Origin of the sequence: Paraburkholderia sp. RL17-347-BIC-D (assembly GCF_046027915.1) — a bacterium.
Classification (GTDB): Bacteria; Pseudomonadota; Gammaproteobacteria; order Burkholderiales; family Burkholderiaceae; genus Paraburkholderia.
Genome location: NZ_JARESS010000035.1, coordinates 1 through 57,671 on the forward strand (window position 1 = coordinate 1; position 57,671 = coordinate 57,671).

At 63.6% G+C, this 57,671-nt stretch carries 48 protein-coding genes and 2 pseudogenes (1 of these 50 running past the window's edge); 16 read left to right on the plus strand and 34 right to left on the minus strand.

Going from position 1 to position 57,671, the window contains the following annotated elements:
* Positions 1-137: 137 nt before the first annotated feature.
* The 5 genes and pseudogenes from P0D96_RS33460 to P0D96_RS33480 form a co-directional block, all read right to left on the minus strand.
* Positions 138-875 (minus strand): SDR family oxidoreductase, encoded by a 738-nt coding sequence (locus P0D96_RS33460; RefSeq protein WP_408317881.1) that lies wholly within the window; start codon positions 873-875, stop codon positions 138-140.
* Entirely contained in the window at positions 872-2,416 is a 1,545-nt protein-coding gene (locus P0D96_RS33465) for an FGGY-family carbohydrate kinase (protein WP_408182273.1), read from the minus strand. The genes P0D96_RS33460 and P0D96_RS33465 overlap by 4 nt, the downstream gene beginning before the upstream one ends.
* A gap of 46 nt (positions 2,417-2,462) precedes the next feature.
* Complete coding sequence (locus tag P0D96_RS33470) at positions 2,463-3,551, minus strand: alcohol dehydrogenase catalytic domain-containing protein (RefSeq protein ID WP_408317883.1); 1,089 nt, start codon at positions 3,549-3,551, stop codon at positions 2,463-2,465.
* Positions 3,552-3,601: 50 nt separating this feature from the next.
* Positions 3,602-4,357 (minus strand): annotated as a pseudogene (locus P0D96_RS33475) (ATP-binding cassette domain-containing protein); the annotation flags it as partial.
* A gap of 51 nt (positions 4,358-4,408) precedes the next feature.
* Positions 4,409-5,389 (minus strand): AraC family transcriptional regulator, encoded by a 981-nt coding sequence (locus tag P0D96_RS33480; RefSeq protein WP_408182276.1) that lies wholly within the window; start codon positions 5,387-5,389, stop codon positions 4,409-4,411.
* Positions 5,390-5,772: 383 nt separating this feature from the next.
* Here P0D96_RS33480 and dalD point away from each other — a divergent pair, with 383 nt between their 5' ends.
* The 3 genes from dalD to P0D96_RS33495 all read left to right on the plus strand — a co-directional run bounded on the left by dalD (position 5,773) and on the right by P0D96_RS33495 (position 9,843).
* On the plus strand, positions 5,773-7,185 hold the full coding sequence (gene dalD / locus P0D96_RS33485; protein ID WP_408317885.1) for a D-arabinitol 4-dehydrogenase: 1,413 nt from the start codon (positions 5,773-5,775) through the stop codon (positions 7,183-7,185).
* A gap of 138 nt (positions 7,186-7,323) precedes the next feature.
* The gene (xylB, locus tag P0D96_RS33490) at positions 7,324-8,805 is read left to right on the plus strand and encodes a xylulokinase (RefSeq protein ID WP_408317887.1); all 1,482 of its coding nucleotides are present in this window, start codon (positions 7,324-7,326) and stop codon (positions 8,803-8,805) included.
* Positions 8,806-8,895: 90 nt separating this feature from the next.
* On the plus strand, positions 8,896-9,843 hold the full coding sequence (locus P0D96_RS33495) for a sugar-binding transcriptional regulator (protein WP_408317889.1): 948 nt from the start codon (positions 8,896-8,898) through the stop codon (positions 9,841-9,843).
* Positions 9,844-9,861: 18 nt separating this feature from the next.
* On the opposite strand, the gene P0D96_RS33500 is transcribed toward P0D96_RS33495, so the two are convergent.
* From P0D96_RS33500 to P0D96_RS33530, 7 genes are all read right to left on the minus strand, one after another.
* Positions 9,862-10,158 (minus strand): DUF1330 domain-containing protein, encoded by a 297-nt coding sequence (locus P0D96_RS33500; RefSeq protein WP_408317891.1) that lies wholly within the window; start codon positions 10,156-10,158, stop codon positions 9,862-9,864.
* Positions 10,159-10,216: 58 nt separating this feature from the next.
* Positions 10,217-11,326 (minus strand): ABC transporter ATP-binding protein, encoded by a 1,110-nt coding sequence (locus P0D96_RS33505; RefSeq protein ID WP_132373310.1) that lies wholly within the window; start codon positions 11,324-11,326, stop codon positions 10,217-10,219.
* A 105-nt stretch (positions 11,327-11,431) separates the two neighbouring features.
* The gene (locus P0D96_RS33510) at positions 11,432-12,145 is read right to left on the minus strand and encodes an HAD family hydrolase (protein ID WP_408317893.1); all 714 of its coding nucleotides are present in this window, start codon (positions 12,143-12,145) and stop codon (positions 11,432-11,434) included.
* Entirely contained in the window at positions 12,142-12,975 is an 834-nt protein-coding gene (locus tag P0D96_RS33515) for a carbohydrate ABC transporter permease (RefSeq protein WP_085966707.1), read from the minus strand. Before P0D96_RS33515 ends, P0D96_RS33510 begins: the two co-directional genes overlap by 4 nt.
* Positions 12,976-13,013: 38 nt before the next feature.
* Positions 13,014-13,949 carry a carbohydrate ABC transporter permease gene (locus P0D96_RS33520; protein WP_408182283.1) on the minus strand — a complete coding sequence of 312 codons (936 nt, stop codon included), beginning with the start codon at positions 13,947-13,949 and terminating at the stop codon, positions 13,014-13,016.
* Between the two features lie 165 nt (positions 13,950-14,114).
* Positions 14,115-15,437 (minus strand): ABC transporter substrate-binding protein, encoded by a 1,323-nt coding sequence (locus tag P0D96_RS33525; RefSeq protein WP_132373302.1) that lies wholly within the window; start codon positions 15,435-15,437, stop codon positions 14,115-14,117.
* A 72-nt stretch (positions 15,438-15,509) separates the two neighbouring features.
* Positions 15,510-16,292, minus strand: a complete 783-nt coding sequence (locus P0D96_RS33530; protein ID WP_408287646.1) for an L-iditol 2-dehydrogenase — start codon at positions 16,290-16,292, stop codon at positions 15,510-15,512.
* A gap of 326 nt (positions 16,293-16,618) precedes the next feature.
* On the opposite strand from P0D96_RS33530, the gene P0D96_RS33535 reads away from it, so the two are divergent.
* The 4 genes from P0D96_RS33535 to P0D96_RS33550 all read left to right on the plus strand — a co-directional run bounded on the left by P0D96_RS33535 (position 16,619) and on the right by P0D96_RS33550 (position 19,853).
* Positions 16,619-17,113, plus strand: a complete 495-nt coding sequence (locus P0D96_RS33535) for a Fur family transcriptional regulator (RefSeq protein WP_132373298.1) — start codon at positions 16,619-16,621, stop codon at positions 17,111-17,113.
* A gap of 61 nt (positions 17,114-17,174) precedes the next feature.
* A complete protein-coding gene (locus tag P0D96_RS33540) occupies positions 17,175-18,140 on the plus strand; it encodes a metal ABC transporter solute-binding protein (RefSeq protein ID WP_408317896.1) in 966 nt (321 codons plus the stop codon).
* Positions 18,137-19,078 (plus strand): ABC transporter ATP-binding protein, encoded by a 942-nt coding sequence (locus P0D96_RS33545; protein ID WP_408182289.1) that lies wholly within the window; start codon positions 18,137-18,139, stop codon positions 19,076-19,078. Before P0D96_RS33540 ends, P0D96_RS33545 begins: the two co-directional genes overlap by 4 nt.
* A complete protein-coding gene (locus P0D96_RS33550) occupies positions 19,071-19,853 on the plus strand; it encodes a metal ABC transporter permease (protein WP_132373292.1) in 783 nt (260 codons plus the stop codon). The genes P0D96_RS33545 and P0D96_RS33550 overlap by 8 nt, the downstream gene beginning before the upstream one ends.
* A 59-nt stretch (positions 19,854-19,912) precedes the next feature.
* Here the strand turns inward: P0D96_RS33550 and fghA are convergent, their stop codons facing one another.
* The 3 genes from fghA to P0D96_RS33565 all read right to left on the minus strand — a co-directional run bounded on the left by fghA (position 19,913) and on the right by P0D96_RS33565 (position 23,543).
* Positions 19,913-20,764 carry an S-formylglutathione hydrolase gene (gene fghA / locus P0D96_RS33555; protein ID WP_408317898.1) on the minus strand — a complete coding sequence of 284 codons (852 nt, stop codon included), beginning with the start codon at positions 20,762-20,764 and terminating at the stop codon, positions 19,913-19,915.
* A gap of 15 nt (positions 20,765-20,779) precedes the next feature.
* The gene (locus tag P0D96_RS33560; protein ID WP_132373288.1) at positions 20,780-21,886 is read right to left on the minus strand and encodes an S-(hydroxymethyl)glutathione dehydrogenase/class III alcohol dehydrogenase; all 1,107 of its coding nucleotides are present in this window, start codon (positions 21,884-21,886) and stop codon (positions 20,780-20,782) included.
* 226 nt (positions 21,887-22,112) lie between these two features.
* Positions 22,113-23,543, minus strand: a complete 1,431-nt coding sequence (locus P0D96_RS33565) for a xylulokinase (protein WP_408317901.1) — start codon at positions 23,541-23,543, stop codon at positions 22,113-22,115.
* 426 nt (positions 23,544-23,969) lie between these two features.
* Between P0D96_RS33565 and P0D96_RS33570 the strand changes: the two genes are divergently transcribed.
* On the plus strand, positions 23,970-25,379 hold the full coding sequence (locus P0D96_RS33570) for a nucleobase:cation symporter-2 family protein (protein ID WP_408317903.1): 1,410 nt from the start codon (positions 23,970-23,972) through the stop codon (positions 25,377-25,379).
* Between the two features lie 141 nt (positions 25,380-25,520).
* Here P0D96_RS33570 and P0D96_RS33575 read toward each other — a convergent pair whose 3' ends face one another.
* Genes P0D96_RS33575 through P0D96_RS33585 form a run of 3 tightly spaced genes read right to left on the minus strand, consistent with a single transcriptional unit; the run spans position 25,521 to position 31,557 of the window.
* Entirely contained in the window at positions 25,521-27,083 is a 1,563-nt protein-coding gene (locus P0D96_RS33575; RefSeq protein ID WP_132373282.1) for an efflux transporter outer membrane subunit, read from the minus strand.
* 1 nt (position 27,084) lies between these two features.
* Positions 27,085-30,306, minus strand: coding sequence for an efflux RND transporter permease subunit (locus tag P0D96_RS33580; protein ID WP_132373280.1), 3,222 nt, complete (start codon positions 30,304-30,306; stop codon positions 27,085-27,087).
* Positions 30,307-30,324: 18 nt separating this feature from the next.
* Entirely contained in the window at positions 30,325-31,557 is a 1,233-nt protein-coding gene (locus tag P0D96_RS33585) for an efflux RND transporter periplasmic adaptor subunit (protein ID WP_132373278.1), read from the minus strand.
* 430 nt (positions 31,558-31,987) lie between these two features.
* Between P0D96_RS33585 and P0D96_RS33590 the strand changes: the two genes are divergently transcribed.
* Positions 31,988-32,647 (plus strand): TetR family transcriptional regulator, encoded by a 660-nt coding sequence (locus P0D96_RS33590; protein ID WP_132376812.1) that lies wholly within the window; start codon positions 31,988-31,990, stop codon positions 32,645-32,647.
* A gap of 137 nt (positions 32,648-32,784) precedes the next feature.
* Here P0D96_RS33590 and P0D96_RS33595 read toward each other — a convergent pair whose 3' ends face one another.
* Positions 32,785-33,417 carry a cysteine hydrolase family protein gene (locus P0D96_RS33595; protein ID WP_408182296.1) on the minus strand — a complete coding sequence of 211 codons (633 nt, stop codon included), beginning with the start codon at positions 33,415-33,417 and terminating at the stop codon, positions 32,785-32,787.
* 167 nt (positions 33,418-33,584) lie between these two features.
* On the opposite strand from P0D96_RS33595, the pseudogene P0D96_RS33600 reads away from it, so the two are divergent.
* Positions 33,585-34,587: pseudogene (locus tag P0D96_RS33600) on the plus strand (helix-turn-helix domain-containing protein).
* Between the two features lie 129 nt (positions 34,588-34,716).
* On the opposite strand, the gene P0D96_RS33605 reads toward P0D96_RS33600, so the two are convergent.
* From P0D96_RS33605 to P0D96_RS33630, 6 genes are all read right to left on the minus strand, one after another.
* Positions 34,717-35,478 carry an SRPBCC family protein gene (locus P0D96_RS33605; protein WP_132373272.1) on the minus strand — a complete coding sequence of 254 codons (762 nt, stop codon included), beginning with the start codon at positions 35,476-35,478 and terminating at the stop codon, positions 34,717-34,719.
* Between the two features lie 33 nt (positions 35,479-35,511).
* Entirely contained in the window at positions 35,512-35,904 is a 393-nt protein-coding gene (locus P0D96_RS33610) for a DUF427 domain-containing protein (protein ID WP_132373270.1), read from the minus strand.
* A 151-nt stretch (positions 35,905-36,055) separates the two neighbouring features.
* Positions 36,056-36,550 carry a peptidase associated/transthyretin-like domain-containing protein gene (locus P0D96_RS33615; RefSeq protein ID WP_408317906.1) on the minus strand — a complete coding sequence of 165 codons (495 nt, stop codon included), beginning with the start codon at positions 36,548-36,550 and terminating at the stop codon, positions 36,056-36,058.
* Between the two features lie 301 nt (positions 36,551-36,851).
* Positions 36,852-38,372 carry a DegQ family serine endoprotease gene (locus P0D96_RS33620; RefSeq protein ID WP_132373266.1) on the minus strand — a complete coding sequence of 507 codons (1,521 nt, stop codon included), beginning with the start codon at positions 38,370-38,372 and terminating at the stop codon, positions 36,852-36,854.
* 156 nt (positions 38,373-38,528) lie between these two features.
* A complete protein-coding gene (locus P0D96_RS33625; RefSeq protein ID WP_408182301.1) occupies positions 38,529-39,830 on the minus strand; it encodes an ATP-binding protein in 1,302 nt (433 codons plus the stop codon).
* A gap of 4 nt (positions 39,831-39,834) precedes the next feature.
* Entirely contained in the window at positions 39,835-40,497 is a 663-nt protein-coding gene (locus P0D96_RS33630) for a response regulator (protein WP_132373262.1), read from the minus strand.
* Between the two features lie 221 nt (positions 40,498-40,718).
* Between P0D96_RS33630 and dacB the strand changes: the two genes are divergently transcribed.
* The 3 genes from dacB (at position 40,719) to P0D96_RS33645 (ending at position 44,950) form a co-directional block, all read left to right on the plus strand.
* Positions 40,719-42,458, plus strand: a complete 1,740-nt coding sequence (gene dacB, locus P0D96_RS33635) for a D-alanyl-D-alanine carboxypeptidase/D-alanyl-D-alanine endopeptidase (protein ID WP_408317908.1) — start codon at positions 40,719-40,721, stop codon at positions 42,456-42,458.
* Between the two features lie 187 nt (positions 42,459-42,645).
* Positions 42,646-43,608, plus strand: a complete 963-nt coding sequence (locus tag P0D96_RS33640) for a sterol desaturase family protein (protein ID WP_408182305.1) — start codon at positions 42,646-42,648, stop codon at positions 43,606-43,608.
* Positions 43,609-43,702: 94 nt separating this feature from the next.
* The gene (locus P0D96_RS33645; protein ID WP_408317911.1) at positions 43,703-44,950 is read left to right on the plus strand and encodes an SGNH/GDSL hydrolase family protein; all 1,248 of its coding nucleotides are present in this window, start codon (positions 43,703-43,705) and stop codon (positions 44,948-44,950) included.
* Between the two features lie 779 nt (positions 44,951-45,729).
* On the opposite strand, the gene P0D96_RS33650 is transcribed toward P0D96_RS33645, so the two are convergent.
* The 9 genes from P0D96_RS33650 to P0D96_RS33690 all read right to left on the minus strand — a co-directional run bounded on the left by P0D96_RS33650 (position 45,730) and on the right by P0D96_RS33690 (position 55,602).
* Entirely contained in the window at positions 45,730-46,770 is a 1,041-nt protein-coding gene (locus P0D96_RS33650) for an L-threonylcarbamoyladenylate synthase (protein ID WP_408181861.1), read from the minus strand.
* Between the two features lie 10 nt (positions 46,771-46,780).
* Entirely contained in the window at positions 46,781-47,977 is a 1,197-nt protein-coding gene (locus P0D96_RS33655) for a 5-(carboxyamino)imidazole ribonucleotide synthase (RefSeq protein WP_408181859.1), read from the minus strand.
* Between the two features lie 113 nt (positions 47,978-48,090).
* Positions 48,091-48,609 carry a 5-(carboxyamino)imidazole ribonucleotide mutase gene (gene purE / locus P0D96_RS33660; protein ID WP_132373250.1) on the minus strand — a complete coding sequence of 173 codons (519 nt, stop codon included), beginning with the start codon at positions 48,607-48,609 and terminating at the stop codon, positions 48,091-48,093.
* 156 nt (positions 48,610-48,765) lie between these two features.
* On the minus strand, positions 48,766-49,656 hold the full coding sequence (locus P0D96_RS33665) for a phosphoribosylaminoimidazolesuccinocarboxamide synthase (protein WP_408287686.1): 891 nt from the start codon (positions 49,654-49,656) through the stop codon (positions 48,766-48,768).
* A gap of 132 nt (positions 49,657-49,788) precedes the next feature.
* Positions 49,789-50,853, minus strand: a complete 1,065-nt coding sequence (gene fba / locus P0D96_RS33670; RefSeq protein ID WP_132373248.1) for a class II fructose-bisphosphate aldolase — start codon at positions 50,851-50,853, stop codon at positions 49,789-49,791.
* Between the two features lie 326 nt (positions 50,854-51,179).
* Positions 51,180-52,616, minus strand: coding sequence for a pyruvate kinase (pyk, locus tag P0D96_RS33675; RefSeq protein ID WP_408181853.1), 1,437 nt, complete (start codon positions 52,614-52,616; stop codon positions 51,180-51,182).
* Positions 52,617-53,070: 454 nt separating this feature from the next.
* Positions 53,071-54,264: a phosphoglycerate kinase gene (locus tag P0D96_RS33680; protein WP_408317913.1), complete on the minus strand. Its 1,194-nt coding sequence runs from the start codon at positions 54,262-54,264 to the stop codon at positions 53,071-53,073.
* A 271-nt stretch (positions 54,265-54,535) separates the two neighbouring features.
* Complete coding sequence (locus P0D96_RS33685; protein WP_132373242.1) at positions 54,536-54,859, minus strand: AzlD domain-containing protein; 324 nt, start codon at positions 54,857-54,859, stop codon at positions 54,536-54,538.
* The gene (locus tag P0D96_RS33690; RefSeq protein WP_132373240.1) at positions 54,856-55,602 is read right to left on the minus strand and encodes an AzlC family ABC transporter permease; all 747 of its coding nucleotides are present in this window, start codon (positions 55,600-55,602) and stop codon (positions 54,856-54,858) included. Before P0D96_RS33690 ends, P0D96_RS33685 begins: the two co-directional genes overlap by 4 nt.
* A gap of 307 nt (positions 55,603-55,909) precedes the next feature.
* On the opposite strand from P0D96_RS33690, the gene P0D96_RS33695 reads away from it, so the two are divergent.
* The 3 genes from P0D96_RS33695 to waaF all read left to right on the plus strand — a co-directional run.
* Entirely contained in the window at positions 55,910-56,833 is a 924-nt protein-coding gene (locus P0D96_RS33695; RefSeq protein WP_132373238.1) for a branched-chain amino acid transaminase, read from the plus strand.
* Between the two features lie 62 nt (positions 56,834-56,895).
* Positions 56,896-57,090, plus strand: coding sequence for a zinc-finger domain-containing protein (locus P0D96_RS33700; protein WP_042321180.1), 195 nt, complete (start codon positions 56,896-56,898; stop codon positions 57,088-57,090).
* Positions 57,091-57,435: 345 nt separating this feature from the next.
* Positions 57,436-57,671, plus strand: the beginning of a protein-coding gene (gene waaF, locus P0D96_RS33705) for a lipopolysaccharide heptosyltransferase II (RefSeq protein ID WP_012434242.1). Its footprint extends 790 nt past the window's final position; the window shows 236 of its 1,026 coding nt (coding positions 1-236); the start codon lies at positions 57,436-57,438; the stop codon falls past the right edge of the window.

Here is a 57,671-nt window from a genome sequence, read left to right on the forward strand (position 1 = left end):
CACCTACTTTCTTTGCGGCGGCAAAGAAAGTAGGCGCCGCCCCGCACAGGGGCAACGCTAATAGACCACAAAGAAATCAAGGAAAGGCCAACACCTTAGGATCACAGAAAAATCAGCCGCCGCAAAGGCAAAAAACCTTACCTAGCCGTATACCCCCCATCAATAGCCAAACAAACCCCACTAATCATAGAAGCCGCATCACTCAACAAGAACAAGATCGGTGCAGCAACTTCAGCAGACTCCGCAAACCGCTGTAAAGGAATAGCCTTAAGCGCCGGCTCCCGCTTAACCGGATCACTCCAGGCCATCAGCGCCATCGGCGTCAACGTAACCGTAGGATTAACACTATTAACCCGAATCCCAAACGGCCCCAACTCGACGCAGAGAGCCCGCGTGACAGCATCAAGCGCAGCCTTGGAAGCCGAATAACTCAAATGATCATCCAACGCAACGAGCGCAGCCTGACTGGAAACATTCACGATACTGCCAGCCCGTTGAGCATCGATCATCCCACGCGCCACATGCTTGGCAACCAACACCGCGCCACGCGCATTCACAGCCATCACACGATCAAAACTCGCACCAGTCGTATCCACCGCCCGCTCAAGCAACGCAATCCCCGCGCAATTCACGAGCCCATCGAACACATCGAGCGACCCCAACGCCTCATCGATAGCAGCCTCATCGCTAACATCAAGTACCAACGGCTCACAGCCCGTCTCCTCAGCCAACCGCGCAAGCTCATTCACATTCCGCGCCGCAGCAACCACATTCGCACCAGACGCACACAACGCTTCAACCGTGGCGCGCCCAATTCCACTCGAAGCCCCCGTCACGAGAATCGAGCGGCCAGAAAAATCAAAAGTAGCATTCATGATGTCTGCAACCGATGCATGACCGGCTTCAACGCCGGATACAAATCCGTATAAACGCCGAACCGTTGCTCATACAACGCCATCCGTTGCGCGTTCGGCTCCGCACGTTCAACCAGCGTAACCCATCCGCTCCTCGCCTCTTCACGCGATACCAGGCCGACACCGACGCCCGCCAGCAACGCCGCCCCCATTGCCGCCTCCACGTCCTGCTCGATGGTATAGACCGGATAGCCGGTAATGTCCGCGATGATCTGCATCCACAAATCCGAATGCGCGGCGCCGCCCACCACGATCAACTTGTCATCCAGCGACTGCGCGCCTTTGCGTCCCGCTTCGATGTTGTGCTTCAGCGCGAACGACACGCCCTCCAACACCGCGCGGTACAAATGTGCGCGCGTATGAAACAGGCTCAACCCGACGAACGCCCCGCTCGCTTTCGCGTCCCACACCGGACTACGTTCGCCCATCAGATACGGAAGGAACATCACACCGTCAGAACCAGCCGGAATCCGAGAAGCGCTCTCTTCCAGCAAGCGATGCGGATCGCCATGCGGTGTCGCGCGCGCGGCCTCGATTTCCGCCTGACAGAACTGCTCGCGATACCACGTCACCGACGCGCCCGCCGTAATCGCGCCGCCGAACACATAGATATCGTGCTGCCCGTTGAACACATGCGGCATGCTGATCAACCCGTGCCGTGCGTCGACGGACTGGTTGATATAGCCCCAGCACATACTCGTGCCGATCATCGCGACATGCTGGCCAGCACGCGTGACACCGGCCGCGAACGTCGCCACCGCTGCGTCAACGCCACCCGCGACGATCGCCGTACCCGCATCTAGGCCAAGCTGCTCGACCCACTGCGACAGCAAGCCGCCCACCACTTCCGATGATTCGACCAACCGCTCGGGCATCATCGTCGCGGGAATGCCGAGCATGTCGAGCGCTTCATCGGACCAATCACGTTTGGCAATGTCGTAGATGCCGCCGATATTGCCCGCCGAACTATGATCCACCGCCACCTCGCCGGTCAGCATGTAGATCACGTAAGCATTCGGCGGCAGAAAGTAGCGCGTATGCGACCACACATCCGGCTCGTGATCGCGCAGCCACAGCATCTTCGTGTAGCCGTAATAGCTATCCACGCCGTTGCCGGTGATCGTATAAAGCCGTTCGAGATCGACGTTGTTGCGCACCCATTCGACCTGTTCGGTGGCGCGCCGATCCATCCAGATCAAACACGGATAAAGCGGACGCATGTCGCTATCCACCGGAATACCGGAGCCGCCGTACAGGCTGCTTACGCACACGGCTTTGATCGAATTCGACGCGACGCCCGCCTCCTTCGCTTTAGCGACGCATGCGGCGATGCACTCCACCACCGCCTTCAACCAGACCGCGGGCCATTGTTCGGCCCACAGCGGCTTGGGCGTATCCGGCTGATAACTCGACGCATGCTGCGCGACGATCGCGCCGTGCTGATCGACCAGCAGCGCTTTGGTGCTCTGCGTGCCGATATCGACGCCGATGACGTAATCCATACTGTCTCCGTTTGTATGCCGCTCATTCTCCGCCCACGTTCGACGCTCAGGCGCGCGGCTTCAGCAACACCTTGATCGAATCAAGCGAGTTGGCGATCTTGATCGCCTCGTCCCATTCTTCCAGCGAAAAGCCGTGCGTGACAATGCCTTTCGACGTCACCAACCCGCGCACCAGCAGATCGATCGCGATCGGGTAACAGTACGGTCCAAGATGCGCGCCGCGTACGTCGAGTTCCTTGCGGTCGCCGATCACGGACCAATCCAGCGTCGTATCCGCGCCGAACACCGAAAACTCGACAAACCGCCCGAGCTTGCGAATCAGGTCCATGCCCTGATTCACGCCGATCGGCGCGCCGGTGGTTTCAATATACACATCGCAGCCGTAAGCGTCCGTGAGCGAGTGAATGATCGCAAGCGCGTCGTCCTGTTTTGGGTTGATCGTCACGTCGGCGCCGTATTCGCGGGCGAGTGCGAGCCGCTCTTCGACCAGATCGATCACCACCAGCTTCTTGGGCGTTTTCAGGTGCGCGACTTGCGCCATCATCAGACCGAGCGGACCGGCGCCCGCGATCACCACTACGTCGTCGAGCTGCACGTCGCCACGGTTGACCGTATGGATCGCGCAGGCAAGCGGCTCGATGATCGCGGCATCTTCCAGCGAAATGCCGTCGGGAATCTTGTGAACAATCGCCGTCGGCGGAATGCGCATGTATTCGGCCATGCCGCCATCGGCGACTTCGCGCTGGAAGCCGAAGATGTTGTGCACTTCGCACATCCAGTACTGACCGGATTTGCAATAGCGGCATTTGCCGCACGGCACGATCTGTTCGGCGATCACGCGGTCGCCCATCTTCACGCCGAAGTGATCAGCCGCGCCTTCGCCGATTTCCTCGACGAAACCGAAGAACTCGTGGCCGGGAATCACCGGCGCTTTCACCCAAGGGCTCGGGCCGCCCCAAAACATCTTCGCGCCCGAATGACATTTGCAGTCGCTCGCGCAAATGCCGCACGCGGCAATGCGGATCACCAGTTCGTGGGCGCCCGCGCGAGGCTTCGACACCTGTTCGACGCGATAGTCTTTCGGTGCATGACAGACGATAGCTGTCATGTTCTGCTTGTCGGATTGAGTCGTCATTGCATGGTCCTGCTAAAAAAAGGAAGTCAGTGGAGAGTTACTTTCTGCGGTCGCCGGAACACGGCGACGCGGTCGCACATGCAGACGATCTCCGGCAGTTCGGACGAGATCAGATTGCCGCCGGAAAGCGTCGCGACTTCGGTGTGCATGGTCGGCGCTTTGACGCCCACGCGCTTCATGATGTCGGCGGTCGCACGCGCTTCGCTGCGCTGGTCGATGAAAAAACTCCACGAGCGATATTTGCCGAGGTTGTTGATCGAGATGTTCTGCTTGATCGAGAAGTCGGTGATCAGGCCTTCGGTCTTGCGGCTCTCCGGCAGAATGCCGACACCGGCGCGCAACGCATCGGCGGGATCGGACAGCTTGGCCGCCGCGCCGTTGATGCGAATCTCCTTGACGTGCGCCGGATCCGCGCCGATCACGGCAAGCGCGGTTTCCGTGCGCCCCGAGCCGACCAGTCCCGCGAAGCCGAGAATCTCGCCTTCACGCAGCCTGAAGCTCAACATCGGACTGTCCTTGAGCAACTGTAGCTTGTCGACTTCGAGCACGATCTTCGCATCCGCGCGCAGCGGTGGCTTCGGCGGAAGGCTGTTTTCGATGCGGCGTCCCACTATCATCTCCACGAGATGCCCTACGTCGGATTGCGATACCTCGGTCATGCCGACGTACTGACCATCACGCAGCAGGGTAATGCGGTCGCACACTTCGGAAATCTCTTCGAGGTGGTGCGAGATGAAAATCATCGCGACGAACTGCTGCAGTGCCACCGAGAGTTCGCGAATCGGCACCGACAGATCGATCTTCACGTGTTGAAACGCGGGTGAAATAAAACGCTTCGGCTGGAAGCGTGGCTGGGACTACGTCGGTGGATAAGCGGCGGCGGCGCTGCGCGGCAGACCCGGCGCGAGCACGATGGCGGGCGCGTCGTCGATACCCACGCCGCGCGCCGCGGCTTCTTCGGAGGCGTCGCGGCTTGCGTCGTTCAGTTGCTGATAGTGGCGGAATTTCGAAGGCGCCATGCCCTTCACCGCGAGGAACTGCCGGTTGAAATTCGACAGGTTGTTGAAGCCCGCCTTGAAACAGATATCGGTGACGCTCAGATCGTCGTCGGTGAGCAGTTGGCAGGCGAGGTTGATACGCATGCGGTTCACGTACTGCACGAACGGCAGCCCCGTGTGGCGGCGGAAATACCGCGAGAACGCGCTGACGCTCTGGCCCGCGAGCTGCGCCAGGTCCGATTCGCGCAACTCGTTCGCGAGGTTTTTGCCGATATACGACAGCACGTGATTGATGCGCGTCGACGCGAAGCTGGTCGGGTCGGCCTGATAAGCGGGACTCGCGAGCGTTTCGCGATCCTCCGCGTTCATCAGGATTTCGAGCATCGACATGAACAGCACCAGCCGGCGCAGTCCGCGCGCCGCCAGCAATTCGAGGAACAGCGGCTGGATCGCCGCGCTCGTTTGCGCGCCGAACGAGATGCCTCGACGCGAATCGGCGAGCAGCGCTTCGACCTGACGCCACTCAGGAAAACTGTCGATGCAGCTCGATACGAACTCCTGTCCAAACTGCACGACCAGATTGCGCTGCGCAATCGTCTCGCCTTCCGGCACGTCGCTCACCCAGTTGTGCGGCAGGTTCGGCCCCATCAACACGAGGTTGCCAGGCGTGTAGCTGCTGATGTGATCGCCGACGAACATCTTGCCGGTCGTCGCCACGATCAGGTGAATTTCGTATTCCGGATGAAAGTGCCAGCGCACCGTGCGGTACGGATAGCCGTGCGACCATACTTTGAACGATTCGTCACGGCGTACGGCCACGAGTTCGAGATCGGGTTGCACTGTCTGCCTCCATGAAGCGGCCGTTTGGAGCGCCGCTGGTCTTCGTCTTGTATAGCGAAAAGTAGCCTTCCGGCGCGCTATTCACCACTAAAAATGAAACCGCGGACCGATACTTTTTTGCATTCGGGTTAGTCCTGGCGCGCTCAATGTCAAATTTGATGCAATGCAATACGCTTGGCAACGCGCCTCCATCACGCTAAGGCGCACCGTGAGCCACGCCGAAAAGCCCCGCCACGCCGCGCTGCGCCACGAAAACCGTTCGCAGTCGCCTTGACTTTCGTTTCGCCGGGTACGATCATTCGCTCACATACAGAGCAAATGCTCCAACTCTAGAAGAAACGCACGCTACCAGCCGTGCGAGCAAGGACATTCAGGAGACGCACATGAACAGCGGGCAAGACAGCGGCGCGGCCGCACACGTGATCCTGCACATCGGCGCGGGATCGTTTCATCGCGCCCATCAGGCGTGGTATCTCCACCGATTGAACGAGGCCAAGGTGCCGGGCGAGCCGCATTGGTCGCTAACGGTCGGCAATATCCGCAGCGACATGAATGCGGTGCTCGAAGCGCTCGCCGCGCAAAACGGCGTCTATACGCTCGAGACCGTCACGCCTCAAGGTGAGCGCGCCTACGAGACGATTCGTTCGATCGAGCGCGTCGTACCGTGGACCGAGAGCCTCGACGCTCTGATCGCAGCCGGCGCCGATCCGGCCTGCAAGATCATCGCGTTCACCGTCACCGAAGGCGGTTATTACCTCGACGAGCAGGACGAACTCGACGCCGCCAACCCCGATCTCGCGGCCGACCTCGAAGGCGGCCACACCACCATTTATGGCGCGCTGGCTGCGATTCTCGACGCGCGCATGAAAGGCGACGCGGGCCCGGTCACGCTGCAGACCTGCGACAACCTGCGCCGCAACGGTGAACGCTTCCATGCGGGCATGAGCGAGTTTCTCGAACGGCGCGGCGCTGCGGACCTCGCGCAATGGTTCGACGACAACACCGCCTGTCCGAGTTCGATGGTCGACCGCATCACGCCGCGTCCCACGCCGGACGTGCGTGAGCGCGTCAAGGCCGCCACCGGCGTCGACGACGCCGCTCCGGTGATGGGCGAAGCGTTCATCCAATGGGTGATCGAAGACCGCTTCATTGCGGGACGCCCGGCATGGGAAAACGTCGGCGCGGAACTGGTCGACTCGGTGATGCCGTATGAAGAAGCGAAGATCCGCATCCTCAACGCGACGCATAGCTGCATCGCGTGGGCGGGTACGCTGGTCGGGCTGAACTACATTCACGAAGGCACGCTCGACGCCGACATCAACAAATTCGCCTACGAATACGTGACCGAAGACGTGATTCCGTGTCTCACGCCGAGTCCGCTCGACCTCGAACGCTATCGCGACGTGGTGCTCGAGCGCTTCAGCAATCCGTATATCCAGGACACGAACCAGCGCGTCGCGGCGGACGGCTTTTCGAAGCTGCCCGGCTTTATCGCGCCGACGATGTCGGAGTGTTTCGAGCGCGGCGTCACGCCCGCGGCGACGGCGATGCTGCCTGCCCTCTTCTTCCGCTTTCTCGAGCGCTGGAACACCGGCGAACTGCCCTACGCGTATCAGGACGGTGTGATGGATGAGCGCGCCGCGCGCGCTTTCTTCGAGGCGCCCGATCCGTTGAAAGCGTTCGCCGCCGACCGGCTGCTGTGGGGCAGCATGGCCCAAACGCCGGAACTCGAATCGGCGCTGGAAGGCGCACTGGCGCGCGTCGATGTATGGCTCGCCAAACGCGGCGCGGTTTGAGCGCCGCAGACTTCACGATTAAGAAGGGCCGCGCACCGCGCGGCATCGAAGCGCGTCGGTGCCAGGCTTAATGCGCATGGCACCGCGCGCCATGTGCGGCTAAAGTAGCGCATCTCCAACGACGAAGGTTCCGCGCCCATGTATCTCGGCATCGACCTCGGCACGTCCGAAGTAAAAGTTCTGCTGCTCGCGTCCGACGGACGCGTGATCGGCACCGCAGGCTCACCGTTTACCGTTTCGCGCGCGCATCAGCGCTGGGCCGAGCAGAATCCCGAAGATTGGTGGGCCGGCACGCGCACCGCGCTCGCCGCATTGCGCGCCAAACATCCCGACGAGTTCGCGCAGATTCGCGGCATCGGCCTGTCGGGTCAGATGCACGGCGCCGTGCTGCTGGATGCGCAGGACCGCGTGCTGCGTCCGGCGATTTTGTGGAACGACATGCGCAGCGACAAGGAATGCGCGGAACTGACCGAGCGCGCGCCGGAGCTGCACAGCGTCGCCGGCAATCTCGCCATGCCCGGCTTCACCGCGCCGAAGCTGCTGTGGGTCGCGCGCCACGAACCCGAGATTTTTGCGCAAACCGCTTGCGTATTGCTGCCGAAAGATTACTTGCGCCTGCAACTGACCGGCGGCAAGGTGTCCGATCCATCGGATGCGGCCGGCACGCTGTGGCTCGATGTCGCCAAGCGCGACTGGTCGGACTCGCTGCTCGCGGCCTGCAATATGTCGCGCGCGCAGATGCCGAGCCTGTGCGAAGGCAGCGAGCCGTCTGGCACGCTGCTGCCCGAAGTCGCGCGCGAGTTCGGTTTGAGCGACGGTGTGATCGTCGCGGCCGGTGGCGGTGACAACGCCACCAGCGCAATCGGCATCGGCGCGACGCAACCCGGCGACGGCTTCGTCTCGCTCGGCACGTCGGGCGTGCTGTGCGTGGTCGGCGACAGCTTCCGGCCGAATCCGGCTTCGGCCGTGCACGCGTTCTGTCACGCGATTCCGGATCGCTGGCACCAGATGAGCGTGGTGCTCTCGGCTGCAAGCTGTCTGCGCTGGGTCTGCAAGCTCACCTCCACCGACGAGCCGACCCTGCTCGCCGAAATCGAGGCGCTGCCCGCGGACGCGTTGAACACCGCGCCGCTCTTCCTGCCCTATCTGTCCGGCGAACGTACGCCGCACAACGACCCGTACGCGCAAGGCGTGTTCTTCGGCATGACTCACGCAACCGATCGCGCGCTGCTCGGCTACGCGGTGCTCGAAGGCGTCACGCTCGCGCTAACCGACGGCCTCGATGCGCTGCGCGCGGCCGGCACCGAAGCGAAGGCGCTGTCCCTGCTCGGGGGCGGCGCCCGCAGCGACTACTGGGCCCAGTTGCTCGCCGACGCACTCGACACCGCCACCCGCAAGCACGGCGGCGGCGAGACCGGCGCGGCGCTCGGCGCGGCACGCCTCGGCTGGCTGGCCGCGGGCGGCGATCCGGCCACGGTGCTGACCAAGCCGCCCATCGCCAAGGAGTTCACGCCGAACCCACGCCGCCATGCCGAACTGCGCGCGCGGCTCGAAGCGTATCGCGCGCTCTACCGCCACGTGCGGCCGTTGTTCGACCCCGCGCGGCAGCCGCTTGCCTGACCGGCAATCCGCAGCCTGTTTCAGCGCCGGGTTGAGTTAAGGCGCCGGGACCGGCTGCTATCATCGGCGCACTTCAAGCGAACCGTCACCGTGCCCAAGTCCACAGAAAAATTAGATCTTGCTACCCGCGCCGCGTGGCTTTACTACGTCGCCGGCAACACCCAGAACGAGATCGCTGAGAAGCTCCAGGTGTCGCGCCCGGTCGCGCAACGGCTGGTCGCCTTCGCGGTGGAAAAGAATCTGATTCGCGTGCGCGTCGATCACAAACTGGCGGACTGCCTCGCGCTCGCCGATCAACTGTCGAAGCGCTATGGCCTCAGCATGTGCGAAGTGGTGCCGATCGACAGCGATACGTCCGAAGAAGTCGACCGTAAGCTGGCGGTGGCCGGTGCGCAGGTGATGGAGCGCTATCTCAGCGAGGAAAAACCCATGGTGGTCGCGGTGAGCAGCGGCCGGACGCTGAAGGCCGCAGTCGATCAGATCGCGCAACTGGACCGTCCGCAGCACCGGCTGGTATCGATGGTCGGAGCGATCGCCCAGGACGGCTCCTCGAACCGCTATGACGTCGCGCTGCACATTTCGGAGAAGACGGGTGGCAAGCATTTTCTGCTGCCCGCGCCGCTGCTCGCCGATAGCGAAGCGGAACGCGCGCAGTGGTGCAATCACCGGCTTTACCGGATCGTCGAATCGCTGTCGGCGCAGGCCGACGTGGCGTTCGTCGGCATCGGTAATATCGGGCCGAAATGCCCGCTGCACGAAGACGGCTTCATTACGTCGGCGGAAGTGAAAGAGTTGATGCAGAACGGCGCCGTGGCTGAAATGCTCGGCCTGCCGATCGATTCAGCCGGCGCGCACGTCGAATCGCCGACCGGCCGGCGCGTGACGAGCATCGCGCTCGACTCGCCGCCGCGGCGCCCGACCATCGGTTTCGCCGGCGGCCAACGCAAGCATGAGGCGCTGATCGCGGTGCTCAAAGGCGGCTGGCTGTCGGGACTCGTGACTGACGAATCGTGCGCAAGGGCCGCGCTCGAGGCGTGAGCCGGCGGCCTTGCCGCGCTACATCGCCGTCAGCCCCTCGGTGATGATGATCCGATATTCCCCGCCCTGCAGACGCGTCTCGCTGACGGCCTGATACTCCGGACTGCGATACCAGGTGAGCGCTTCGTCGTAACTGGCGAATTCGAGGATCAGGATTTCGTCGATCGGCGGACCCTCCACCACTTCCTTGCGCCCGTGGCTCGCCAGCATCATGACCGGATGCCGCTCGAAGGTTGCAGGCGCAACCTGTTTGTATTCGTCCAGCTTCGCGGGGTCGAGCGTTTTCTCGCGCGTAATGACGACGTAGGCAACCATGAGCGTTTCCGGAGCGTGATTGAAAGGAAAGCGGCGCGCCCGCCGCTTTCCCAAATCATCACGCGGCCAGCACTTCGACGATCTTACGCTGGAATGCTTTCCCTGCGCTGTCGAACAAATGGCAATGCTCCGGCGTGGCGCCGAGTTTTTGCGTCTCGCCTTTGGTATGACGTTCGAGCGGCGGAATCCGCGCGATCAGTCCGTCCGGCGCGACGCTCGATTCCGCATACAGATACGCCGCGTCGCCGAGCGATTCGACCGCCATCGTGCGGGCCGTTATGCCGTCGTCGGCCATGCCGACATGCAGATGCTCGGGGCGAATGCCGACCGTCACCTTGTCGCCCTGCTTCACCGCGGCCGGTTCCACCGCGACGCGCTGCGTCTCGCCGGTTTCATAACGCACCGTGACGCCGTCGTGCGTGACCGACTGCACCACGCCCTCCATGAAGTTCATCTTCGGCGAACCGATGAATCCTGCGACGAAACGGTTGGCCGGCGCGTGATACAGCATGGTCGGGCTGCCGACCTGTTCCAGATTGCCCGCCGACAGCACTACGATCTTGTCCGCCAGCGTCATCGCCTCGACCTGATCGTGCGTCACGTAGATCATCGTGGTCTTCAGTTCGTCATGCAGGCGCGCGAATTCGAGGCGCATTTTCACCCGCAAGGCGGCGTCGAGATTCGACAGCGGTTCGTCGAACAGGAACACCTTCGGCTTGCGCGTAATCGCGCGGCCGATCGCCACGCGCTGACGCTGGCCGCCGGACAACTGCTTCGGCTTGCGATCGAGCAGATGGTCGATATGCAGGATTTTCGCCGCGTTGCGCACGGCCGAATCGATTTCCGGCTTCTTGGTGCCGGCGAGTTTCAGGCCGAACGCCATGTTGTCGTACAGGGTCATGTGCGGATACAGCGCGTACGACTGGAACACCATCGCGATGCCGCGCTTGGCGGGTGCAACGTCGTTCACACGCATGCCGTCGATGGTCAGATCGCCGCCGCTGATATCTTCGAGGCCGGCGATCATCCGCATCAGCGTCGATTTACCGCAACCGCTCGGGCCCACGAACACGACGAACTCGCCGTCCGCGATATCGAGGTTGATGTCGCGCATCACTTCGTTTTCGTCGTACGCCTTCCTGATGTTGCGCAGAGTTACGCTTGCCATGATGTGTCTCCGTGTAATGCTATGTGTTGCTTGTCCGATGTTTCGGTTGCCTGAACTGTTTGGCACGCCCAGGCTGCTACGTTGATTTGCTTTTCGCTGCCGTGCCTACGGTGCCGCTGCCGTCGCGCTCAGCGTCCATTGCGCGACCAGTTCCGGCAACTGCTGCATGTCGTCGAATACGTGACGCGCGCCGGCTGCATGCAGCCTGTCGATCTGCGCATCGCTCGCATGACCGCCGCCGATGAAGCCGAGCACCGTCATGCCCGCCGCGCTCGCCGCCGTCACGCCGGTGACGCTGTCCTCCACCACGAGGCACGCCGAGGGTGCGAGTCCGAGGCCCTTGGCCGCCGCCAGATAGACGTCGGGCGCGGGCTTCGGATTCGGCACCGCATCGGCGCAGAACAGGCGGTCGCCGAAAAACCTCACGAGGCCCGTGCGCGTCAGCACCGTTTCCACATACGGGCGATAGCTGTTGCTCGCGCAGCCCTTGGCGATCGGCACCTGAGCCAGCGCGGCTTCGATGCCTTCGACCGTCGGCGCCTGCATCGCCGCTGCTTCCACCGCGCTGCGGATCGCATCGATATCGTCGACGCTGAGACTTTTGCCGAGTTGCGCCGCGGTGCCCTGCAGCACTTTCTCGATGCGTAGTCCAAGCAGCGGCAGCACGACCGGTTCGACGTCGGTGTCGGGCCAGCGCGCTTCGAGTTCGTGCACCAGCATGCGCGCCGCCACGGCTTCGCTGTCGATCAGCACGCCGTCGCAATCGCAGATCAGTGCGAAATTGCCGGCGAGCGTGCTTCCACTCGTGCCTGCCGTCATTTGACCGCCCCGAAGGTAAGGCCGCGCACCAGTTGCTTCTGCGACAGCCAGCCGACGATCAGAATCGGCGCGACCGCCAGCAGCGAAGCGGCCGACAGCTTGGCCCAGAACAGACCTTCAGGACTCGAATACGAGGCGATGAACACAGTCAGCGGCGCGGCGTTCGAACTCGACAGGTTGATGCTCCAGAACGCTTCGTTCCACGACAGGATCACGAGCAGCAGCGCCGTCGATGCGAGCCCGGGCAGCGACATCGGCATCAGCAGATAGACGATTTCCTGCCACGTCGCGGCACCGTCGATCCGCCCGGCCTCGAGAATGTCGCGTGGTATTTCGGCGAAGTACGTGAACGACATCCACACCGCGATCGGCAGATTGATCAGCGTATAGACGATCACGAGGCCCGACACCGAATCCAGCAGCCCGCTGTTTTTCCACAACAGATAGATCGGCACCAGCACACCGACCGACGGCATCATCTTGGTCGACAGCATCCACAGCAGCACTTTTTGCGTGCGACGGGTCGGGAAGAACGCCATCGCATATGCAGCCGGCACCGCGAGAATCAGGCACAGAATCGTCACGCCCGCGGAGATCAGTATCGAATTCCACGCGAACGAAAAGTAATTGCTGCGCGCGAACACCTCGCGGAAGCTATCGAGCGTCGGGATGAAAAACAGCGACGACGCATAGGCTTGCTGCTCCGTCTTGAATGCGGTGATTGTCATCCAGAAGATCGGAAAGAACAGCAGCAAGGCGACGAGCCAGGCGATCACGCCGGGAATGCCGCGGCGAATCGCGGCGAACGGCGACTTCGCCGGCACGGTCATGGCAGTCGAGTTCGACACCGGGGTAGAGGCAACTTGGCTCATTTTTCGTACTCCCCTTTCAGGTTCTTCGCGAGCATCCGCACGAGGAAGAACGACACGATATTGGCCAGCACGACAGCGAGAATGCCGCCCGCCGACGCGAGACCGACGTCGAACTGTTGCAGGCCCAGCGAATAGATCAGGTACGACAGGTTGGTGGTCGCAGTGCCCGGACCGCCGCCCGTGGTCGTATAGATTTCGGCGAAGATCGACAGCAGGAAAATCGTCTCCATCATCACCACCACCGCGATCGCCCGTTTCAGGTGAGGCAGCGTGATGTAGAAGAACATCGAGAACGGACCCGCGCCGTCGATGCGCGCCGCCTCCTTCTGCTCCTGATCGAGTGACTGGATCGCCGTGAACAGAATCAGGAAAGCGAACGGCAGCCACTGCCACGCGACGATCATGATCACGGCTGTCAGCGGATATTCCGCGAACCAGTCGATCGGCGTCATGCCCATGGCGCGCATGCCCTGCGCGATCAGGCCATACACCGGATGCAGAATCATGTTCTTCCAGATCAGCGCGCTCACGGTCGGCATCACGAAGAACGGCGCGATGGCGAGCAGCCGCGCGATACCCTGGCCGTAGAACTTGCGGTCGAACAGGATCGCCATCAGCACGCCACCGACCACCGTGATCACGAGGACCGAGATGATCAGTTCGAGCGTGTGACCGATCGAAGGGCCGAACGACGGATCGCTGGCCAGGTATTTATAGTTGTCGAAACCCGCGAAGCCTTTCAGATCCGGATTCAACAGGTTGTAGCGCGAGAACGAAAACCAGATCGTCATCGCGAGCGGAATCGCCATCCACAGCACCAGGACCGCGACCGACGGCGAGACTAGCCAGCGGGCGGAATTGGCCTTGCGGATTTCACGTTCTTTTTCTGTCTGGGGATGGGCATGCATGATAGGTAGGCGCAGAGGACGCATGATTGACCACCTGTTCGGTAATGCGCGGACCGCCGCCCGAAACCGCATGAACGCCGCGGCGACACTTTGCGATGTCGCGGCGCATGCGCGGCGGGGGACGGCCCGCTGTGCTGCGTGGGCCGGCTGACGGGCGTCAGCCGGCGCGTGCCACATGACTACCGTGGCTTACTTCTGGTAACCGGCCTGCTTCACCGCGCGATCCGCAGTGGCGTTGCCGGCTGCCAGCGCCTGATCGATCGTCATCTGACCGGCAATCGCGCCGGAGATGCTCTGACCGACCACGGTACCGAACGACTGGAACTCAGGAATCCCGACGAACTGCACACCGGTGTATGGCACCGGCTTGAGCGTCGGATGCTCCGGATCCGCCGTTTCGATCGCCTTCAGCACGAAGTCGCCGAACGGAGCTGCCTGCTTGTACTCCGGTCGCGCGTACGTGGACCTGCGCGTTCCCGGCGGCACCGAGGCCCAGCCTTCGTCCTTCGCGACCAGTTCGATGTATTGCTTCGACGTGGCCCACGTGATGAACTTCTTCGCCGCGTCAGGCTGCTTCGACGACTTCGGAATCGCCAGCGCCCAGGCCCACAGCCAATGCGAACCCTTCGGCGTGACCGCGATCGGCGCCGCGGCAAAACCGACCTTGTCCGCGATCTGCGATTGCTGCTTGTTGTAGAGCATGCCAGCGGCAACCGTGGCGTCGATCCACATGCCGCACTTGCCGGAGGACATCAGCGTGAGGTTCTCGTTGAAGCCGTTCGAACTCGCTCCCGGAGGGCCGTCCTTCTTCAGCAGATCAACGTAGAAAGTCATCGCCTTCTTCCATTCCGGCGAGGTGAGCTGCGCGTTCCACTTCTCGTCGAACCAGCGGCCGCCGAAGGTGTTCACCACCGTCGTGCCGTAGGCCATGTTCTCGCCCCAGCCCGCCTTGCCGCGCAGACAGATGCCGTAAATGCCGTTGGCCTTGTCGGTGAGCTTGTCGGCGAATTGCGCGATCTGTTCGTAGGTCGGCTGATCGGGCATCTTCAGACCCTTGGCCGCGAACAAATCCTTGCGGTAATACGTCATCGAGCTTTCTACATAGAACGGCAGCGCGTACAACTGGCCGCCGCTCGAGAGGCCGTCGCGGGCCGTCTTCACGACGTCGTTCAGATCGTAGTCGGCGGGCAGATTGGTGAGCGGCGTGAGCCAGCCGCGCTTGCCCCATTGCGGCGTTTCGTACGCGCCGATCGTCATCACGTCGAACTGGCCGCTGCCGGTCGTGATGTCGGTGGTGGCGCGCTGACGCAGCACGTTTTCTTCGAGAATCACCCAGTTCAGCTTGATGTCCGGATTCGCCTTTTCGAATTCGGGCGAGAGCTTCTTCAGCTCGATCATGTCTGGATTGTTCAGCGTGGCGATCGTCACCGTGGCCGCCGACGCGTTCAATGCAAAGCATGCGACAGCGCCGGCACTGACCGCCTTTAGCGTGGATTTGAGAGCTGGCTTCATGTGTTGTCTCCTTTCTCGTACGTTATGTAGTGCAGCGTTTGTTCTACGAAAATGACGATGAACGGCGCGGACTCAGCTCATCCAGTTGCCGCCGTCGACGTTCAGGGTTTGCGCGGTGATGTAGTCGGCGTCGGCCGACGCGAGAAACAGGGCGGCGCCGGTCAGATCGTCCGGCACGCCCATGCGGCCGAGCGGCACCGCTTCACCAACGAGGCGTTTCTTCTCGCCGAGCGGCCGGTTTTCATAGCGGGCGAAGAGCGCGTCGACTTCGTTCCACATCGGCGTATCGACGACACCCGGCGCGATGCCGTTCACATTGATCTTGTGCGTCGCGAGCGCCAATGCCGCGGATTGCGTGTAGCTCAGCACGGCCGCCTTGGTCGCGCAGTAGTGCGACACGAGCGCCTCGCCGCGCCGTCCGGCTTGCGACGACATATTGATGATCTTGCCGCCGCGGCCTTGCTCGACCATCTTTTGTGCAACGGCCTGCATCAGGAAGAACATGCCCTTCACGTTGACCGCGAAGAGACGGTCGAACACGTCCCAAGATTCGTCGAGGATCGGGCGCATGTCGAAGAGCGCCGCGTTGTTGAAGAGAATGTCGATTTGCCCGAAGCGCTCCAGCGTGCTCGCCACGATGCGCTGGATATCGTCGCGGCGCGTGACGTCGGCGCTCACGGTCAGCACGCGCTCGCCGTAAGCGGCGCGCAATGTGTCGCCGAAACTGTCCGCCGGCTTCACATCGACCAGCACGCAGCGCGCGCCTTCGTCCAGATACCGGCGGGCGACGGCTTCACCGATTCCGCTTGCCGCGCCGGTCAGAATGGCCACCTTGTCTTGCAATCGTGCCGCCACTGCTCGTCTCCGGTTCGTTTCGCTTCTTGAGGCGCGGTGAGCGAACGCTCATTGCGCGAACAATTGCTCTGTTAGTGATCGAATGATCGGATACGCACAGGGCCATGTCAAGGCGCCCGAGCAGATTTCGATGGTGCAGCGCGGCAGGACATGCGCCCCACTCATCTGCCTAGAACAACACTATTACGAGAAATCGAAGACAGCCAAAGTGCTTTCTGCTCGCCTTGCTGACAAAAATTCGAGATACGTTATATCATTTCGACCTCGCTTCGAAGCCGCTTGATCGCTATTTCGTTTGATTGCTGTTTCGTCAGGAGCATCCGCCGATGGCCACATCGATTGCAGAACACCACGCCGTGCGGCTCGCGCATGCCGAAGCGCATGCCGCGCTGCACGGGCTTGCGCTCACGCCGCTGCGTCGTCAGGTGTATGCGGCGATCGTCGCCAGCGAGCGGCCGATCGGCGCTTACGAGCTGCTTGACGCGCTCGAGCCGGCACGCGGTCGCGTGCCGCCCACGACCGTTTATCGCGCGCTGGATTTTCTGCTCGCGCATGGCTTCGTCCATCGGATCGAATCGAAGAACGCGTTCGTAGCCTGCTGCGAAGTCGGCGTGCCGCATCGCAGCCAGTTTCTAATGTGCGACGGCTGCGGCGCGACCGTCGAGATTCCCGGCGACGACCTCGCCGAACAGTTGTCGCATAGCGCGCCGGCGCACGGCTTCGAAGTGCATCGACAGGTGGTCGAACTGAGCGGTCTGTGCGCGCTGTGTGCCCGCGCGGCGCGGCCCGCGGGTGCCTGCGCCGGCACAAAACCGGCGTAGAACCGGCGCGCCCTTCCTAACGTCCGTGATTCATTCAACTCTCACGCAGCAGGACACAACAATGAAGAATTTTGGCTCGATGTTGAACGGCGCGCAGCGTGCGCTGAAGCTGTCGAAGTACCTCGCCGTGAGCGTCGCCGTGCTCGCATTCGGCCACGTCGCGATGGCCGCGGATGCAAAAATTCCGGTGGTCGCGGCGGAGAATTTTTACGGCGATGTGGTGCAGCAACTCGGCGGCGATCGCGTCGACGTGACGAGCATCCTCAGCAATCCGGACCAGGATCCGCATCTGTTCGAAGCCAGTCCGAAGACGGCGCGTGCGTTGCAGCATGCGAGCCTTGTGGTCTACAACGGCGCCGACTACGATCCGTGGATGGCAAAATTGCTCGCGGCGTCGAAGGGCTCGAAGCGCGTCACGATCGTCGCGGCCGATCTCACCGGCAAGAAGGGCGGCGACAATCCGCACCTCTGGTACGACCCGGCGACCATGCCGAAAGTGGCGCGCGCCGTGAGTGAGGCGCTCGTCGCGGCTGACCCGGCGCACAAGTCGGCGTACGATGCGAACCTCGCGAAGTTTCTCGATTCGCTGAAACCGGTCGACGCCAAGGTCGCCGAGTTGCATGGCCGCTACGCGGGCGTGCCGGTCACGGCGACCGAGCCGGTGTTTGGCTACATGTCCGACGCGGTGGGCCTGAGCATGCGCAATCTGCGCTTCCAGCTGGCCACCATGAACGACACCGAAGCCAGCGCGGCCGATATCGCCGCATTCGAACGCGATCTGCGCGAGAAGCGCGTCCGTGTTCTGATCTATAACAGCCAGGCAACCGAGGCCCTGACCAAACGCATGTTGAAGCTCGCGCAGCAATCGAAGGTGCCGACCATGAGCGTCACCGAGACCGAACCGGCCGGCAAGACCTATCAGACGTGGATGCTGACGCAGCTCGACGCGTTGGGCACGGCGCTGGCGGCGGGCGACGCGAATGGCGCGAACGCCGCGGCTTCAGGTGCGAAAGGAAAAACCCCATGACTGAGACTGGCCGCAGCGCGCCTGCGCGTTCCCCCAGCACCGCGCCCGTGCTCGAACTCGAGCAGGTGACGCTCAAACTCGGCGACCGCACGATTCTGCGCGACACTGGCTTCGTGGTGAACCAGGGCGAATTCATCGGCGTGCTCGGGCCGAACGGCGCGGGCAAGACGACGCTGATGCGTGCCGTGCTCGGTCTCGTGCCTGCCGCTCAGGGCGCGATCCGCGTGCTGGGACAACCGGTCGAGCGCGGCAACGCGTCGATCGGCTATATGCCGCAGACGCGCAGTGCGCTCGCCGGACGTCGCGTGCGTGGCCGCGATTTCGTCGCGATGGCCGCCGACGGCCATCGTTGGGGGTTGCCGCATGCGGACGCCGCCACTCGCGCCGATGTCGAGCGCGTGCTGGATCTGGTGGGCGGCCGCAAGCTGGCCGAGCGGCCGTTGTCGGAACTGTCGGGCGGCGAGCGTCAGCGGCTCCTGCTCGCGCAATGCCTGCTCGGCAACCCGAAGCTGCTGTTGCTCGACGAACCGCTGATCAGCCTCGACCCGCATCATCAGAAGAGCGTGGTCGAACTGGTGCGGCGCGTGCAGCAGGAACTCGGCATCGCCGTGCTGTTTTCGGCGCATGAACTGAACCCGCTGCTGCACGCGCTCGATCGCGTGCTGTATCTCGGCAGCGGCGTGGCGGCGCTCGGCACCGTCGACGAAGTGATCACCCGGCCGGTCCTGTCGCGCCTCTACGGCTCGCCGATCGACGTGATGCGCGTGAACGGCCGCATCTTCGTGATGTCGGGCGACGTCGAAGTGGAAAAGCACGATCACGAGCACGAACACGACGAGAGCGGCGGCCACAGCCACTCGCATTCACATTCGCATGGCCACTCGCACGGCCACTCACATCAGCACGACTCGCACGACGGACACACGCACGATGTTTGAATACGATTTCATGGTGAACGCATTCGCGGCGTCGGGGATCGTCGCGGTGCTGGCAGGCGTGGTGGGCTATTTTCTGGTGATGCGCGGACAGACCTTCGCGGGCCACGCGCTCTCGCACGTCGGCTTCACCGGCGCGACCGGCGCGGTGCTGATCGGCATCTCGCCGATCTGGGGGATGATCGGCTTCACGCTCGCGGCGGGCGTCGGCATGGGCGCGCTCGGCGAACGTCTTGCCGGACGCGATGTGGCGATCGGCGTGATCCTCTCGCTGTCGCTCGGCTTCGGCTTGTTGTTCCTGCACTTCTTCACCGCGTACGCGACCCAGGTCACCGCGCTGCTGTTCGGCAACGTGCTCGGCGTGAATGCGTCGACGCTCGGCGTGCTGGCGGGTCTCGGCGTCGTGAGTTTGCTGGCGCTCGCGGCGATCATGCGGCCGCTGCTGTTCGCTTCGTTGCAGCCGGAACTGGCCGAAGCCAAGGGCGTGTCGTTGCGCCTCGTGTCCGTGCTGTTTCTCGCGATTGCCGCGCTGGCCGTGGCGGCGTGTACGCAGATCGTCGGCGTGCTGCTGGTGTTCACGCTGATGGTCGGCCCGGCTGCCGCCGCGCAAAACATGACGACGCGGTTATCAGCGGGCCTCGTGCTGGCCGCTGTGTTTGCGTTGCTGCAAGCGTGGCTCGGTTTGACGCTCGCGTTCTACACCGATTGGCCGACGAGCTTCTGGATCACCGTACTCTCGGCGGTGGTGTACGGCGCGAGTTTGTTGAGACGGCATTGAATCTCCAGGGACGATGACGGCGTCGCATCTGCACACCACCATCGTCGTCCTGTGAGACTTCAGCCGAGCAGCACCTTCGCGTGATGCGCGAGATGATCCTCGATGAACGTCGAGATGAAGTAATACCCGTGGTCATAACCCGCGTGACGGCGCAACGTCAGCGGCTGACCCGCGGCCTGGCAAGCGGCTTCGAACACATCCGGATTCAGTTGCTCGGCAAGGAACTGATCCGCGAGCCCCTGATCGACCAGAATCCCCGCCGAAAACTTGCGCGACACATGCGCGACCAGTTCACTCGCGTCGTACTGCTTCCACGCTTCCCGGTCTTCGCCCAGATAGCCGGTGAACGCCTTCACGCCCCACGGGCACAGTGAAGGCGCGGCAATCGGCGCGAACGCCGACACCGACCGATAAATCTCCGGATTGCGCAGCGCCAGCATCAAGGCGCCGTGACCGCCCATCGAATGCCCGAAGATGCCCAGACGCGCGCCGTCCACCGGCAGATTCGCAAGCACCGTTTCGCGCAGCTCGTCCCGCACGTACGAGTACATCCGGTAGTGCTGCGCCCACGGCTGCTGCGTGGCGTCGACGTAAAAGCCCGCGCCCACGCCGAAGTCCCACGCCGCGCTTTCGCCCGGCACACCCGCACCGCGCGGACTGGTATCCGGCGCGATTAGCGCGATGCCGTGCTGCGCCGCGAAGCGCTGCGCTCCGGCTTTGACCGGGAAGGTCTCTTCTGTACTCGTGAGTCCCGCGAGATAGAACAGCGCGGGTACGTTCGCGTTGGCTTGCAAGGCCTGCGGCGGCAGATAGATGGAGAAGCGCATCGGCAGACCGATGGTCTGCGAGTCGTGCCGATAGATGCGCTGCTCGCCGCCATGACAGGCATGCGACGATAAGAGTTCAAGCATGGCGAAGCTCCCCGTTTAGTACAGCACGACCGAGCGGATCGACTCGCCCTTCTTCATCAGATCGAAGCCCTCGTTGATGCGTTCGAGCGGCAAACGGTGCGTGATCAGATCGTCGATATTGATCTTGCCTTCCATGTACCAGTCGACGATCTTCGGCACGTCGGTGCGGCCACGTGCGCCGCCGAACGCTGAGCCTTTCCACTCGCGGCCCGTCACCAGTTGGAACGGACGCGTGCTGATCTCTTCTCCCGCCGCCGCTACACCGATGATGAACGACTGCCCCCAGCCCTTGTGCGTGCATTCGAGCGCCTGACGCATCACCTTGGTGTTGCCGATGCATTCGAACGAATAGTCCGCGCCGCCATCGGTGAGTTGCACGATGTGATCGACCACGTTCTCGACTTCATTCGGGTTGATGAAGTGCGTCATGCCGAACTTCTTCGCGAGTTCGACGCGGCCCGGATTGATGTCGACGCCGATGATCTTGTCCGCGCCGACCATCTTCGCGCCCTGGATCACATTCAACCCGATGCCGCCGAGACCGAACACCACCACGTTCGCGCCCGCCTCGACCTTCGCCGAATACACGACAGCACCGACACCTGTCGTCACACCGCAACCGATGTAGCAGATCTTGTCGAACGGCGCGTCTTCACGCACTTTCGCGACCGCGATTTCCGGCACGACGATATAGTTCGAAAACGTGGACGTGCCCATGTAGTGAAACAGCGGCTTGCCATCCAGTGAGAAGCGTGAGGTCGAGTCCGGCATCAAACCCTTGCCTTGCGTCGAACGGATCGCCTGACAGAGATTGGTCTTGCGCGACAGACAGAATTTGCACTGGCGGCACTCGGGCGTGTAGAGCGGAATGACGTGATCGCCCTTCTTCAGCGTGCCAACGCCGGGACCGGTATCGACTATCACGCCCGCGCCTTCATGGCCGAGAATCGCCGGGAAGATGCCTTCCGGGTCCGCGCCGGAGAGCGTGTAGTAATCGGTGTGGCAGATGCCCGTGGCCTTCACTTCGATCAGGACTTCACCGGCGCGCGGCCCTTCCAGATCGACTTCCTCGATCGTCAACGGCGCGCCGGCTTTCCATGCGATTGCTGCTTTGGTCTTCATCGTGAATGCTCCTGTGAGTCTGTCAAGGCTAGGCGCGCCGCGGCGGACCACGTTGCGGCGCGCATGTGTTGCGATTCGGTGCTGCGGTTCATTTGTGCGCCACACGAAGGGCGGACGTGGTCGCGGCCAGTCGGCGCAGTGCGCCGGGCTATACCTTAGCGCGCGAGAAACGTCATGGTATTGCAAAGTGCGTCACGGCATTGTCTGAACCTGACATGACCTTCGCTCACCGCGACGGCGTGTCCGTGAACCATGTTTCGACTCGTGCGTAGAGATCGAGAAAGCGCGCATAGCGCTCGGCGAGCGCCGCGTCGCCTTGCGGACCCGCGACACGCGTCGCACCCGGCGCGAGCGCGGCGAGATCGCGCGCGTGCCAGTGCCCGCTCGCGAGGCCGCCCAGGATGGCCGCGCCACGCGGCGCCGCGTTCGGACAATCCACTGCGTGCAGTTCGACATTCAGTGCATCAGCGAGCAACTGGCGCCAACGTGCGTCGACGGAACCGCCTCCTGCGAGCTTCAACGCCGTCACCGTCGCGCCGCTCGCGCGAATCGCGTCGAGCCCGGCGCGCAGCGAGAACGCGACGCCTTCGAACGCGGCGCGCATCATCGTGCCGCGCGTGTGATCGAGGGCGAGCCCGAGCCAGCCGCCGCGCGCCATCGGGTTGAGCCAGGGCGTGCGTTCGCCTGTGAGGTAAGGCAAGAACGTGAGGCCCGATGCACTCGTCGTATCGGCGAACGCATCACGATACGCATCGGTCCATTCATACGACAGCCACCCGCGCGCTCGTTCGAGCGCGATGCCGACGTTCTGCATCGCCGCCATCCGATACCAGTGATCGCTTGCCGCGCGATAACGATGCAAGCCCTTGACCGCCGCGGGCGCGTGCTCGGCCAGCACGACGATCTGTCCGCCAGTGCCGGTGGTCAGCAACGCGTCGCCGTCGTGCGCCAATCCGCTGCCAAGTGCGGCGCAAGGCGTATCGGCCGCGCCGGTCGCGAGCACGATGCCGGCACGCAAACCCAGCGCCTGCGCCGCACTCTCCGACAGCACGCCACCCGCCGCATAAGATGGCGCCAACGGCGCGAACCACTCACGCGGAATCTCGAGCCGGTCGAGCAGTCCCGCGTCCCACACGCCAGCTGGATCGGCAAGCGCGGTCGCGCAGGCGTCGGACGGATCGGTCGCCACCGCGCCGCCCAACGCGACGCGCAGCCAGTCTTTCGGTTGCAGCGCCCAACGCGTGCGGCTCGCGGACTGCGGTTCGTGCAGCACGATCCAGCACAGCAGCGGACCGGCCATGCCGGGCGCAACCGGATTCGGTTGCGGCTCGGGCCACGCATCGAGCAAGGCCAGCGCGCGCGTGTCGGGCCATAGCATGGCGGGCCGCACGGCCTCGCCCGCTGCGTCGATCAGCACGACGCCGTGCATCTGTCCGGAAAAGCCGATGGCGCGCACATCGCGGCGCAATCCATCAGGTAAACGCGCGGCGGCTTCACATAGCGCGCGCCACCATGTTTGCACCGAGGTTTCCGCCCAACCCGCATGCGGCGTTTCGATTGGATAAGCGACGCTCGCCACCGCCTGCTCGCGACCGTTCTCGTCGACGATTGCTACTTTGAGGGAACCGGTGCCGAGGTCGATGCCGAGAAAACTCATGGGCGATAGAGCGTCAAATTGAGGATGGATATGAGCACGCGAAAGCTGCCCGAAAAGCGTATTTTTCCGCGTGGGCGCAGCGCTTGGGAAACGCACGCAAACGCACGCCGAAAATCCCAAATCGCGGGTTAACCCGCCCGCGCCGCGAGCCGCATCAAAACAGCACTATGCGGTGAGCGAGATACACCTCATTGATTCTCACACATATCGCGTCAAGCCGGGCTCGAGCGACGCGCGGCCTCACATCGCCACTGCAAGGGGCTGACCGCCGATGGACGAGGTCCGTACATTTCTTTTGGCTTTCAAACGGCCCCCACGCATATCGTCACCGGGAATGCCGGAATAGGCCCCAGTGGTCTTGTTGTGCTTTTTAGTCCCCGATACCTTGGAGCCATCCCAAAAACTCAGATGGTGGAGACAGACGATATGCAATCGAACACGGTTCACCCGTGCGACGAACGACTGCCCGCAGGCCAGTTGCTCACGCTCGGCATTCAGCACGTTCTGGTGATGTATGCCGGTGCAGTCGCGGTGCCGCTGATCATCGGCGCGGCGCTCAAGTTGCCGAAAGACCAGATCGCGTTCCTGATCAGCGCCGATCTGTTCTCGTGCGGCATCGCCACGTTGATTCAGACGCTCGGGCTGTGGATTTTCGGCATCCGTCTGCCGGTCATCATGGGCTGCACGTTCGCGGCCGTCGGTCCGATGGTCGCGATCGGCACCAATCCCTCGCTCGGCATTCTCGACATCTTCGGCTCGACGATCGCGGCCGGTGTCGTCGGCATCCTGCTCGCGCCGGCGGTCGGCAAATTGCTGCGCTTCTTCCCGCCGGTCGTGATCGGCGTGGTGATCTCGGTAATCGGTTTGTCGCTGATGGAAGTCGGCATCAACTGGGCGGCCGGCGGCGTGGGCAATCCCGATTACGGCAACCCGGTCTATCTCGGCCTCTCGCTGATCGTGCTGATGCTGATTCTGCTGATCAACAAGTTCGCCAAGGGCTTCCTCGCCAATATCTCGGTGCTGCTCGGCATTGTCGCGGGCTTCGTGATTGCGCTGGCGCTCGGCCGCGTCAACATGGAAGGCGTCACGCACGCGCCGTGGGTCGGCTTCGTCATGCCGTTCCACTTCGGCCTGCCGCACTTCGATCCGCTGTCGATCGCGACGATGGTCACCGTGATGTTCGTCACCTTCATCGAATCGACCGGCATGTTCCTCGCGGTCGGCGACATGGTGGACCGTCCGGTGGATCAGAAGACGCTGGTGCGCGGTCTGCGCGTCGACGGCCTGGGCACGTTGATCGGCGGCATCTTCAACTCGTTCCCGCATACCTCGTTCTCGCAGAACGTCGGCCTGATCGGCGTGACCGGCGTGAAGAGCCGCTTTGTCTGCGCCATGGGCGGCGTGATCCTGGTGCTGCTGGGCCTGTTCCCGAAGATGGCGCAAGTGGTCGCGTCGGTGCCGGCCTTCGTGCTCGGCGGCGCGGGCATCGTGATGTTCGGCATGGTCGCGGCGAACGGCATCAAGGTGCTGTCGAAGGTCGACTTCGTGAAGAACCACCACAACCTGTTCATCGTCGCGGTCAGTATCGGCCTGGGTCTCGTGCCGGTGGTGTCGCCGCACTTCTTCTCGAAGCTGCCGCCGGCGCTCTCGCCGCTGCTGCACAGCGGGATTCTGCTGGCTTCGGTGTCGGCGGTCGTGCTGAACCTGATCTTCAACGGCGTGAAGAGCGAGAAGAAGGCACAGTGCGAAATTCGCAGCGGCGGGCATGATTTCGACGGACGCGGCGGCAACGAACCGCGAGGCGACGACATGCTGCGCGCAGCCGACGTGCACTGAGCGGCACGCAACGAGGCGCCGCGCGAGCGTCGCTGCATAAGAAAACGCCACGGCATGCCGTGGCGTTTTTTATTACCGGCTGCGTAGGGCGGCTTTCCTGAAACTGAAACCCGCCCTACGCGCCCGAAGCTACAACACGTCTTAACTCGCCGTGGCCGCCGAAGCCGCCACCGGCGCGCTCGCCGCACCGTAGTCGACCGGTGCGTCGGCCGGACGCGGCTGCTCGCCGTTGCGTTCGATCCAGCCGCCGCCGAGTGCCTGATACAACGTCACGAGGTTCTGCAGACGTTCCATGCGGGCAACCACCAGCAACTGCTGCGCCTGATACAGATCGGTCTGCGCGATCAGCACCGCCAGATAACTGTCGACGCCGTTCGTGTAACGCAGATTCGACAGATCCAGCCGGCGCTGTTCCGCAAAGGTATTGCGCTCCAGCGCCTGGATCTGCTGATCGTACGTACCGCGTGCCGCCAGTCCGTCTGCCACATCGCGGAAGGCTGACTGGATCGCCTTTTCATACGTGGCGATCTGGACTTTCTTCTGGATGTTGGCGAGATCGAGGTTGGCGAGATTCTGTCCGCCCTCGAAGATCGGCAACGTGATCGACGGCGCGAAACTCCACGCCGCCGAACCCGGCTTGAACAGACCGCCGAGCGACGGGCTCAGCGTACCGAAGCTGCCGGTCAGCGAGACCTTCGGGAAAAACGCCGCGCGCGCTGCGCCGATGTTCGCGTTGGCGGCCAGCAGATTCTCTTCGGCCTCCATGATGTCCGGACGACGCGTCAACAGATCGGACGGCAGACCCGCCGGAATATCCGTGAGGAGATTCTGGTTGTCCAGCGGCATGCCCGGCGGCAGATCGTCCGGCAGCGGCTCGCCGATCAGCAGCACGAGCGCGTTATCCGCCTGAGCCCGCAGACGTTGTTGCTGCTGCAGGTTGGCCAAAGCCTGCTCGACCACGGTTTGCGACTGACGCAGATCCAGTTCCGAACCCGTACCGTTGTCGAACTGCAGCTTGGCGATTCGATACGATTCCTGCGAGGTCTTCAGCGTGTTCTGCGTGACCTTCAACAGATCGTCGAGTTCGAGCACCGTCATGTACTGGTTCGCCACCTGCGAGACCAGCGAGATTTCTGCCGCCTTGCGCGCCTGAGCCGTGGCCAGGTACTGCGCCAACGCCTGGTCCTTCAGGCTCTGAATCCGCCCGAAGAAGTCGATTTCCCACGACGCGTTCAGACCGACCGAGTACGAGTTGGAAATCGTCTGGTCGAAGAACGACAGGTCTTTCGGCGTACGCGATTTGCTTTGCGAAGCCGCGGCGTCGAGCGTGGGCAGCAGACCGGCGCGAACGATCCGGAACTGCGCCGCCGACGCCTGCATGTTCAGCACCGACACGCGCAGATCGCGGTTGTTCTTCAGCGCGATCTCGATCAGCCGCTGCATGCGCGGATCGACGAAGAAATCGCGCCACCCGATATCCGCCGCGGCCTGGCCGTTGGCGCTGCGCGCAGCATTTGTCGCACCGGGCTGTTGGTTGCCCGCCGGGGTCGCGTCGGGCTGGGTCGCGCCCGGCTGCGTGTCGTACACGCCGCCGGTCGGGAAGGTGCTCGTCGTGGGCACGGGGGGGCGCTCGTACTTCGGCGCCATCGTGCAACCCGCGGCGAACAGCGCGACCGCCACTGCAATCAGAGAGTGTTTTTGCATCTCAATGTCCGTCCTTGCCCGAGCCTTCATCAGCCGACCCGCCAGCCGAACCGCCGCTTTGCGGATCATGCGGATGATGCTGGTTGTAGTGTGCGAGCGCCTCATCCGGGTCTTCCTTCTCACCGCCGAATTTCGCGCGGATCACGACGAAGAACATCGGGATCATGAAAATGGCGAGGAAGGTCGCCGTCAACATCCCGCCGATCACGCCGGTACCGATCGCGTGCTGGCTGGCCGAACCCGCGCCGTTACTGATCGCGAGAGGCATCACGCCGAGAATGAACGCGAGCGAGGTCATCAGAATCGGACGCAACCGCAGACGCGCTGCTTCAAGCGCGGCCTCGATCGGCCCCATGCCTTCACCCTGCTGCAGCTCGCGGGCGAATTCCACGATCAGAATCGCGTTCTTCGCCGACAGACCCACCGTGGTCAGGAGACCCACCTGGAAGAACACGTCGTTCTCGAGCCCGCGCAGCGTGGCGGCCAGCAGTGCACCGATCACGCCGAGCGGCACCACCATGATCACCGAGAACGGGATCGACCAGCTTTCATACAGCGCCGCGAGACACAGGAACACGACCAGGATCGAGATGCCGTACAGAATCGGCGCCTGCGAACCGGACTGGCGTTCCTGCAACGACAGGCCCGTCCATTCGTAGCCGACACCCGCCGGCAGCTTCGCCACGAGTGCTTCCATGGCGGTCATGGCCTGACCGGTCGACTTGCCCGGTGCCGCCGCCCCCTGGATTTCCACCGCGGAAATACCGTTGTAGCGTTCCAGCTTCGGCGAACCGTAGGTCCACGTGCCGCTGGCGAACGACGAGAACGGCACCATGCCACCCGCGGTATTGCGCACGTACCACGCGTTCAGGTCTTCCGGCTTCATACGGAACGGAGCATCGCCTTGCAGATACACCTTCTTGATCCGGCCGTCGGTATCGAGGAAGTTGTTCACGTACTGCGACGCCCACGCGATCGAGAACGTCTGGTCGATCGCGGCCAGCGACACACCGAGCGCCGAAGCCTTCTCGTGGTCGATGTCCACCTTGAACTGCGGCGTGTCGTTCAGGCCGTTCGGACGCACCTGAGCCAGCGTCGGATCTTTCGCCGCCATGCCCAGCAACATGTTGCGTGCTTCCATCAGCTTTTCGTGACCGACGCCCGCGCGATCCTGCAATTCGAAGTCGAAGCCCGCGGCCGTACCGAGTTCAGGAATCGAAGGCGGATTCACCGGATACACCAGCGCATTCTTGTAGCTGCCGAAGTGCATGAAGAGACGGCCCACCAGCGCCTGCACCTTCTGATCCGAGTGCTGGCGTTGCGAGTAATCCTTCATCCGCACGAACACGAGACCCGCGTTCTGACCGCGACCGGCGAAGCTGAAGCCGTTCACCGTGAAGGTCGATTCGACGATGCTCTTCTCGGTATTGAGCAGGTAGTCGGACACGTCCTTGAGCGCGCGCGCCGTAGTTTCCTGCGTCGAGCCCGACGGCGTTTGCACCAGCACGAACATCGTGCCCTGGTCTTCGTCAGGCAGGAACGACTTCGGCAACTTCACGAACAGCAGGCCGACCGCGAAGATCACCACCATATAGATGATCAGCCAACGGCCCGAGCGCTTGATCACGTGGTGCACGCCCGAGTGATACTTGTCGCGGCTCTTGTTGAAGGTGCGGTTGAACCAGCCGAAGAAGCCGGTGGTTTTTTCCTCGTGACCCTTTTCGATCGGCTTGAGGATCGTCGCGCACAATGCCGGCGTCAGAATCAACGCGACCAGCACGGACAGCACCATCGCCGCCACGATCGTCAGCGAGAACTGCCGGTAAATTGCGCCGACCGAGCCGCCCGAGAACGCCACCGGCACGAACACCGCAGACAGCACGAGCGCCACGCCGACCAGCGCGCCGGTAATCTGATCCATTGCCTTGCGGGTTGCGTCACGAGGCGATAAGCCCTCCTCCTGCATCACCCGCTCGACGTTTTCCACCACCACGATCGCATCGTCCACCAGCAAGCCGATGGCGAGCACCAGCCCGAACATGGACAGCGTATTGATCGAGAAGCCCACCAGACCCATGATCGCGAACGTGCCCAGCAGCACCACCGGCACGGCGATCGTCGGGATCAGCGTGGCGCGCAGGTTCTGCAGGAACAGGTACATGACCAGGAACACCAGCACGATACCTTCGAGCAGCGTCTTGACCACTTCTTCGATCGACAGGCGCACGAACGGCGTGGTGTCGTACGGATACTGCACCACCAGACCGTGCGGGAAGTACTTCGACAGCTCGGCGACCTTCGCGCGCACCGCCTTGGCGGTGGCCAGCGCGTTCGCGCCGGTAGCGAGCTGAATACCGAAGCCTGCCGTCGGCTGACCGTTGTACTTGGTGTCGAAGTTGTAGTTTTCGCCACCCAGCTCGATGCGCGCCACGTCCTTGATGCGGACTTGCGAGCCGTCCGGGTTCACCTTCAGCAGCACGTTGCCGAACTGTTCAGGCGTGTTGAGCAGCGTGGCTTCCGTGATAGTGGCCTGCAGCACCTGGCCCGGCACCGACGGCGTGCCGCCGAGCGAACCGCCCGCGACCTGCACGTTCTGCGCCGTCAGCGCGGCTTCTACATCCACCGGCGTCAAACCGAAGTTGGTCAGCTTGTTCGCGTCCAGCCAGACCCGCATGGCGTACTGCGAACCAAACAGCGTCACCGTGCCCACGCCGTCGATACGGCTGACCGGATCCTGAATGTTCGACGCGACGTAGTTCGCCAGGTCGTACTTGCTCATGCTGCCGTCTTCGGACACGAACGCCATGACCAGCAGGAAGCTGCTGCTCGACTTCGTGACCTTGGTGCCCAACTGTTGCACGGCTTGCGGCAACAGCGGCGTGGCGAGCTGCAGCTTGTTCTGCACCTGCACCTGCGCGATGTCAGGATTGGTGCCGGCGGCGAACGTCAGCGTGATGGTTGCCGTACCCGAGTCGTCCGAGGTGGACGACAGATACAGCAAGTGGTCGAGACCACTCATCTGCTGCTCGATCACCTGCGTGACGGTGTTTTCCACCGTCTTCGCCGATGCGCCCGGGTACGTTGCGCTGATCTGCACAGCCGGCGGCGCGATGGTCGGGTATTGCGCGATCGGCAACGTGAAGACCGACGCGATACCCGCGAGCATCAGAATAATGGCGATCACCCATGCAAAAATCGGGCGATCAATGAAGAACTTTGCCATGAGGCGGGCTCCCTGTTATTACGCGCCCGATGCGGCGGAGGCAGGCTGTGCCGTCTGCGCAGCACCGCTGGCGGCCGGCGCGCCCTGAACAGCTGCGCCGGAAGCGGGTGTGGCGGGAAGTTGCGCGGCAACGGCCTTGACCTGCATGCCGGGTTTCGCCTTGTCGGTGCCCTGCACGATCACGCGGTCGCCCGGATTCAGGCCGCTTTCGACCACCCAGTTCGAACCGTACGTGCCCGAGGTCACCAGCTGACGCAACACGACCTTGTTGTCGTTACCGACGACCAGCGCGGTCGGCTGACCCTTCTGGTCGTGCGTGACGCCGACTTGCGGCACGACGAGCGCGTGGTCGTTGACGCCCTCTTCAATGCGCGCGCGCACGAACATGCCCGGCAGCAGCACGTTGTCCGCATTCTTGAAGAGCGCGCGCACCGTGACCGAACCGGTGCCCTGGTCGACCGTCACGTCGGTGAACTGCAGCTTGCCCTTCTCCGAATAGGTGCGGCCGTCTTCGAGAATCAGCGACACCTTGGCGGCGTCCGGACCCGTGGTCTTCAGGCGCCCTTCCTGCATGTCGCGGCGCAGCTTCAGACCGTCGAGGCTCGATTGCGTCAGGTCCACATAGACCGGATCGAGCGTCTGCACGGTGGCCATCAGCGTAGCGGCGCTTGCTTGCACGTAAGCACCGGGCGTGACCTGCGAGATGCCGACCTGGCCGCTCACCGGCGACACGACATCCGTATAGCCGAGATTGATCTGCGCCGTGTCGACTGCCGCCTTGCCCGCGGCGACGTCAGCCGCGGCCTGGCCTTCCGAGGCCACTGCATTGTCGTAGTCCTGCTTGCTGACCGCGTTGGCGGCAACCAGCACCTTGAAGCGATTGGCCTGCGCGGTGGTCGACACGAGGTTGGCCTGAGCCTTCGCCAGCGTCGCCTTGGCGTTATTCAGCGTGGCGATGTACGGTGCCGGATCGATCTTGTACAGACGTTGGCCTGCTTTGACCTGGCTGCCTTCCGTAAACTCGCGGCGCAACACGATGCCGTCGACCCGTGCGCGCACTTGCGCGACGAGGAACGCACTGGTGCGGCCCGGCAATTCGGTGACGACGGGCACGGCCGTCGGCTGGACGGTGACGACCCCAACTTCGGGCGTTTGTTGCGGCGGAGCAGATTGTTTTGGTCCGCACGCTGCCAGCAATACGGCAGCCGTCGCGGCACTAATTAAGCGGAATGGAACCCGTTCGACGCGCATGGAGCGACCTCTGTCAAAGACTGAGAATGAAAAAGTGCGCGCATCCCTACCCCGGGGACGACAGCGCACACATGCGTCTTGCGACGCTTGACCGGACACCCGCGGAAGCACACCGAACCTGCAGGGCATCCTGAGCGAAATGCGCCATACCGGGGAAATGCCGCACGGCGCCGCCCGTCTGGGCACGGCGCGAAGAGCGTTTTGAAAGGCAACAGTGACGGATATTAACGTTTCGTCACGGCTTGGGCTATCCGATCGTGGGATGCTATTATATATACATTCACGAATGCATGTAAAAGTGCGTTTATATCTCTTGCTGGCGGGGGGCTTGCAAGAACGCTTCACAATTCGCTCAACGGGAGACGGATTGTCATCGGGCGTACTTAAAAACGCTCGGGAAAACCCCACAATCAGGGCAGGTCATTCCAACATGGTCAGAAGAACCAAAGAAGAGGCGCAGGAGACGCGCAACAGCATTCTCGACGCGGCCGAACGGGTTTTCTTCGAGAAAGGCGTATCGCGCACGTCGCTTGCCGACATCGCGCAGGCCGCCGGCGTCACACGCGGTGCCATCTACTGGCACTTCGCACATAAGAGCGATCTGTTCACGGAAATGTTCGACCGCGTACTTTTGCCGCTGGACGAACTCAAAGCCGCTTCGCAAGATCCCAACGAGCCCGATCCGCTTGGGCGTCTGATGGAAATCTGCACGGTCTGTCTGCGCGACACCGCCAATGACCCGCGTCGCCGGCGGGTGTTCGACATCCTGTTTCTGAAATGCGAGCTGGTCGAGGAAATGGGCCCGGTGATGGTCCGCTATCAGACCAACATGCGCGAAGGGCTCAAGAAAATCGAGGGGGGTCTGCGCAACGCCATCTCCAAGGGGCAACTGCCCGTGGATCTGGATACGAAGCTGGCCGCGGCGATGGTGCATGCGTTTGTCAGCGGCTCGCTGCGCGACATGTTGTTTCTGCCCGACGCCACGGATTTCGGCGCCCATGCCGTGCAGATGGTCGAAGGGATGTTCGACGCGCTGAAGCTGAGCCCAGCGTTGCGCAACGGGCATGCACAGCGGACGGGCGGCGGTTAGTTATCTGTCTGGCGCACGGGGCCTATGCAAAAAAGGCGGTCGGGTGAGCAACCCGGCCGCCTTCGTTTCATGCGCAGCGGCGTGGTGCCGCATCCTTATATAGCAGACGCTCGAAGCGGCCGCCGCCCGCGACGTTTTTACGCCGCGGCCCGCGTGGCGCGCGCCTTCTGGTTCGACGCGTAGATATTGCCGCGCTCCAGCGGCGCTCCGCTGTGCACCGCCGCGATCCACTCCTCCGTGCTCGCCACTGCCGCGAAGCGCGATTGCAGCACTACGCTGAACACCCGGTGGATGTCCTGCGCGCTGGCGAAACCCGCGCTGTTCTCATACGGCACCGAACCCGTCGCGTCGTGCAGGAATTCGACAGCAAGCCCTGAGTGAACCGCGTGGTTGATGGTCGACGCGTCGCAGTTGTGGGTCATGTAACCGGTCACGGTCAGCGTGTCGATCTGGCGCGCGGCGAGCCAATCGGCCAGATCGGTGCCGGTGAAAGCGCTTGGCAGCGACTTCTCCACGTAATGATCGCGAGCCCGCTCGCCCACCACCGGATGCAGCTCCGCCGCGCTGCTGCCACGCGCGAACAACGGCGAGCTGGCCGGCGCGAAGTTCTGCACGACCACCACCGGCACGCCGGCGGCCCGCGCCGCATCCATCGCGCGGCCGATGTTGGCGAGCGAGCTATGCACGTCCGGGTATTCGATCGGCAGATCGCCGGTCACGTATTCGTTCTGTACATCGATGACGATCAGCGCGCGGCGCGGTGTGGTCATGGCAAGACTCCTCGGTCGGGTAAAGGGGCCGCGCGGACGGTTCCGGTTTGGACTCGGCAGAGCAGCGACGATGACTGCATTCTTCCTCCACGGCCCACTTCACGACAGCGACCCGAATGACAAGATTCGCTAGAATCGGGCCATCGACGGATCTCACGAGGTGATCGATGGCCACGCCCGCTTCCGCTTCCTCTGCCGCGGCACGCGGCGAACCGGCCCGCCACGTTGTCGCGGTGGTCGCGTTCGACCGCATCAGTCCGTTCCATCTTTCGGTACCGTGCGTGGTGTTCGGTGAGGACCGCAGCGGCGGCGGCGTGCCGGGCTTCGACTTCCGCGTCTGCGCCGCCGAAACGGGCGCGCTCACCACGACCGCCGGCTTTTCGATCGCCGTCACGCATGGACTCGAAGCGCTCGCCGACGCCGACACGATCATCGTGCCGAGTTGGCGCGACCCAGCTGAAACGCCGCCCGCCGCGCTGCTCGACGCGTTGCGCGCCGCCCACGCCCGCGGCGCGCAACTGGTCGGGCTTTGCCTGGGCGCGTTCGTACTCGCGGCCGCCGGCATCCTCGACGGCCGTCCGGCGTCGACGCACTGGGCGTGGGCCGACGACTTCGCGCGCCGCTACCCACGCGTGCGGCTGGACCCCAACGTGCTGTATGTCGACGACGGCAACGTGCTGACCTCGGCCGGCACCGCCGCCGGCCTCGACTGCTGCCTGCATGTGATGCGCAAGATGTGCGGCGCTGACGTCGCGAATCACGTGGCGCGCCGGCTGGTCGTGCCGCCGCATCGACAAGGCAATCAGGCGCAATACGTTCAGCAGCCAATGCCGCCGAACGTGCGCGGCGACCGGCTGTCGGGCCTGCTCGATTGGGTGAGCGGAAATCTGGCGTTGCCGCATTCGCTCGACACGCTGGCCGGGCGCGCGCTGATGGGGCCGCCGCACCTTCACGCGACGCTTCCGGCTCGCCACCGGCACGACCGTCGGCGCATGGCTGCTGGCGCAGCGGCTCGCTCGCGCGCAGCAATTGCTGGAGAGCACCGACGAGTCGGTGGAAGCGATCGCGGGGATTGCGGGCTTCGGCTCGACCGCTTCGTTACGGCAACATTTCGCGGAGGCGTTCCGCACGTCGCCGTCGGCATGGAGAAGGGAGTTTCGCGGCGTGTGAGTGTGGGCACGGCAAGTGCGACGCTTCAGCCGACGACGTTTCGTAGCAAGCCACCGGGATTTCGTAGTCGCATCGGCGCGACAGCGGCGCAACCCACAGCGCGCGCCACAACTACGGCAAGCTCGAAAATCAATGCTCGCTAAGCCAGCGCGCCACATACAACAGCAGCGCGACCAGAAAGATCATCGCGGCCCAGGCCCAGTTCGGGACCGCGTGCGGACTGGGCTCGTGATGCGGGACCCCGTGCGACACACCATGTGCGCTTCCGTGCGCCGCGCTGGCCGCACGCCCAGGCAGCGCATTGCCGTGATCCGACCGCACGCGCCGCGCCATGCTGCCGAGCGTGATAGGCCGCAAGAACACATGCTGGCGGCGCACCGCCGAACCCCGCGCGCGATTCGGACCTTGCCCATGCTTGGCGCGCACGACGGCGTCGAACTCGGTGAAAAAGTCGTCGGCCAGTTGATGCAGCGCGTTTTCGAGTTGCCGCGTCGGCAGTTCGGCAAGCGGGCCGGAGGAGGTTGCCCAGATCGTGTAATCGATCCGCGTGCCGCGCTCCCGATCGGCGCCGTGCGTGCTTTCGTCCGCGCGCAAGCGCACTTCGATCTGGCCGCGTAATGCGCCGATGCCTTCGGCGCGGGCTTTGAAGTTGATGGTGCGGCGCTGCGCGTCCGCGGGCCCGGAATCCTGGCCGGCCACATGGGCACGCGCCTGGTAGCGCGCGCGCAGCGGGCCGAGCGGCACGGTCATGATCAGTTCGTATTCGCCGTGCGCAAAGCGTGTGAACGACTCGCAGTTGTCGAGGCTGGCGCGCAGTAGCGCAAGGTCTTGCAACGCGTCCCAGACGTCGGACGGCGCAAGCGGAATCCGTAACGCGTCGTTCAGTTCCATGGCAGCCTCCCCGATGAACGCGCGACAGCGGGATCAAGACGTCTGATCGATGCGGTCGACGCGCGATGCGTAAAACGCGAGATACCCTTTGATCTTCATCGCCGACTCGAGCGGCGTTTCATAACTCCACACGGCGTTCTCGATCAGGCCGTCTTCCGTGCGCAGATGGAAGTACGACGCGTCGCCTTTGAACGGACAGTGCGAGCTGTGCGTCGAGCGTTCGAGCCGGGCCATGTTCACGTCCGAACGCGGGAAATAGAACACGTCCGGCAGACCGGTTTCCGACAGTGTCAGCCCCGCCTGCGTATCGGCCATGGTCACGCCGCCGTGGATCACGCGCACCCGGTGATTGTTGCCGGTGATCGCGATGGTGTGCCCGCCCGCGCTCGCGCCGGGGCTCCCGTGAGGTGTCAAGGCATCGCTCATGTCTCGGCTCCGTGATGGTGTGCGGTCGTGCAAACAGTAAAGCCACGGGATGTGCCCGTGGCTTCATTATCGACCAAAGTCCGGCCGAGTGCGCGGCCTTCCTGCATGGCGTGCGGCGCTGACCACATCGCCGCGCAGAACGGCGTCGTGCTTATTGAGTGTTCCAGTAGAACGCGGTCTTGGCGGTGCCCTTGGCCGGGATCGTCACCGGTTTGGACTGGTCGCGATCCTTGTATTGCGCATGGACCGTGTAGCGGCCCGGCCGGAGCCTGACCAGCATGTACGGCCCACGCGACGTGGTGCTCAGCACTTCGCCGTTGTGCGCATCGACCACGCGCACGTGAACGTCGGCGAGAAAGTCGGAACCCGGCCCCGTGAAGCGCAGCGACAGCGGCCACTGGCTTTGCGCCTGCTGCAATGCCTTCGATTCGTCGAGACCGACGCCGCCCGACACGAACGAGACGTCGCCCTGCTGCTGGATTTGCGGCAGGCCGCCGCCATTGGCGTTGCCCGCGCTGGTTTCATCGGTAGTCGTGCCGCCGGTCGTATCGCTTGCCTGTGCATACGCGCCACCCGCCAGACCGAGCGTGAGCGCTGCGGTAACCGCAGCGGCTACGATCCTTCGCTGATTGCGTTGGGTTTTCATCGGTTTGCTCCTTGTTGAGGTCTTATCCCTGCTTCCCCGGGATCCCGCGATGGGCCCGGATCAGGGCAGACGCAACCTGCGTGCCAAGCTGCCGGCCGCGTCATCTGGAAACCGCCGCGCGCCGCACCGGGTGGCGCGCAGCGCCTTACTTCGATGCCAGGATATAAATGAAAATTGCCGATCCGCTGGCAGTAACTGCAACGGACCGGCAAGCATTACTTCAATTCGCGGGCGGATGAGCGGAGCGTCGGTCAAACTGCCAGCCGGACGACCGATCGGGCCATCCAGCCCGCGCGGCTCATCAGCCGAGATCGACTGGCACGAAGATCTGCGCGTTGTCGCGCTGGATCAGCAACGCGATGCTGTTGCCGGCACTGGCGATCACCTGCTTCAGTTGATCGACGCTCGAAATGGGCCGGCCGTTGACCGCGAGAATCACGTCGCCCGGCTGGATGCCGGCGCTTTCCGCCGCGCCGCCCGATTGCTGCACCAGCAGACCGTGCGAGACCGACGCGCCGCTCTTCTCTTCCGGCGTCAGCGGCCGCACCGCCACGCCGAGCCGGCCTTGCATCTGGGCCGGCTGATCGGCCTTGTCCGAGGCGACCTTCGCATCCGACAACGAGCCGATGGTTACCTTCAGGTCCTTGGTGGCCTTGTCGCGCCAGACCTGCACGGTCGCCGAAGTGCCCGGCGCCAGACCCGCGACCTGCGACGGCAGATCGGACGAGTCGCCGACCGGTTCGCCGTTCACCGACAGGATCACGTCGCCCGGCTGCAAACCGCCCTTGGCCGCCGGGCCGCCCGGATCGACCGAGCTGACCAGCGCGCCTTGCGGCTTCTGCATGCCGAACGAATTGGCGAGCGTCTGATTCATGCCCTGCACCGCCACGCCGAGACGGCCGCGGCTCACGTGACCGGTCTTGACGATGTCGTCCTTGACCTTGATCGCCTCATTGATCGGGATGGCGAACGAAAGGCCCTGGAAACCGCCCGTCTGCGAATAGATCATCGAATTGATACCGATCACTTCGCCTTGCAGATTGAAGAGCGGTCCACCCGAATTGCCAGGGTTCACCGGTACGTCGGTCTGAATGAACGGCGTGTAGTTTTCGTTAGGCAGCGAGCGCGACTTCGCGCTGATGATGCCCGAGGTCACCGTGTTGTCGAAACCGTAAGGCGAGCCGATCGCGACGACCCACTGGCCGACCTTGCTCTGACGCGGATCGCCGATCTTCACGGTCGGCAGATTGCTTGCGTCGATCTTCAGCACGGCAACGTCGGACTGCTTGTCGGCGCCGACCACCTTCGCGCGGAATTCGCGCTTGTCGGTCAGCTTCACGGTGACGACGTTGGCGCCGTCCACCACGTGCGCATTGGTCAGGATGTAACCGTCATTGCTGACGATGAATCCCGAGCCCAGGCTCGCGCTCGGCTGATCGGGCGCATCGCCGCCGTCGCCGCCGCCTTGCATGCCCGGCATGCCGCCGAAGAAGTGCTTGTAGAACTGGTAGAACGGATCGCTCGGATCGATCGGCAACTGATTGCCGCCGCCGTTGCCATTGCCGGGATTGCCGCGCAGCGCCGTCTGCTTGACGACGTGCTTCGCGCTGATGTTCACCACGGCCGGACCGTAGGTTTCGACGAGGCCCGAGAAATCGGGAATGCCGGTTTTGGCGGCGGCTTCAGCGGGCATCATCGCGGCCTGCGCCGGCGAGATCACCTGCGGCGCGGGCACGTCGCGATGCCCCGCCACATAGCCGGCGGAAAGCGCTACAGCGACGGCTACGGCAACAGCGCTGCGGGACAAGGTTTTCGCGTTCATCGTGTACTCCTGACTGGGAGAAAGAGACTTTGGATGTCTCGAAGCGTACGTGGCATCGCTTAAAAGAGTCTTAAGCAGCGACAGATCGCTTTCATCCTGATTTTGAGGCCTGTTTAAGCCTCGTTTAAGCCTCTTTACGAACAGAACCCGTTGCCTTCAGAAACGCACGGTGACCTGCAAGCCACCTGCGGGTGATTCGTCGAGCGACACGGCAGCATGATGCTGCACGGCGATGCGGCGCACGATCGCCAGACCCAGACCGCTGCCCGCCACGTCGGTACGCACGCGATTCGCGCCGGCACCCGCGCGATAGAAACGGTCGAACACGCGATCGCGTTCGGCCGGCTCGATCCCCGGTCCGCTGTCGGCGATCCGCACGACCGGGTGGCCCTCTTCGACATGCAGGCCGACATCCACGCGTCCCCCGCGTGGCGTGTATTTGGTCGCGTTATCCACCAGATTGTTGAACATCACGCGCAGCGCGTCGGCATCGCCGATCACGGTGGCGGATTCGGTCGCCTCGATGCCGAGATCGACGCCGCGATTCAGCGCAAGCGGCGCGTAAGCCACCACGCACTCCTGCAGCAGCGCGCGCAGATCGATCGCGTTGGTGGCGGCGAGGCCGTCCGGTTCGGAACGCGCGAGCGCCAACAGTTGTTCGGCAAGACGCGTGGCGCGCGTCACGCCGGCTTGCAGATCGGCGAGCGCTTCGCTGCGGCCGGCGTCGTCCTTCGCGCGCGCCACCAGTTGCGCCTGAATCTGCACGGCGGCGAGCGGCGTACGCAATTCATGCGCGGCGTCGGCGACAAATGCTTTCTGGATATCGAGCGCGGTCGCGAGTCTTTCGAGCAGACCGTTCAGCGCGCGTACGAGCGGCTGCACTTCGAGCGGCAGACGCTGGTCCGGCAACGGATCGAGCGCCTCGGGGTGACGCGCGTCGAGCGCGCTGGTCACGCGCCGCAATGGCCTGAGTCCGCGTCCGATAACCACCCACACTGCGAGTCCCAGCAACGGCAGCAGCACGATCAACGGCCACAGCGTACGCAGCGCGACATTTGCTGCGAGCCGGTTGCGCACGGAAACCGGCTGCGCCAGCTGCACCACGTTATCGCCGACGATCGCGCCATACACGCGCCACTCGCCGCGCTCCGTGTGCTCGGTCGAAAAGCCGAGTTCGGCGCGCGGCGCGAGCGGCGCACGCGGACGCGAGTAGTACATCAGCACGCCGTTGCGATTCCAGATCTGCAGCACGATGCCTTCGTCGCCGGTGTCGCGCGAACCGAGCACTTGCGAGAACGGTTCCGACGGCAGCGCGGCGGCGATCTGCTCCAACTGGTAATCGAAGAGTTCGTTGGCTTCGGCAAGCGCTTGCCGGTAGATGAGCCAACCCGCGATGCCGACGCCGAGCAGCACCAGCGCCAGCAGCCAGACCAGCAATTGACGGCGAATCGAACGCATCGGCTCAGGCGTCCTTCGCGATCATGTAGCCCAGACCGCGCACGTTGCGGATCAGGTCCGCGCCGAGTTTCTTGCGCAGCGCGTGAATGTAGACCTCGACGGTATTGCTGCCGATCTCCTCGCCCCAGCCGTACATTTTTTCTTCGAGCTGGCTCTTCGAGAGCACGGCGCCAGGCCGCGCGAGCAACGCCTCGAGCAGCGCGAATTCACGCGCCGACAACGCGACCGGCGCGCCGTCGAGCGTCACCTGATGTGACGCGGGATCGAGCGTCAGGTTGCCGTGGCGGATGGTCGAATCGCTGCGCCCCGACTGACGCCGGATCAGTGCGCGCATGCGGGCGCCGAGTTCGTCGAGATCGAAAGGTTTGACCAGGTAATCGTCGGCGCCGGCGTCGAGGCCTTTGACGCGATCCGCCACGGCGTCGCGCGCGGTCACGATCAGCACCGGCAGCGCATGGCCGCGCGCGCGCAGCGTGCGCAGCACGTCGAGACCGTCGCGTTTGGGCAGGCCCAGGTCGAGCAGCACGAGATCGTAAGGCTGGCTGCCCGCCGCGCTGAGCGCGGCTTCCCCGTCTTCCACCCAGTCGACCGCGAAGCCTTCGCCGCGCAGTGCCTTGCGCACGCCTTCGGCGATCATCCGGTCGTCTTCGACTAGCAAGATGCGCATGGTTATCCGTTCCGAATCGTTCGATGATGCCGCATTCTAGCGCCCGCCCCCGCCATGCGCGCCGCGTGGCGCATTTTCCACCGCAGCCTGGCGGCAACTCTCTACAATGGGCGCTTTGCTTCGCGCGGCCGGTATTTTTGTCCGCGCGCCAACGCGATCCTTCGGCGCCGCCGGGATTGCCGCGTGCCCCACGCCCTGACATTTTGCTTTTTCGCCCGTCCATGACGCACGCTTTTCTGTCTTCTCTCGCACGCCGCTTCAACACTGTCGCCCTACGTCCGCGCTCCGCTTCTGCTTTGACTGCTTCTGCTTTGACCGCTTCTGCTTTGACCGCTTCTGCTTTGACCGCTTCTGCTTTGACCGCTTCCACTTCTTCCACCACTCGTCTGCCGCGCCGGTTCGCGCCGCGCGCGAGCGCCTGGCTGCTCGCTTGCGCCGCGCTCGGCTGCGGCGCGTCGCTGCCGCTTGCCGCGCAGGCTCGCGTCAAGGCCACGCGTCCGAGCGTCAACGTCACCACTGTCTTGCCGCAATCGGTGATGGTCGGCTTGCAGCGCGCGCACGTGCCCTTGTCGTCGATCAGCGTGGTCGTGGAGAAAGTCGGCGACCGCACGCCGATCCTCGCACTGAACGCGGGCAAGCCGATGATGCCCGCCTCGACGATGAAACTCGTCACCACCTACTCGGGCCTGTCGATACTCGGCCCCGACTACCGCTGGCGCACGAGCGCCTACGCGGACGGCACCATCGACGCCAACGGCGTGCTGCATGGCAATCTCTACATTCAAGGCACGGGCGATCCGAAGCTCGTGCCGGAAGAACTGATCGACCTCGTGCAGAAGATCCACAAGGCGGGCATCAGCGGCATCGACGGCGCGCTGGTGCTCGACAAGCGCTACTTCGATTCGTCCACGCGCGACCTCCCGCCGTTCGACGACGACGCCACCGCGCCGTACAACGTCGGCCCCGATCCGCTGCTGTACGCGTTCAAATCGCTGTCGTTCACGCTGACACCGTCGCCGGACGGCAGCGTCGCGATCGATGTGTTGCCCGCGCTTGCGCAATTGCAGATCGACAACCAGATGCATGCGGTGAACGGCCCGTGCCGCGGCGACGCGGCCTCGGTGTCGCCGACCGTCACGCCGCAGCCGAACGGCACCGTCGTGGCCTCGTTCAACGGCGACTATTCGATGCGCTGCGGCCCGCGCACGATCAACGTCGCGGTGCTCGATCACTCGGCGTTTTTCGCGGGCGGTTTTCTCGCGCTGTGGCAGCAAACCGGCGGGACGTTCAGCGGCGCGACGCGCGAAGGCGCCGTGCCCGTCGGCGCCAAACTGGTGGCGACGCACCAGGGGCCGATGCTGTCCGACATCGTTCGCGACATCAACAAGTTCAGCAACAACACGATGGCGCGCAACCTGTTCCTGACGATCGGCGCAGCCGAGGAAAAAGGGCCCGCGACGACCGCCAAATCAGCGCGTGCAATCCAGGCGTTTCTGCGCCGCGACAGCATCGACATGGAGTATCTGACGCTCGACAATGGCTCGGGCCTCTCACGCGACGAGCACGTCACCGCGCTCGCGCTCGCCGATCTGCTGCAGCGGGCCAACGCAAGTCCGGTCGCGCAAGTGTTCGTGGAGTCGCTGCCGATCGCGGGCGTCGATGGCACCATGCGCAACCGCTTGACCAACCAGGGCGCGGGAGGCAATGCGCATATCAAGACCGGCACCTTGCGCGATGTGCGGGCAATCGCGGGCTATGTGGCGTCGGCTGACGGTAACAGTTACGTGGTCGTCAGCCTGATCAACGATCCGCATTCGGAAGCCGCGCGCGCCGCGCACGATGCGCTGCTCGAATGGGTGTATCAGGGGCCATCGCAGGGCTTCACCAAGGTTTCCGATCCGGTCGTCGAACCGCGCAGCAGCAAGCCCAGGAAAAACCCGCACAAGCGTGGCGCTCACTGAGTGTTCCTTCTAGCGAAGCCGCGCGCGGCAACGTCCTAAGCGTGTACGCTGTCGGGCAGTGTTTGAGACGCGCGTAAAACGCTGGACGTGGCGCCGGGGCCGTGCATCGGTTACGGTCCCGCTCGAACAATAACGACAACACCCGCTGCGCACAGCGCGGCGGCCAGGGACCACGGAGGAAGACACAATGCAATTCGATGCCGAATTGCTGCTGCTCGCCATGGCGCCAGTCTTTCTCGCATGCATCGGCTGGGAGGCGTGGCACCTGCGGCGCACGCAGCCGGGCGCGCAACTCTATAGCTGGCGCGACACGCTCTGCAACGCCGCGCTCGCACTGATGCAGCAAGCCGCCGACAAGCTCGCGTGGCTCGCCATCATCCCTGTCTACGCGTTTTTCTACGATCACTATCGCGTCTACACGTGGCAGGCGAGCTGGGTCTCGTTCGTCGTGCTGTTTGTCGCTCAGGATCTGCTCTACTACGTGTTCCATCGTTGCAGCCATCGCGTGCGCTGGCTGTGGGCCGCGCATGTCGTGCATCACTCGTCGGAGCGCATGAATTTTTCGACCGCGTTCCGCCAGAGCCTGATGTATCCGATCGCGGGCATGTGGCTCTTCTGGACGCCGCTTGCCGTGCTCGGTTTTCCGCCGACGCAGATTGTCGCGATCGTGCTGATCAATCTCGGCTTTCAGTTTTTCGTGCATACGCAAGCCATCGGCAAACTCGGCTGGCTCGAATACGTGGTCAACACACCGTCGATCCATCGCGTGCATCACGCGCGCAACGATCGCTATATCGACCGCAACTATGCCGGCGTGCTGGTGATCTGGGATCGCCTGTTCGGCAGCTACGTCGACGAAGATCCGCGCGATGCGCCGGTCTACGGCATCGTCGAGCCGCTTCACACTTACAACCCGCTGAAGGCGACGTTTCACGAATGGGCGTCGATGGCCGTCGACTTCGCGAGCGTGCGCGGCTGGCACGACAAGCTGCGCGCATTGTTCGCGCCGCCCGCATGGGCTGCGGATTATCACGCGCGGCGCGCCGCCGGTTCATCGGTATCGCGCGTGGATTCAAGTGAAAATTCAGGCGAGGCAACTCGCGTGAAGCAAGACCATACGGCCGCGTTTCAAACACCACGCAGGCCGTAGAAGATTCTGTAAGCTGTCGTCACGCCGCTCAAGCGGTGGGCGCTGCCTGCAACACATGGCATAAGGGCCACACATACGAGGAGATGTAGTCAACATGAAGCAAACAGGATCGAGGAAACAACATTGGCTGCGCGTGACGCAGATCGCCATGGCCAGCACGGCGTTCGCCCTGCTCGCGGCTTGCGGCGGGGGTAGCGACAACAACAATGCGAGCAGCACGCCTGCGGGCGGCGTCAAATTGCAGGTCGTGTCGTTCGGCGACAGCTTGTCGGATGTCGGCACGTACGCGCCGGTGATTCAGGGGAGCTTCGGCGGCGGCCGCTTCACGACGAACCCGGGTGAAGTGTGGACCCAGAAGGTCGCTGAGTACTACGGCGACACGTTGACCGCAGCGTACCTCGGCGGCTTCGGCAAGCCGCTGGTCGCAACGGGTGGCTTGGGCTATGCGCAAGGCGGCTCGGACGTCGTCAATGCTCAAGGCCAAGGTTGGGCGCCCAACAACATGGCCGCGACGACCGTGCCGGTGGTGACACAGGTGGCCAACTACCTGGGCGCGCACACGAGCTTCAACGCTAACCAGCTCGTGCTGATCAACGGCGGTGCGAACGACATCTTCCAGTTCGCGGGGACCACCGCCAATCTGACGGCGCTCGGCGCCGCGCTACAGACGCAATATCCGCTGCTCGTGCAGGCCGGCAAACTGCCGAACTCGCAGGCAGGCCAGGTGGCGTTCATCGTCGGCTACCTGCAGCAGTTGGCCAACCCGCAGATCGCGCAGGCCGCCACCCAGCTCGCCGCGCAAGTCCAGAAAATCGTCAACTCGGGCGCGACTCACGTGGTGGTGTCGACGGTGCCGGACATCGGCAATACGCCGCTCGGCGTTGCAGCCAACGTGAGCACGCCTGGCACGGCTGCACTGCTGTCAGGGATTACCGCGGCGTATAACTACCTGCTGGTCCAGAACCTGACGGCACTCGGTCTGGTGGGTACGGGCAAGGTCATCGTGGCCGATGCGTTCACGTGGATTGATCAGCAGTTGCCGAACTACCAGGCGCTGGGCTTCACGGTATCCAACACCGGCACGGCTTGTAACCTGACGTCGATGCAGAACAACGCAACTGCGTACGCTACAGCTAATCCGAGCGCGACGAATGGGCTGACGCCGGCTCAGTATGGCGCGCAGTTCGGCTCGTCGCTGTTCTGCTCGCCGCAGACTTATACGGTGGCTGGTGCTGACCAGACTTATATGTTTGCGGATACGGTTCATCCGAGCACGCATCTACACGCGTTGTTCGCGCAGTATGTGCAGCAGCAGATCGCAGCGACTGGGTTGGGGAAGTAAATTGAGGAGGGCCGCGCTGCGGGTGGGGGTTTGCGGCGTGGCCTTTTCTTGATCTGGGATTTTGGCCTTTCCTTGATTTGTTATTGGTCTATTAGCGTCACCCCTGTGCGGGGCGGCACTTACTTTCTTTGCTTGCCGCAAAGAAAGTAAGCAAAGAAAGCGGCTTCACACCGCCAGCTCATAAGCGGATCCCTCGCACAGTCATGGTAGTGGCACATCTGGAATCCGTCGTGTCGCACTTTCCACCCAAGTGACAAGGCAGTCATTCTTCCGGCGGCGCTGCGCGCGCCGATGGACACTTCATAAACCGTCTGCTGGTTTTTGCTCTCGCGTATTGCCCGGCGGCAGGGACTGTCATTGCGCCCGCTGCGATTTCGTCACACCGGACTCGCGCAGAGTTGGGATTTGCCTATGAGCGCACTACCGACTCGGCGAAGCGAAGCCGTTCGTCCCGCGACGCAAAGCGAAGCCTTGTTTTCCCATGCATACCCATCCGCGACGCACGTAGTGCGGAGTGGGAGCTGATGAGCGCATTGTCAGTCACGGTGAATATGCGAGAACACGGATTCCAGATGCACCACTACCGCGACTGCGCGAGAGACCCGCTTAAGAATTAGCGGTTTGGGCCGCTTTCTTTGCTTACTTTCTTTGCGGCAAGCAAAGAAAGTAAGTGCCGCCCCGCACAGGGGCAACGCTAATAGACCAATAACAAATCAAGGAAAGGCCAACACCGCAAGCAACCAGACAAAAAGCGCCCGACGAGCAAAAACCCCAACCCATCACCCTTGCGCTTCAAAAGCAGCCGCAGCGCGCCCTAACCGATCATTAACAGCGATCCACTCAATCGTATCCGGCAGCTTCTCAATCAGAATCCGCGTGACATTCGCGCGATCGAGAGCCCTCAGCAAGCCATACAGTTCACGCGCATAGACATGCGGATCTTCAGGTGCAGCAATGAAATGCACGCCTTCAGCATCGGCCCAATGCCCAGCACGCGACGCGCGCGCCACCAACGCCACGCGCTCATCCTCTTGCCGCGCGGCAAGCAAAGCCTCCAGCGCGACGAACGGCAATAGCGCCAACGGCGTGCGCGGCGCGTAGTGCGCCTTCAGCGTGCCGGAAGCCCGCGGCGCGGTCGCATCCGAGCCGTCCGGCAGGCGCGGCGCCTCGCCAAGCACGTCGGCGATATCTTGCGGGGTCACACGCCCCGGCCTCAACAGCGCCGGAAAGCCGCGCGACAAATCCAGAATGGTCGATTCGATACCGACGTCCGACGCGCCGCCGTCCAGCACATGAATCGCGTCGCCGAACTCGTCGCGCACATGTTGCGCCGTCGTCGGGCTCACATGTCCGAACCGATTCGCCGACGGCGCCGCCACGCCGCCATGCCCGTTGCGCAATGCGCTGAACGCCTCGAGCAATGCTTGCGCGACAGGATGCGACGGGCAGCGCAGCCCCACTGAATCCTGCCCGCCGCTAACTGCCGCAGGAATGCGCGCGGCGCGCTTGAGGATCAGCGTGAGCGGCCCCGGCCAAAACGCGTCGATCAATCGCTGCGCCTCCGCGGGCAAATGCTCGACCCAGTAGTTCGGATCGCCTTGCGGCGCGAGATGCACGATCACCGGATGATTCGCCGGCCTGCCCTTCGCCGCGTAAATGCGCGCAACCGCGTCGGGACTCTCGGCGTCGCCGCCGAGACCGTACACCGTCTCCGTAGGAAACGCGACCAGGCCTCCCGCGTCGAGCAGCGCCGCCGCGTGTTCGATCTGCACGGCGCTCACAGGCAATGCGCCCTCGGCGGCTTTCTGTTGATCCGGCATGGCGCTTGTGTCAGCTCGTGAGGATGTGCAGCAGCCGCGCGCAATCACGTCCGGCCGTGCGGGCTTCTTCGAGCGTGGCCGCCGTGAAGTTCACGTGACCCATCTTGCGGCCGCAGCGCGCCTCTTCCTTGCCATACAGATGCAGGCGCGCTGCCGGCATAGCGGCGACTTCGTGCCACGGCGGCGTGACGGCCGCGCGCTTCGGGCCGTCCGGAAACCACACGTCGCCGAGAATGTTCAGCATGACGGCCGGTGAATGCTGGCGCGTGTCGCCGAGCGGCATGCCGGTCATGGCGCGCACCTGCTGCTCGAACTGGCTGGTCGCGCAGGCGTCGACCGTGTAGTGGCCGGAATTGTGCGGGCGCGGCGCCATTTCATTGGCCACCAGCGAACCATCTTCGAGAATGAAGAACTCGACGCACAGCACGCCCACATAACCGAGCTTGTCGGCGATTTGCAGCGCGGCCTGTTGCGCCTGCTGGACCAACGTGGGACTCGCGTCGGGTGCCGGGACGATGGTGTGCGACAGCACGCCGTCGCGATGCGTGTTCTGCGCGAGCGGATAGACCACCGACGCGCCGCTCGCCGCCCGCGCGATCAGCGCGGACACTTCGAACTTCAATGGCAAACGCTTTTCCAGCACGCACGGCACGCCGCCGAGCGACGCATGCGCCTCACGTACTTCCTCCGCGTTGCGCACGCGAATCTGGCCTTTGCCGTCGTAGCCCATGCGGGCAGTCTTGAGAATGCCCGGCAGCACGGCTTCGAGCTTCGTGTCGTCGAGCGCGGCCAGCGCATCCGACGATTCGATCACCACGTGAGGCGCAACCGTCACGCCCGATGACGCGATGAAGCGTTTCTCGGCAATGCGGTCCTGGGCCACGGCGACGCAGCGCCCAGCCGGACTCACGAAGGTAGTCCGCGCGAGGAAGTCGAGGCTCGCGGCCGGCACGTTCTCGAATTCGGTCGACACCGCCGCGCACAGCCGCGCGAGTTCGGTCAGCGACGTTTCGTCGTCGTAGGCCGCGCGCAAATGGCGGTCGGCAACGGCGCCCGCCGGACTGTTTTCGTCCGGATCGAGCACGGCGACGCGGTAGCCCATGGCCTGAGCGGCGAAACAGAACATGCGGCCGAGCTGGCCGCCACCGACCATGCCAAGCCATGCGCCGGGCAGAATCGGTGAAACCGGTGTGTTGTCTGGGTTCATCTTAGTGGTCGGTCGCGGCCGGGTGCTGTGTGCAATGCGTGCGTGCAATGCGATGGCAGGCACCCGGCCGGGGGTCGGACAGGGGGACGTCTTCAAGCAATCAGTCTGTGCGCTTACAGCGCCGGCAACACCATGGCGTGGGCCGCTTCGTTCTGGCGCACGCGGAACGCAGCCAGTTTCTCCGCATACTCGTCGCTCGTGCCGCTCAACAACGACACCGCGAACAGCGCCGCGTTCGCCGCGCCTGCTTCGCCGATCGCAAACGTGGCGACCGGCACGCCCTTGGGCATCTGCACGATCGAATGCAACGAATCGACGCCCTTCAGGTACTTGCTTGCCACCGGCACGCCGAGCACCGGCACCGTGGTCTTGGCGGCCAGCATGCCCGGCAGATGCGCCGCGCCGCCCGCGCCGGCGATGATCGCGCGAATGCCACGCTCACGCGCGCTTTCAGCATAGGCGAACATTTCGTCGGGCATGCGGTGCGCGGACACGACCTTCGCTTCGTAGGGCACGCCGAACTCCTGCAGAATGGCCACGGCGTTCTTCATGACTTCCCAGTCGGAACTGGAGCCCATCAGCACACCGATAACCGGCGCGCCATGCGTATGGGCGGTTTGTGCTTCACTCATCTTACGGCTTCCTTGTTTCTTGAGAGCGCCCCAGAACCTGTCCCTTCGCGCCCGGCCCCGAACGGGTGACCCGCAAAGGGGACTTACTGCGCGGCGGAAAATTTGCGGGCGGCCCCGCGCTTTCTCACGCGGAGCAGATCCAACCGGTGCGCGTAATCAGGCGAGCTTATGTCCGGTCAGGCGTTCGAGCGCTTCCTGGTACTTCTCGCCCGTCTTCGTGACAACGTCGTCCGGCAACTTCGGCGCCGGCGGCTCTTTCTTCCACGGCTGGGTTTCGAGCCAGTCGCGCACGAACTGCTTGTCGAACGACGGCGGATTGGTGCCGACCTGATACTGGTCGGCCGGCCAGAAGCGCGACGAATCCGCGGTCAGCGCCTCGTCCATCAGATACAGCTTGCCGTGGTTGTCCAGACCGAATTCGAACTTCGTATCCGCGATGATGATGCCGCGCGTGGCCGCGTAATCAGCGGCTTCCTTGTACAGCTTGATCGAGATGTCGCGGATCGTAGCCGACAGTTCGGTGCCGATGCGGCGCTCCATCTCGTTGTAGGTGATGTTTTCGTCGTGATGGCCCATTTCGGCCTTGGCTGCCGGCGTGAAGATCGGCTCGGGCAGCTTCTGCGCGTTCTGCAAACCCGGCGGCAATTCCACGCCGCACACCGAACCGGTTGCCTGGTAGTCTTTCCAGCCGCTGCCGGCCAGATAGCCGCGCACCACGGCTTCGACGAGAATCGGCTCGAGGCGCGTCACGACGACCGCGCGGCCCTTGACCTGCTCGACTTCGTCCGCCGCCACCACGGATTCGGGCGCGACGCCCGTGAGGTGGTTCGGCACCACGTGCTTGAGTTTCTCGAACCAGAAGTTCGCCATTTCATTGAGCACGCGTCCCTTATTCGGAATCGGCTCGCCCATGATGACGTCGAACGCCGACAGACGGTCGGTCGTGACGATCAGCAACTGGTCGTTGCCCACCGCATAGTTGTCGCGGACTTTACCGCGGCCGAGCAGCGGCAGCGAGCGGAGCGTGGATTCGTAGAGGGTAGACATCGTCGTGGTTCGCTAAAAGTGAGGCAAAAAGTGTGACCGGAACAAAAGGGAAACGCCGTTCCCCGGATGATGCGGGAACGGCGATCGAACGACAACCTGGCCAAACGGCCAGGTGCAGTGCATGTTGATAGCTTAGCGGACGACTTGCGCGAGCTCGCCCGATTTGTACTTCTCCGCGATTTTATCAAGCGTGACCGGCTTGATCTTGCCGGCCTGGCCTTCGCAGCCGAATTGCATGTAGCGCTCGACACAGATCTTCATCGCCGCTTCGCGCGCCGGCTTCAGGTAATCGCGCGGATCGAACTTACCCGGGTTGGTCGCCATATAGCGGCGGATCGCACCGGTGATCGCCAGACGCAGGTCGGTGTCGATATTGACCTTGCGCACGCCGTTCTTGATACCTTCCTGGATTTCCTCGACCGGCACGCCGTAAGTTTCCTTCATGTCGCCGCCGAATTCGCGGATTTCAGCCAGCAGTTCCTGCGGCACCGACGACGAACCGTGCATCACCAGGTGCGTGTTCGGAATGCGCTGGTGGATTTCCTTGATGCGCTGGATCGACAGAATGTCGCCCGTGGGCTTCTTGCTGAACTTGTAGGCGCCGTGCGACGTACCGATCGCGATGGCCAGCGCGTCGCACTGGGTCAGCTTGACGAAGTCGGCAGCCTGCTCCGGATCGGTCAACAGCTGCTCGCGCGTCATCGTGCCTTCCGCGCCGTGACCGTCTTCCTTGTCGCCCTTCATGGTTTCCAGCGAACCGAGCACGCCCAGTTCCGCTTCCACCGTGATGCCGATCGAGTGCGCCGCTTCCACGACCTTGCGCGACACGTCCACGTTGTACTCGTACGAAGCGACCGTCTTGCCGTCGGCTTCGAGCGAACCGTCCATCATCACGCTGGTGAAACCGCTGCGGATTGCCGCCATGCAGACCGCCGGCGACTGCCCGTGGTCCTGGTGCATCACGACCGGAATATGCGGATACGACTCGACCGCGGCTTCGATCAGGTGGCGCAGGAACGCTTCGCCCGCGTACTTACGCGCGCCGGCCGACGCTTGCATGATAACCGGGGCGTTGACCTTGTCGGCCGCCGCCATGATTGCCTGCACTTGCTCCAGATTGTTCACGTTGAATGCCGGAAGGCCGTAGCCGTTTTCAGCGGCATGGTCCAGCAGTTGACGCATTGATACGAGAGGCATGCTGTAACTCCATAGATTGAAACGAATTCTTGTGCCGTCGGCATCTTTTGGGCGATTTTATCGCGAAGCAAGCTGCATACCCGTTCACACATTCTCTAAAGCGCGGCGCGGTCCTTGCCGCTGCAACGCGCGATTTGAGCCTGTGCGCCGCCTCTCGCGGAGCATGCCAGCCTGCTTCGCCCAATCAGACCCGTGCCGATCGAGCAGTCTGCTGTGTCGATCGGAGCTAGCGCTTCAGCGCTTTGTCGATCCGGAGTGAGTGCTTCAGCACTGACTCCGGTCCCACGCAGCGCGCTCCGATCCCACGCAGAATGGTTGCTGCATGGTCAATACGGTTCGCCGACCCGCACGATCTTCAGCGTATTCGTGCCGCCGGCCTGACCCATCGGCTCGCCGACAGTCAGCACCACCATGTCGCCGCGCGACGCGTAACCCTTGCTGACCACGGTCTCCAACGCCTGCTGCAACGCGGTGTCGCGGTCAGTGTTGGTGTCCAGATGCAGCGAAGTCACGTTGCGGTACAGCGCCATGGCCCGCTCGCTGCCGACCCGCGGCGTGAGCGCGAAAATCGGCACGTGGGTCCAATGGCGCGACATCCACAGCGCGGTCGAGCCGGATTCGGTCAACGCCACGATCGCCTTCGCGCCGAGATGAAACGCCGTGAACAGCGCACCCATCGCGATCGACTGGTCGATCCGCGTGAACGTGCGGTCGAGGAAATCCTTGTCCAGTTCCGACTGCTCCGACTTCTCGGCTTCAATACAGATCGCCGCCATGGTCTCGATGGTCTGCACCGGATACTTGCCCGCCGCCGATTCCGCCGACAGCATCACCGCGTCCGTGCCGTCCAGCACGGCGTTGGCGACGTCCGACACTTCGGCGCGGGTCGGCACCGGCGCGTGGATCATCGACTCCATCATCTGCGTGGCGGTGATCACGAACTTGTTCGATTCGCGCGCCATACGGATCATCCGCTTTTGCAGCGCGGGGACTGCGGCATTCCCCACTTCCACGGCCAAGTCGCCGCGCGCGACCATGATGCCGTCCGATGCGTCGAGGATGCCTTGCAGCGCCGGAATGGCTTCCGCGCGCTCGATTTTGGCGATCATCTTCGGCTTGATGCCGAACGGCGCGCCGGCGATGTTCGCCAGCTGGCGGGCCATTTCCATGTCGGTGGCGTTCTTCGGGAACGATACCGCGACATAATCGACGCCGAGCGACATGGCGGTGCGAATGTCTTCCATGTCCTTGGCGGTCAGCGCCGGCGCGGACAAGCCGCCGCCCTGGCGGTTGATACCCTTGTTGTTCGACAGCTCGCCGCCGATCTTGACGACCGTGTGGATCTCATTGCCGATCACGCGCGAGACGTTCAGCACGATCAGGCCGTCGTTAAGCAACAGCACGTCGCCCGGTTTCAGGTCGCGCGGCAGGTCTTTGTAGTCGAGACCGGCGCGCTGCTCGTTGCCGAGTTCGCAGTCGGCGTCGAGGATGAACGGCTCGCCGGCGACGAGCATGATCTTGCCGTTTTCAAATTTGCCGACCCGGATTTTCGGGCCTTGCAGGTCTGCCATGATGGCGACTTCGCGGCCGGCCTGGCGGGCCGCCTCGCGCACGAAATCGGCGCGCTGGCGATGGTCGTCGGCGGTGCCGTGCGAGAAATTGAGCCGCACCACGTCCAGCCCCGCCTGAATCATTTGCAGCAGGATTTCCGGCGTATTGGAAGCCGGGCCGATGGTGGCGACAATCTTGGTGGCGCGATGCATGAGTCTCCTCGTCTGGGTGAGATCGCTGGAAAGAGCGCTGCGAGTCGGATGCGGAGGCTGCGCACCGAAGGATGCTGCCGGGGGCTGCGCGCCGGTTGAAACCAGCGTCGCTTTATAGTGTGAAGCGGTATTCGATACCAGCACGGGGGGCGCCGGTTGAGGGGCGAGTTCTTCGTCGGGGAGTTCTGCGGATGGCGAGGCGGTCTGCACAGCATCTGCGCTGGACAATTCCGCTGCCTCACTGGCAGTGGTCAATTCCGCGAGCGCGAGGGGCGACCCGGATTCTTCTTGCTGCTGGCTAACTGAACCGACCGCGGCATCAACCGCAGATTCGGCCGCTGCCGGATTAGCGGCGGAGCGCGCCGCGCGCTCCCCTGCCGTTGCTGCTGCGGTGTTGCGCGGCTTGCCGCCGCGCGCTTTTGCAGACTTTGCCGTTGGGGAGCGCGTCGCCACGTTAAGCCCGCGATTCCAGAACTTCGACGGCCGGTAGCTTCTTGCCTTCGAGGAACTCGAGGAAGGCGCCGCCGCCCGTCGAGATATAGCTGACCTTGTCGTGGATGCCGTACTTGGCGATCGCCGCAAGCGTATCGCCGCCGCCGGCAATCGAGAACGCCGACGACTTGGCGATGGCGTCCGCGAGCGTCTTCGTGCCGTTGCCGAACTGGTCGAATTCGAACACGCCGACCGGGCCGTTCCACACGATCGTGCCGGCCTTTTCCAGTTGCGCGGCGAGCACCTTGGCCGTTTCCGGTCCGATGTCGAGAATCATGTCGTCGTCTTGAACGTCGGCGACGGCCTTGACCTCGGCCTTGGCGGTCGGCGAAAACTCCTTGGCCGTGACCACGTCGGTCGGGATCGGCACAGAGGCGCCGCGCGCTTTCGCGGCGTCGATAATGGCTTTGGCTTCGTTCAGCAGATCGGCTTCGGCGAGCGACTTGCCGATCTTCAGGCCGGCGGCCAGCATGAACGTGTTGGCGATGCCGCCGCCCACGATCAGTTGATCGACCTTGTCGGCGAGCGACTTCAGAATGGTCAGTTTGGTCGACACCTTCGAGCCGGCGACGATCGCCACCAGCGGACGCTTCGGCGCGCCCAGCGCCTTGCCGAGCGCTTCGAGCTCGGCGGCCAGCAACGGGCCGGCGCACGCGATGGGCGCGTATTTGGCGATGCCATGCGTGGTCGCTTCGGCGCGGTGCGCGGTGCCGAACGCGTCGTTCACGTAGATGTCGCACAGCTTCGCCATTTTTTGCGCGAGCTCGTCGGAATCCTTCTTCTCGCCCTTGTTGACGCGGCAGTTTTCCAGCAGCACGACCGAGCCCGGCGCGACGTTCACGCCGTTTTCGACCCAGTTCGCCACCAGCGGCACGTCACGGCCGAGCAGTTCGGCCAGACGCTTCGCGACCGGCGCCAGCGAATCTTCCGGCTTGAAGTCGCCCTCGGTCGGACGGCCCAGGTGCGACGTGACCATCACGGCGGCGCCCGCGTCGAGCGCAGCCTTGATGGCCGGCACGGAGGCGCGGATACGGGTGTCTTCGGTGATGTTGCCTCGATCGTCCTGCGGCACGTTCAGATCGGCGCGGATGAACACGCGTTTGCCGGATAGCTTGCCTTCGGCGATCAGATCGGAGAGACGCAATACCTTGTTCATGGGCGTGTGTGTGCGAGTTGATGAGAAGGCGGTGGCGGACGACGCGCGGCACTCAAGCGCGGTGAACTCCAGCGCTCAGGCACGGCAGCGGCTCCACTGAATCGGGTGCCGGCGGCAGGGCCGCGGCCCGCGCGCCTTACAGCGGCGCGCTCATCCCGGAAACAACCATTTTAACTGATCCACACAGCCTTCTGACCCGCGACCGGGCGAATGTCCCGTATTTGGAGGATACCGCGCCGATGCCGCGACGCAACATTTCCCGCTTCTTCAATCACATGAAGAGACGCAACAACGTGAACACAACCATTCCGACGACAATCGTGCCGAGCATGGTGCGCCGCCACAAAAACCACGCAAGACCTGACAGCGTGGCGTAGAACTCATGGTTCGACGGCGCGAAGGACAGGCCGTCGGGCGTTGCCAGCACGTCCGGCAGGACCACGGCGGCGAGCGCCGCGGCCGGCGCATAGCGGAGCATGCGCTGAACCCGCGCCGGCAAAACGGTGCGCTCGCCGCCGATTAGAAACATCGCGCGTGTCAGGGCGGTGACGAACGTCATGCCGAAAATGGCCAGCCAGATCTGGGTGGATGTCATCGGGAATCTCCGGCGCTGTTACGGATGCGGCGCAAGTCGGCGCGCTCGACCATCAGGTCGGCAGCACTGCCGGCGACGATCGCCGCGATCACCGCGAGCGGCAGCGCGAGCCGGTACGGCAGGTCGAATGCGAGCAGCGACACCACGCCGGCGACGCTGACCGCGACCAGCGTGGAGCGCGTCGCGATCGCCGACACCATGATGGGCAGCAACGCCAGCGTGCCCGCCAGCGCGAGGCCCCAGTTATCGGGAATCAGACTCGCCAGCAAAATGCCGGCAATCGACGACACCTGCCACGACAGCCAGCTGCATATCGCCATGCCCCAGAAATACGCCTCCTTGCCCGGCACATAGCCGGTCGGGAAGCTCTTCTTCTGGAACAGCAGGTAGATCACGTCGCCGTTGAAATAGCCGAGCACGATGCGCCGCCACATCGACAGATAGGAGAAATGCGGCGCGAGACCAACGCTGAAGATCACGAAACGCGTATTGACCATCGCGGCCGTGAGCAGCACGGTCCAGACCGGCAGCTTGGCGGCGAGCAGCGGCAGCACCGCCAGTTGCGACGAACCGGCGTAGCACAGCAGCGACATGGTGAGCGCCTGCGGCAACGTGAGCACCGATTTGCTCATGGCAATGCCGGTGACCAGGCCCCAGGAGAAAATCGCCATCAGGGTGGGCGAATAGTCGCGCGCGCCTTCGCGGAAGGCACGGCGATCGATATCTGACAGGCGAGCGAGCATGGGGGCGAAACGCGGGCGCGCAAGGGCGCAGCAACGATGGGAAGTCAGCGCCAGGTCGTCAAGCACCCGCTGGCGCATTCGGATTTGAATTATGCGTGTGCCGGATTATAGCGTCCGGAATACGGCCAAATGCCCGTTCCGTGTGCAAAAGACGCTAAAATGACGTCCTCGCTACGCCCCGAAGGAAGTCCCCTTGGGGCACACCTCACTGGAAAACACCGGGCCGTCCCAGGTTTTCCTGCCCCGTCGGGGCCTGACGCGAAGCGCCAGGTGTGGGGCACTCATAACGCACCAGTTGGAGAATCGTATGTCAATGGCCGACCGCGACGGCAAGATCTGGATGGATGGCAAGCTCATCGACTGGCGCGATGCCAAGATCCACGTGCTTACCCACACGCTGCATTACGGCATGGGTGTCTTCGAGGGCGTACGCGCCTACAAGACGGCGGACGGCGGCACCGCGATTTTCCGGCTGCAGGAACACACCAAGCGTCTGCTGAACTCGGCCAAGATCTTTCAGATGGACGTGCCGTTCGACCACGAAACGCTCGCCGCCGCGCAATGCGAAGTGGTCCGCGAAAACAAGCTCGAGTCCTGCTACCTGCGCCCGATCATCTGGGTCGGCTCGGAAAAGCTCGGCGTGTCGGCCAAGGGCAACACCATCCACGTGGCGATCGCGGCCTGGCCGTGGGGCGCTTACCTCGGTGAAGACGGCATCGCCAAGGGCATCCGCGTGAAGACCTCGTCGTTCACGCGCCATCACGTGAATGTGTCGATGGTCCGCGCCAAGGCGTCGGGCTGGTACGTGAACTCGATCCTCGCCAACCAGGAAGCCATCGCCGACGGCTACGACGAAGCGCTGCTGCTCGACGTGGACGGCTACGTGTCGGAAGGCTCGGGCGAGAACTTCTTCCTCGTGAACAACGGCAAGCTGTACACGCCGGACCTGTCGTCGTGCCTCGACGGCATCACGCGCGACACAGTCATTACGCTGGCGCGCGACGCGGGCATCCAGGTGATCGAAAAGCGCATCACGCGCGACGAGGTCTATACCTGCGACGAAGCGTTCTTCACCGGCACCGCCGCCGAAGTCACGCCGATCCGCGAACTCGACAACCGCACGATCGGCTCGGGCGCACGCGGCCCGATCACCGAGAAGCTGCAAACAGGCTTCTTCGACATCGTGAACGGCAAGAGCGACAAGTACGCGCACTGGCTGACCAAGATCTAACGCGCGCTGCGCCGGGCTTCACCGGCGCGCCGCACGCACCCTGCATACAACGAGAACGTCTCATGAGCGAAATCAAGGAAATGCCGCTGGTCGAACTGTCGGCAAAAGACCTGCCGGCGTACTGCCCGAATCCGGCCATGCCGCGCTGGAGCGCGCATCCGCGCGTCTTCATCGACGTCACGCACGGCGAAGCCAAGTGCCCGTACTGCAGCACGCGTTACAAGCTGCGCGACGGCGAAGTGGTCAGAGGTCATTGAACACGGCGCATTGAGCACGGATTGCTTGTGGCGACGCTTACCGGGTCGGCTGCCCGCTTCGCCGCGGGTTGCGTTGCGGGGTTCGCTTCGTGATCGATTGCATGTTGCGCGGTCTGGTTTGTCGTGCGACGGACCAGCGGCGGTGGCGCAGCAAACGGTGATCACACCAACGCGAACTCGCTGCCCGATCCGAAAGCAGGCACGTCACAGCAGGGCCGCCGCCGCGGCGTCTCCGGCCATCCCGGAAGCGCTTCACGCGGCGTGCGGCTTTTCCCCTTTTACTTATCCGAATGCCACGCGCAAGGCTTGCGCGGGGTTTCGTTTCGACACCGGACACTCACTCTGATGCGTCGCGCGTTGGTTATCGCACCGAACTGGATCGGTGACGCATTGATGGCGCAGCCGCTGTTTGCGCGCCTCGTGAAATTGCATCCGCGCATCGTCATCGACGCGGTCGCGCCCTCGTGGGTCGCGCCCGTGCTCGAACGCATGCCGGAAATCCGCGACGTCTACGCCACGGATCTGGCGCACGGCAAGTTGCAGATGCTGCGCCGCTGGCAGTTGGCGAGCGACTTGCGCGA

What these genes read in the sequence shown, in the direction of transcription:
- P0D96_RS33460 (WP_408317881.1), bottom strand. Translation starts at nt 875, where the DNA reads ATGAATGCTACTTTTGATTTTTCTGGCCGCTCGATTCTCGTGACGGGG.
- P0D96_RS33465 (WP_408182273.1), bottom strand. Translation starts at nt 2,416, where the DNA reads ATGGATTACGTCATCGGCGTCGATATCGGCACGCAGAGCACCAAAGCG.
- P0D96_RS33470 (WP_408317883.1), bottom strand. Translation starts at nt 3,551, where the DNA reads ATGACGACTCAATCCGACAAGCAGAACATGACAGCTATCGTCTGTCAT.
- dalD (WP_408317885.1), top strand. Translation starts at nt 5,773, where the DNA reads ATGAACAGCGGGCAAGACAGCGGCGCGGCCGCACACGTGATCCTGCAC.
- xylB (WP_408317887.1), top strand. Translation starts at nt 7,324, where the DNA reads ATGTATCTCGGCATCGACCTCGGCACGTCCGAAGTAAAAGTTCTGCTG.
- P0D96_RS33500 (WP_408317891.1), bottom strand. Translation starts at nt 10,158, where the DNA reads ATGGTTGCCTACGTCGTCATTACGCGCGAGAAAACGCTCGACCCCGCG.
- P0D96_RS33505 (WP_132373310.1), bottom strand. Translation starts at nt 11,326, where the DNA reads ATGGCAAGCGTAACTCTGCGCAACATCAGGAAGGCGTACGACGAAAAC.
- P0D96_RS33510 (WP_408317893.1), bottom strand. Translation starts at nt 12,145, where the DNA reads ATGACGGCAGGCACGAGTGGAAGCACGCTCGCCGGCAATTTCGCACTG.
- P0D96_RS33515 (WP_085966707.1), bottom strand. Translation starts at nt 12,975, where the DNA reads ATGACCGTGCCGGCGAAGTCGCCGTTCGCCGCGATTCGCCGCGGCATT.
- P0D96_RS33520 (WP_408182283.1), bottom strand. Translation starts at nt 13,949, where the DNA reads ATGCGTCCTCTGCGCCTACCTATCATGCATGCCCATCCCCAGACAGAA.
- P0D96_RS33525 (WP_132373302.1), bottom strand. Translation starts at nt 15,437, where the DNA reads ATGAAGCCAGCTCTCAAATCCACGCTAAAGGCGGTCAGTGCCGGCGCT.
- P0D96_RS33535 (WP_132373298.1), top strand. Translation starts at nt 16,619, where the DNA reads ATGGCCACATCGATTGCAGAACACCACGCCGTGCGGCTCGCGCATGCC.
- P0D96_RS33540 (WP_408317896.1), top strand. Translation starts at nt 17,175, where the DNA reads ATGAAGAATTTTGGCTCGATGTTGAACGGCGCGCAGCGTGCGCTGAAG.
- P0D96_RS33545 (WP_408182289.1), top strand. Translation starts at nt 18,137, where the DNA reads ATGACTGAGACTGGCCGCAGCGCGCCTGCGCGTTCCCCCAGCACCGCG.
- P0D96_RS33550 (WP_132373292.1), top strand. Translation starts at nt 19,071, where the DNA reads ATGTTTGAATACGATTTCATGGTGAACGCATTCGCGGCGTCGGGGATC.
- fghA (WP_408317898.1), bottom strand. Translation starts at nt 20,764, where the DNA reads ATGCTTGAACTCTTATCGTCGCATGCCTGTCATGGCGGCGAGCAGCGC.
- P0D96_RS33560 (WP_132373288.1), bottom strand. Translation starts at nt 21,886, where the DNA reads ATGAAGACCAAAGCAGCAATCGCATGGAAAGCCGGCGCGCCGTTGACG.
- P0D96_RS33565 (WP_408317901.1), bottom strand. Translation starts at nt 23,543, where the DNA reads ATGAGTTTTCTCGGCATCGACCTCGGCACCGGTTCCCTCAAAGTAGCA.
- P0D96_RS33570 (WP_408317903.1), top strand. Translation starts at nt 23,970, where the DNA reads ATGCAATCGAACACGGTTCACCCGTGCGACGAACGACTGCCCGCAGGC.
- P0D96_RS33575 (WP_132373282.1), bottom strand. Translation starts at nt 27,083, where the DNA reads ATGCAAAAACACTCTCTGATTGCAGTGGCGGTCGCGCTGTTCGCCGCG.
- P0D96_RS33580 (WP_132373280.1), bottom strand. Translation starts at nt 30,306, where the DNA reads ATGGCAAAGTTCTTCATTGATCGCCCGATTTTTGCATGGGTGATCGCC.
- P0D96_RS33585 (WP_132373278.1), bottom strand. Translation starts at nt 31,557, where the DNA reads ATGCGCGTCGAACGGGTTCCATTCCGCTTAATTAGTGCCGCGACGGCT.
- P0D96_RS33590 (WP_132376812.1), top strand. Translation starts at nt 31,988, where the DNA reads ATGGTCAGAAGAACCAAAGAAGAGGCGCAGGAGACGCGCAACAGCATT.
- P0D96_RS33595 (WP_408182296.1), bottom strand. Translation starts at nt 33,417, where the DNA reads ATGACCACACCGCGCCGCGCGCTGATCGTCATCGATGTACAGAACGAA.
- P0D96_RS33605 (WP_132373272.1), bottom strand. Translation starts at nt 35,478, where the DNA reads ATGGAACTGAACGACGCGTTACGGATTCCGCTTGCGCCGTCCGACGTC.
- P0D96_RS33610 (WP_132373270.1), bottom strand. Translation starts at nt 35,904, where the DNA reads ATGAGCGATGCCTTGACACCTCACGGGAGCCCCGGCGCGAGCGCGGGC.
- P0D96_RS33615 (WP_408317906.1), bottom strand. Translation starts at nt 36,550, where the DNA reads ATGAAAACCCAACGCAATCAGCGAAGGATCGTAGCCGCTGCGGTTACC.
- P0D96_RS33620 (WP_132373266.1), bottom strand. Translation starts at nt 38,372, where the DNA reads ATGAACGCGAAAACCTTGTCCCGCAGCGCTGTTGCCGTAGCCGTCGCT.
- P0D96_RS33625 (WP_408182301.1), bottom strand. Translation starts at nt 39,830, where the DNA reads ATGCGTTCGATTCGCCGTCAATTGCTGGTCTGGCTGCTGGCGCTGGTG.
- P0D96_RS33630 (WP_132373262.1), bottom strand. Translation starts at nt 40,497, where the DNA reads ATGCGCATCTTGCTAGTCGAAGACGACCGGATGATCGCCGAAGGCGTG.
- dacB (WP_408317908.1), top strand. Translation starts at nt 40,719, where the DNA reads ATGACGCACGCTTTTCTGTCTTCTCTCGCACGCCGCTTCAACACTGTC.
- P0D96_RS33640 (WP_408182305.1), top strand. Translation starts at nt 42,646, where the DNA reads ATGCAATTCGATGCCGAATTGCTGCTGCTCGCCATGGCGCCAGTCTTT.
- P0D96_RS33645 (WP_408317911.1), top strand. Translation starts at nt 43,703, where the DNA reads ATGAAGCAAACAGGATCGAGGAAACAACATTGGCTGCGCGTGACGCAG.
- P0D96_RS33650 (WP_408181861.1), bottom strand. Translation starts at nt 46,770, where the DNA reads ATGCCGGATCAACAGAAAGCCGCCGAGGGCGCATTGCCTGTGAGCGCC.
- P0D96_RS33655 (WP_408181859.1), bottom strand. Translation starts at nt 47,977, where the DNA reads ATGAACCCAGACAACACACCGGTTTCACCGATTCTGCCCGGCGCATGG.
- purE (WP_132373250.1), bottom strand. Translation starts at nt 48,609, where the DNA reads ATGAGTGAAGCACAAACCGCCCATACGCATGGCGCGCCGGTTATCGGT.
- P0D96_RS33665 (WP_408287686.1), bottom strand. Translation starts at nt 49,656, where the DNA reads ATGTCTACCCTCTACGAATCCACGCTCCGCTCGCTGCCGCTGCTCGGC.
- fba (WP_132373248.1), bottom strand. Translation starts at nt 50,853, where the DNA reads ATGCCTCTCGTATCAATGCGTCAACTGCTGGACCATGCCGCTGAAAAC.
- pyk (WP_408181853.1), bottom strand. Translation starts at nt 52,616, where the DNA reads ATGCATCGCGCCACCAAGATTGTCGCCACCATCGGCCCGGCTTCCAAT.
- P0D96_RS33680 (WP_408317913.1), bottom strand. Translation starts at nt 54,264, where the DNA reads ATGAACAAGGTATTGCGTCTCTCCGATCTGATCGCCGAAGGCAAGCTA.
- P0D96_RS33685 (WP_132373242.1), bottom strand. Translation starts at nt 54,859, where the DNA reads ATGACATCCACCCAGATCTGGCTGGCCATTTTCGGCATGACGTTCGTC.
- P0D96_RS33690 (WP_132373240.1), bottom strand. Translation starts at nt 55,602, where the DNA reads ATGCTCGCTCGCCTGTCAGATATCGATCGCCGTGCCTTCCGCGAAGGC.
- P0D96_RS33695 (WP_132373238.1), top strand. Translation starts at nt 55,910, where the DNA reads ATGTCAATGGCCGACCGCGACGGCAAGATCTGGATGGATGGCAAGCTC.
- P0D96_RS33700 (WP_042321180.1), top strand. Translation starts at nt 56,896, where the DNA reads ATGAGCGAAATCAAGGAAATGCCGCTGGTCGAACTGTCGGCAAAAGAC.